The sequence below is a fragment of the Streptomyces sp. WMMB303 genome (assembly GCF_029351045.1).
Lineage (GTDB): Bacteria > Actinomycetota > Actinomycetes > Streptomycetales > Streptomycetaceae > Streptomyces.
Map to the genome: position 1 here is coordinate 2895878 of NZ_JARKIN010000001.1, position 57671 is coordinate 2953548.

Genomic DNA, 57671 nt, shown 5'->3' on the forward strand with positions numbered 1-57671 from the left:
CCATCAGATACGGCGAGATGACGCTGTAGGAGAAGGGGTGCAGCCCGCCGTACCAGGCGAGGTTGTAGGCGGAGCCCGGATGCTCGCCCGCGAACTCGGCCCAGGCGTCCTGCGCGGCCAGGTCGCCGCCGCCGCTGGCGAGGAACCACAGCCAGAGCAGATGGAGGACCACCGCGACGGCCAGCGTGATGCCGACGACGGGGAGCGGCCGGGTGACGGCTTCGCGGCGGCGCTTCCGGCCACTGCTCGACCCCGCGGCATCCGTGCCGCTCCGGGGAGCCTCCACGCCGGCGCCGGTCCGGGAGGATTCGCCCCCGGCCCACGCGCCCGACCCGGTCCCGGTCCCGGGTTCCGTGCCGTCGGCCCCCGCCTCGGACCCGGAGGTCTCGCCCATGCCGGTCCCGGAGGATTTGTCCGTCTCGTCGCCGGAGGTGTCCGGGGCGGTTGCGGACCGGTCCGTGTCCGCGGCGTCCCCTTCCGTCTCGCCCTCCGGCACCGACCGCTTCCGCTCCGGGCGCTGCCCGGGAACGGGCGTGCGAACGGTGCCCGTGGCGTCGTCCACGCCCGGACTCCCGGCTATCTCACCGGCGCCGGGGTCAGGCTCCGACTCCGGCGTCCGCGGTGGGTGCACAGTGGCCACTGCGCTCTCTCCCAGTCCTCCCCGTACGGATGTGCGGCTCAGATCCGCACGACGTTACCGGACGACACCCCCGCGCTCGCCCCTGCCCCCGCGCGCTGCGGCGCGTACGCCGCGGTCGCGTGGGGGCACGGGCGAAGCCGTGAGCCGGACATGCCGACCGGAACGGGGGACGCAGTGCGGCACGGAATGGTTCAGCCGACGCGGGCCAGCTTGTCCCCGAACCCGGGCTCCGTCAGGTCCTCCTGCAGCGCGACGGGCACCTTGACCTGGCCCGGACCGTCCCCGGCGGTGAGGCTGCCGACCTTGGCGCCCGGCTCGGCCGCGTGCGGGATCGTCTTCCCGCTGTCGGTCAGTGCGAGCTTCACCTTGAGGCCCGGCCAGCCCACGGCGGTCACGTCCTTGGTGGCCACCACGGGGGTCCGGTTCCCCAACTGGTCGTCCACATAGCCGACGACCTGGCCCTTCTCGACCACCTTCCGCGCGGTGAGCGCGTCCTGCCCGGCGTCGATCAGCTTCTTGCTGGCGGCGAGCACGGTGTCCAGGATCGAGGGCTTGTACTGGCCCAGCACCGCGCCGATGATCAATTGCCTGGTGCCTCCGATCTCCTTCTCCGCCGCGAACAGCAGATTGCCGCCCGCCTTGGTGGTCGTGCCCGTCTTGATGCCCACGACACCGTCCACCGGAACCAGCCTGTTCCAGTTGGACTGGTTCTTGCCGTTGGTGTCCTGGTAGGAGGGCTGCCGCACCACCTCTCGGAACAGCGGGCTCTCCATCACCTTCTTGCCCAGCTTGACCTGGTCGGCGGCGGTGCTCACCGTCGAGGCGGTCAGTCCGCTGGGGTCGGTGTAGTGGGAGTTGGTCATGCCCAGGTCCTCGGCGGCAGCGTTCATCTTCTTCACGAACGCCTTCTCCGACCCCGCGTCCCAGCGGGCCAGCAGCCGCGCCACGTTGTTCGCGGAGGCGATCATGATGGCGTCCAGCGCCTCGCGCTGCGTGATCTTCGTGCCGGCCCGGACCTTGACGGTCGACTCGTTCTGCGCGCTCAGCCCCGCCTCGTCCTCGGCCTTCTGGTCGACAGGGATCATCTCGCCCTTCGACCCCTTCTTGACCGGATGGTCGCGAAGTATGACGTAGGCGGTCATCACCTTCGCGACGCTCGCGATCGGCACCGGCTTCTGCTCGCCGTGGCTGCCGAACGAGCCGAGACCGTCCACGTCGATCACCGCCTGCCCCTCCGAGGGCCAGGGCATCTCGGGCTCGGAGCCCTTGAACGTGAACGTCTCGGAAGCCGTCATCGACAGCTCCGGATCCGGCAGCGGACGCACCGCCTGCACCACGACGAAGATCACCGCCAGGAGCAGCACCAGCGGTGTCCAGATCTTCACCCGGCGGGTGAAGGTGCGGATCGGCGTCTCGGGCGGCGGCGGGCTGTTGGTGAGCTGCGCCAGCAGGTCCAGCGGCTGCGGCTGACCGCCGCCGCTCCCCGCCGCCTCCGGGCTGCCCGGCATCGGCTGCTGCCGGGTGCGCTCCGGCTCGCTCTCCGCGGGGCTCGACGCCGGTGCCTGCGTGCCGGACGTGCCCGCAGCGGGCGGCGCGGCCGGGGCCGCCGCCCACGGGTTCGCCGTGGTGGAGGCGGGAGGCGCCGGAGGCGACACCGGGCTGCCCGGCGCGGGCGCGCCGGCTCCCGCCTCCGGCGGGGCCGACGCGGTGGCGGTACGGGGCTCGTCCGTGGACCGGAGCGGGACGAACTGGCTGGTCCGCTCGGCGTCGGACTCCGCGGCGCCGGTCCCGCCCGCGGCGGAACCCTCCCGCCGGGCCTTCCCGCCGTCCTTGCCGTCCTTGCCGTCCTTGCCGGCTGTGTCGGCCCGGCGGTCCTTGCCGTCCTGGCTGTCCCGGCCGGCTTCGTCGGCCTTGTCGCTCTCGCCGCTCCATGCGCGAGGGTCGGGAGCGCCCGCGGGTGCAGCCGAACCCTTTCCTCGGGGCTGCTCCGCTCGGCCCGGCTTCCCCTGCTTCCCGGGCTCGGCGGCCTCGCCGTCGGCGCCGCCGGAGCCCTCGCCCGGCTTCGTTCCCGGTGCGCGGAAGATCGCGGTCGGCTGATCGACGGACTTCGCACGGCCGCCGTTCTCGGAGGCCCCGTCGGTCGTGCCGGACCTGTCGCCCGCTCCGGTGTCCGCGGCTTCTCCGGCGTCCGCTGCGTCCTCGGCCCCCTTGGAGGCCCCGAAGAACGCCGATGTCAGCCTCTCGGCGCGGTCGGCGGCAGTGGCGTCGTCCCTCTTGTCCGCAGCCTCGCCCCCGCGCCGGAGGACGCCGAACATGGCGGTCGGCGCGTCACCCTGCGGGGCCGCGGGGGCGGCGTCGGCGCCGTTGTCCGCGTCCGTTCCCGCGGCCACGGCGGACCCGCCCTCCGGCTTCGGCCGGTAGGGCAGATCGGTGGCGGGAGCGCCGTCGCCGGCCTCCCCGGCCCGCCCGGCGGCGCCGCGGTCACCGTCGCCCGAGGTACCGCCCGGGGCGTCGTCTGCTCCGTCCGAGGCGCTGTCCGACGACCGTTCCGGAGCGCTGTCGCCCGACACCCAGGCGGCCACGGCGGACTTCAGCCGCTCGTCCTTGGCATCGCCCTGCGCCGAGCCGTCGTCCTGCGGGGAAACCTCGCCGTCGTCCGCGCCGCGGTCCGCTCCGTCGGCGCTCCCGTCCGACTCTGCGGGCTCGTCCGCCCCGCTCGGCTCGTCCGCTCCTGTCGTGCTGTCCGGTTCCCCGGCGGGGGGCGCTGGGGAGGGAATCACCGAGGGTGTGGCGTCCTGGGTCGTCGTGGTACCCGCACCGTTCTGCCCTGCGGAGCCCGGCGACGGTTTCTTTTCAGCCGTCTCGTCGGGTCGCGCAACCGACCCGCCGCTCCCTGTCGTCTCCCCCGACGACCTCTCCCGCTCCGACCTGTCGGGGGATTCGCCCGCCACCGATGCCTCCTGATGCTGCTGCTCGCCGCTCGCCATACCAGTTAACAGTGTCCTATGCACCGAGGGCGTCACCGGCGTGACGGCTCTCCCCCGGAGGGCGGCCGTCGGGGCCTCCCTCTGCAGCAGACGAGAACGACATACCTACTGGTTCCCTCCCATAAGGTCCGCGCACTCTCGACAGACCATTGTGAGAGGGGTCACCCTGTCATTCATCCACGCGGGGAGGCATGGATGGGCAGGAGCCGCAGAACAATTCCCGAGGAGTTGCTGCTGCTCGCCCTGGACCCGGCCACGGGTACCACGGCGCAGCCGCAGTCGCTCGACCTCGGCCTGGCCGGAGCACAGCTAGTAGAGCTGGCTCTGGCCGGACGGATAGCCCCTGATGGGGATCGTATCGCCGTGGTGCTGCCACGGCCGACCGGAGATCCGACGCTGGACTCGGCGCTGGAACTGCTGCGCAGACGCGGCAGCCCGGTGCGCGCGGTCCACTGGATCGGCGGGCCCCGGTTGGGGCTGCGCCAAACCTATCTCACACATCTGGAACGGTGTGGCATGGTGCACGCCGTTTCCGGCCAGATGTGCGGAGTACTGCCGACGACGCGCTACCAGGCGACGGAGACGGCCATCAGCCGGGAGATCAGGGCCCGGCTCGACACCGCGATCCGCACCGGGGTCCCACCGGACCCACGGACAGCGGCGCTCGCCGCGCTGGCCCACGCGGTCGGACTCGGCAAGCACCTCTACCCCGGCAACGAAGGACGGTCCTGCCGATCCCGGCTGCGGGACCTGATCAGGCACGACCCGATGGGCGGCCTCGTCGCGCACGCCGTGATGGACGTCCAGAACGGTGTCGGGGCACAGCCGCGGCGCGCTCAGGCGAGCGCGGCGAGCGGTCCCTCGTCGGCGCGCCCGGCCGCGCGGGCGACGGCGTCCGCCGCGGCGGGTCCGGCCCGGCATCTGCCGGAGCAGTCCCGGCACATGGCGGGCGGCATGGTCCGAGCGGGAGCACGCTGACCCGTCGCCCCCGCTGTCCGGGCCGTCCCGTACGGGCGGGAGGCACGGAACCAGCCGGGGGCACGGCACCCTCCGGGGCACGCGCAGCAGTACGAGCACGCAGCACAGCACCACCAGCAACCGCGCCGACCGTCGGGGCGCCCTCGGAGCGGTGCGGGTACCAGGACGCATGCGCGGGCTCGCGGTCCGGCCGTCCCACAGCGACGGCCGGATCCGCGTCGCCGCGCCGGCGTTTTCGTCCCCGCCTGCGCCCACTGCTGTACTCGAATCCGCACTCTCTGTTGTCATTTTCCAGCGCGAGCGCCCATGTTGGTGGCAATCTGCTGGAGTAGTCGTACTTACACGGAGGTGCGGTCCCGTGGCGTCGAACGTCAACCCCACAGTCCGGCGTCGCCGACTCGGTCAGGAACTGCGCCGTCTGCGCGAGCAGCGGGGCATGACGGCGGAGGAGGTCGCGGACCGGCTGCTGGTCTCCCAGTCGAAGATCAGCAGGCTGGAGAACGGCCGCCGCAGCATCAGCCAGCGGGACGTGCGCGATCTGTGCGGCGTCTACGAGGTCGAGGACCGGCGGATAGTCGACTCGCTGATGCAGATGGCGAAGGAGTCGCGCCAGCAGGGCTGGTGGCACGCGTTCGGGGACATCCCCTACAGCGTCTACATCGGTCTGGAGACGGACGCCGCCTCGCTGCGCGTCTACGAGCCGCAGGTCGTGCCGGGTCTGCTGCAGACGCGCCCGTACGCGGAAGCGGTGGTCGCCGGTGCCCTGCCGGAGGCCGGTGCCGCGGACATCGAGCGCCGGGTGCAGGTCCGGATGCGCCGTCAGGACCGCATCCGGGAGGACCGCACCCCGCTGCGGCTGTGGGCGGTGCTGGACGAGTCGGTGCTGCGCCGCGAGGTGGGCGGCAGGCACACGATGGCCGAACAGCTCGAGTACCTCAATGAGATGTCGCAGCAGCCCCATGTGACGCTTCAGGTCATGCCCTTCTCGATGGGCGCGCATCCGGGGGTGAACGGGCAGTACGCCATCCTGGAGTTCCCGGAGGCGTCGGACTCGACCGTCATCTACTTGGAGGGCGTCACCAGTGACCTCTACCTGGAGAAGGCGAACGACGTGCAGAACTACAGCGTCATGTACGAGCACCTGCGGGCGCAGGCGCTGAACCCGGACCAGACGCGCGAGTTCATCGAGGACGTGGCCAAGGAATACGCGCGGGGCTGAGCGTCGAGCGCGAGCCCCGCACACGGGAGGAACGCGGGGAGGAACGGGGAGCACGGTTTCGCGGAACGGACGGCCCGGCGGCTGGAGCTGCCGGGCTGTCCGGCATGTGCCGGGCGGAAGTGCAGGAAAAAGCGGGGAGGCTACACCGCACCGCACCGCGATGTGAAGAGCAGCTTGGAATATGCCATCCGGTTGAGTGAACGACAACGTCGCGCGCCCGAATCGCCGCGTAATGTCGTTCGCACGTCAGGAACATCCCGGAAGAACCGGAGCAGACATGCCGATTCAGCAAGGAACCACCCATGCCTGGACCAAGTCCAGCTACTCCACGGGCAACGGGGCCTGCGTGGAGGTGAAGTCGCCGTCCGTGCGCACGGTGGCGGTACGGGATTCCAAGGAGCCGCAGGGGCCCGCGCTCAGCTTCCTGCCGGAGGCGTGGGACGCGTTCGTGGCCCGCGTGAACTCCGGGGGCCCCGCGACCGGCCGGGCCTGAGACCGGCAGCAGCAGTCCGTACAGCGCCCGCCGCAGGTCCGCCCCGTGCCGGACCGTGCCGCACCCGCGGCACCGGAGCCCTCTCGACTGGCCCGCCGTCCCGGCCGAGGGGGCTCGGCACTGCCGACCCGGCGCCGGATCGGCGCAGCCGGTCCCCTCGGGTGTCCGTCCCCGGGATCGTCGGGGCGAAGGGCGCGACCGACCGTTCCGCCTCCCCCGCGCCCGCGGCGGCTTCGTCCGGATCCGCGCATCATGCCTCCCAGCGTCCCGCGGATCCTCCGGGAGCAACCGGAGCCGGGTCGGCCGGGTGTCGAACACCGCGACCGGCTGTGTCTTCGACACCGGCCCCGGTACGGATGGCCGTGCCGAGCCGGAGGGCTGCCTCGCCTCGGCACGGGCCCGCTGGAGCACCGGCCCGTGTCCACCGGGGAACGCGGCGCACTCATCCGGTGATCCGGCCGGGCGCTTCGGTGCCGACGACGGGGTCCGCGTCCTCGCCCTGGAAGTGCCGCACGATCTGGGCGGCGACGGCGTGCGCCGCGCGGGAGAGCCGACGGCGCCGGGCACGTGCGAGGTGGACGGAGATGTGCGGGAGTGAGGGGCCGGGCACCTCGGCGAGACGGCCGTCGCGCAGCGCCGCGGCGACGTTGGCACGCGGCAGGACGGTGAGCCCGAGCCCGGCGGCCACGCAGGAGCGTGCGGCTTCGATGCTGCCGAACCGTGTCAGCCGCGGTGGGGTACCGGCGACCGCCTCAAGACGCGCGGCCAGTTGGTCGCTGTAGGAGCAGCCCTGCTCGTGGAGGAAGAAGCTCTCCCGTGCCAACTCCTGCCAGGTCGCCGTCCGCTCGCGGCCGGCCAGCGGATGCTCCGGTGCGCAGAGCAGGACCAGGGGCTGTTCGGCGACGCGTTCGGCGGTGACGCCGGGCTGGTCGACCACGTCCTCCAGCAGCAGGGCGCAGTCCAGTCTGCCCGCGCGCAGCGCCGCCACGGCGTCCGCGGTGCCGTGCGGCTCCAGGTGCACTTCCACCCGCGGGTGGCGGCGGCGCAGCGCGACGATCACTGCGGGCAGGTGGGCCGAGCACAGCGTCTCGCCCGCACCGACCACCACGGTGCCGCTGACCGGGCCGTCCTCGGTGGCGGCCGTCAGCAGCCGCGACTCGGCCTCCAGGACCTCCTCGGCGAGGACGAGCAGCCGCCGTCCGGCGTCGTTGAGAAGTGCTCCCCGGGCGACCCGGTCGAAGAGCCGGGTGCCCAGCGTCTTCTCCAGGGATCTGATCTGCACCGTGACCGTGGACTGGGCGAGCCGCAGTTCGGCGGCGGCACCGGTGAAGCTCTCGGTTCTGGCGAGCGCGGCGAAGGTTTCCAGCAGCCGGGTGTCCATCCTCGGACCCTAGCAATGCCATCGAGATATACGATCGCTCTCATGCATAACTATCGTTGGTAATAATGCCGCGCGGGTGCAACAGTTCAGACATGACTTCCTCAACGGCTTCCGCGCCCTCAGCAGTCTCGACAACCTCCGCAGCCACAGCCGGTACGGATGTCCTCCGCTACTCGGCGTTCACCTCCACTCCCGACGGCGGGAACCCGGCCGGTGTCGTCCTCGACGCCGCGCACCTCGATGCGCGGCAGATGCTGGCGATCGCCGCCGAGGTGGGGTATTCCGAGACGGCGTTCATCACGGCCCGCGACGACGAGCGACGCCGCTTCATACTCCGCTACTTCAGCCCGCTCGCCGAGGTCGCGTTCTGCGGGCACGCCACCGTCGCCGTCTCGGTGGCCCTCGCCGGGCTGCTCGGCCCCGGTGAGCTGGTCTTCGAGACCCCAGCGGGCGAGATCCGGGTGGCGACCGCGACCGACGACCGCGGTGCCGTGCGGGCGGCCCTCACCAGCGTCCCCACCAGGTCGCGTCCCGCGGAGGACGCCGAGGTGGACGCGACGCTCGCGGCGCTGGGCTGGGACCGGGCCGACCTGGATCCGGCGCTGCCCCCGCACGTGGCCTTCGGCGGCAACGAACACCTGGTGCTCGCCGCCGCCTCCCGGGCCCGGCTGGCCGATCTGGACTACGACTTCGACGCGCTCACCGGCGTCATGCGGCAGCACGGCTGGACGACGGTGCACCTGGTCTGGCGCGAGAGCGACGAGCGCTTCCACGCCCGGGACCCGTTCCCCGTCGGCGGGGTCGTCGAGGACCCGGCGACCGGCGCCGCGGCGGCCGCTTTCGGCGGCTATCTGCGCACCCTCGGGCTGCTGCCCGCCTCGGGTGAGGTCGCCGTGCGGCAGGGCGAGGACATGGGGCGGCCGAGCGATCTGACCGTCCGCGTCGCACCGGACGACGCTCAGGTGCGGGTCAGCGGCCATGCCGTGCCGATCGACGGGTGACTCCGGCCGGACCGCGCAGCACGCGGCGGTGCTCCGGGCGGCCGGCGCGCCCGGCGGCCGGCCGCCACAGGACCCGGGGGGGCTCGCGGGGCGGCCGGGGCCCCGCGAGGCGGTCGCCGGATGGCGGGCGCGCCCCGCTGATCCGGCCGAAGGGCTACGCGCGCGGGTAGCGGGCCAGCCACCCCGGGGACGCGGTGCCGGGCTCGTGCAGCGCGGGACCCTGCGTCATCTCCATGGCGAAGTCGTCGGCCAGCTCCAGGATCGTCGCGCGGCCCTCGATCTCGGCCACCCAGCCCGGCGGAAGTGACGTTTCTCCATGCATCGCGCCCAGCAGGTTCCCGCAGACGGAACCGGTGGAGTCGCTGTCCCCGCCGTGATTGACGGCCAGCAGCAGACCGTGCCGGACATTCTCGGCCACCAGCGCGCAGTAGACCCCGATGGACAGCGCCTCCTCAGCCGTCCAGCCCTCCCCCAGCGCCGCCACCCGTTCCGGCGAGGGCATGCCCTGGCGGACGGCGCCCAGTGCGCGCTTGAGCGCGTCGGTCGTCTCCTGGTGCCCGGGACGGGCCGCCAGCTGCACCAGAGCGCGCTGGACGGCGGTGTCCAGGTCCTCGCCCCGGGCGAGGGCGTGGACAATCGCGGCGAAGGCCCCGGCGGCCAGGCAGCCGGTGGGGTGCCCGTGCGTCTGCGCGGCGCACTCCACCGCGAGTTGGAAGACCAGTCCCGGCTCCCAGCCGACCAGCAGCCCGAACGGCGCCGAGCGCATGACCGTGCCGCAGCCCTTGGATTCCGGGTTCTTCGGCTGCTCCAGGGTGCCCATGCGGGTGTCCGCCAGCCCGCTGAGGCAGGCGTTGCCCGGTGCCCGGCGGGCGTAGAGCCACTCCTCGCGGGCGAGCCAGCCGTCGTCCGCGCGGCGTTCGTCCGGGCCCCAGTCGCGCTGGGTGGCGGCCCAGCGGCGGTAGGCGGCGTGCACATCGGTCGGCGGATGCCACGCTCCGGTGTCCCGGCGCACATGGGCGCGGATGAGGCCGTCGACGGTGAACAGCGTCATCTGGGTGTCGTCGGTGACCGCTCCTCTGCGCCCGTACGCGGGCACATAGTCGGTGACGCCCTCCTGGCCGCACTTGTCGCGGATGGCGGCCAGCGAGTCGAACTCGACCCCGGCGCCGAGCGCGTCGCCCAGCGCCCCGCCCAGCAGGCAGCCGCGCACCCGGCTGCGGAAGTCCTGCTGCTCGGACCGGCCCCATATGGCCGTCACGCCACCGTCCCCGCCGCCCGCGCCTGTCACGATCCGCCGCCCCCTCCTCCGTTCGCGTGGCCCCCGCACTCTAGTCAAGGATCCGGCCGGACGGAGAGGGGCCGCGGGAGCCGCCCGGTCCGCTCCCGGAGTTCCGGGACCGGACCGGGCGGAGCGGCGTCACACCAGCGGCAGCAGCTCCGGCAGCCGGCCGTCCGAGGCGTGTGCGGCCGCGACGCGTTCGGCCGGGACCTCGCCGTAGCCGGTGGTGCGCGGACGCGCCGGCCGGCCCGCGGCGTCCGCGATGGCGACCAGGTCCTTGATGGACCGGTAGGAGCCGTAGGAGGAGCCCGCCATCCGGGAGATGGTCTCCTCCATAAGGGTGCCGCCCAGGTCGTTGGCGCCGGAGCGGAGCATCTCGGCGGCGCCCTCGGTGCCGAGTTTGACCCAGCTCGTCTGGATGTTGGGGATCCACGGGTGCAGCAGCAGCCGGGCCATGGCGGTGACCGCGCGGTTCTCCCGTGCCGTGGGGCCGGGGCGGGCGATACCGGCGAGGTAGACGGGCGCGTTGGTGTGGATGAAGGGCAGCGTCACGAACTCGCTGAAGCCGGCCAGCCCCTTCTCCCGCGCGGACTGCTGGGTGCGGGCCAGCAGCCGCAGATGCCCCAGCCAGTGCCGGGGCTGGTCCACGTGGCCGTACATCATCGTGGACGTCGAGCCCAGGCCCACCTCGTGCGCCGTGGTGACGACGTCGAGCCAGGTCGCGGTCGGCAGCTTGCCCTTGGTGAGGATCCAGCGGACCTCGTCGTCCAGGATCTCCGCGGCCGTGCCCGGGATGGAGTCCAGCCCGGCCTCCTTGGCGGCCGTCAGCCACTCGCGGACGGACATGCCGGTGCGGGAGGCGCCGTTGACCACCTCCATCGGGGAGAAGGCGTGCACGTGGATGCCCGGGACGCGCTCCTTGACCGCGCGGACGATGTCGAAGTAGGCGGTGCCCGGCAGGTCCGGGTGGATACCGCCCTGCATGCACACCTCGACGGCGCCCACGTCCCACGCCTGCTGGGCGCGGTCGGCGACCTGCTCCAGGGAGAGGGTGAAGGCGTCGGCGTCGGTGCGGCGCTGCGCGAACGCGCAGAAGCGGCAGCCGGTGTAGCAGACGTTGGTGAAGTTGATGTTGCGGGTGACCACGTACGTCACGTCGTCGCCGACCGCGTCGCGGCGTACGTCGTCCGCCGTGCGGCAGAGCGCGTCCAGCGCCGGTCCGTCGGCGTGCAGCAGGGCGAGGGCCTGCTCGTCGGTGAGCCGCGTGGGGTCCTCGGCGGCCCGGCCGAGCGCCTCGCGCACATCCGCGTCGACCCGCTCGGGCGCCATGCCGGGCGCCGCGCGCTCGCGCAGCTCCTCCCAGTCGCCGTACACCTCGTCGAAGTCGTCCCGGCGGTCGGCGGTGCGGCCCTCGGTGTCGATGCTGCGGTGCAGATCGGTGCGGCCCATCGGGGTGAAGCCCTCGTCCGGCTCCTGCCAGGGCAGCCCCTGGGGGCGCACCTCGGCGCGTGCCAGCCCCGTCTCCGGGTCGGCCAGCGCCCGTACGTGCGGCAGCACCCGCGGGTCCAGCCACGGCTCGCCGCGCCGGACGAACTCCGGGTAGACGGCCAGCCGCTCACGCAGCTCGAACCCCGCGGTGCGGCTGCGCTCCGCCAGCTCGTCGATGTGCGGCCAGGGGCGCTCGGGGTTGACGTGGTCGGGGGTGAGCGGGGAGACGCCGCCCCAGTCGTCGATGCCCGCCTCGATCAGCCGCGCGTACTCGGCGTCCACCAGGTTGGGCGGGGCCTGGAGGCAGCCGGAGGGGCCCAGCAGCAGTCGCGCCACGGCGACGGTGGCGACCAGGTCGTCCAGTTCCGCGTCCGGCATGCCGCGCATCGCGGTGTCCGGCTTGGCGCGGAAGTTCTGGATGATCAGCTCCTGGACGCCGTGGTAGGCCCGCTGCACCCGGCGCAGCGCGAACAGCGACTCGGCGCGCTCCTCGTACGTCTCGCCGATACCGATGAGCAGTCCGCTGGTGAACGGGACGTTCGAGCGGCCGGCGTCCTCCAGCACCCGCAGCCGCACCGCCGGCTCCTTGTCGGGTGAGCCGTAGTGCGGGGCTCCCGGTTCGCTCCACAGTCGTTCGGCGGTGGTCTCCAGCATCATGCCCATGGAGGGCGCCACCGGCTTGAGCCGCTGGAAGTCCGTCCAGGACAGCACCCCGGGGTTGAGGTGCGGCAGCAGGCCGGTCTCCTCCAGGATGCGGATGGCGACCGCTCGGACGTAGGCGAGCGTGTCGTCGTATCCTTCGGCCTCCAGCCAGGCGCGCGCCTCGGGCCAGCGGTCCTCGGGCTTGTCGCCGAGGGTGATCAGCGCTTCCTTGCAGCCCAGTTCGGCGCCGCGGCGGGCGATGTCGAGGACCTCATCCATCGACATGTACATTCCATGCCCCTCGCGGCGCAGCTTGCCGGGCACGGTGACGAAGGTGCAGTAGTGGCACTTGTCGCGGCACAGCCTGGTGAGGGGCAGGAAGACGCTCTTGGAGTACGTGATGACACCGGGCCGGCCGGCCGCCTCCAGACCGGCGTCCCGCACGCGGGCCGCCGACGCGGTGAGGTCCGCGAGGTCGTCGCCTCGCGCCTGGAGGAGCACCGCGGCTTCCGTCCCGTCGAGCGCGACCCCGTCCCGCGCCCGCTTCAGGGCCCGCCGCATCGCGTTGGCCGTCGGCGTCTGTCCGTGTGAGGTCATCCTCCGAGCGTAGCCCGCGGCGCGGACGGCCGGGAGCGGGGTGACCTGCGGACTCCGGCGGTGCACCGGAGCCGGAGCACCGGGGCGCGCCCCGCGCGCTCCGGACCGCGGCCGGCGGGCCCGGGCGGCTCAGCGCACGAGCGCGGCCGTCTCCTCCGGCCGGCCCGCGAGCCGGCGCAGTGCGGCTTCCGAGGGGGAGCCGGGCTCGACGGTGTAGGTGCACAGCGTCTGGCGGGGGTCGACGGTGGCCTGGAACGTCTCGTAGGCCACCTCCAGCTCGCCCTCCCGCGGGTGGCGGATGCGCTTGCTGCCCGCGAACTTCTCGCGCACCTGCTGGTCCTCCCACAGGGCGCGGAACGCGGGGCTCCCGGTGAGCAGCTCCGTGAGGACCGCCTTGACCCGCGGATGGCACGGGTAGCGCGCGCAGTCGGCGCGCAGGGCGGCCACCGTCTCGGCGGCCACGGCCTCCCGGTCGGGGTGCAGGTCGCGGCTTTCGGGGTGGCCGAAGACCAGCAGCGGAGCGTTGCGCTGCGGCGGCGGCAGCGCGTCCAGGTCGAAGGCGATACGGGCGCCCAGCGTGTTCCAGGCCAGGTAGTCGAGGCCCGGTCCGTAGACGAAGCCCGGCACGAAGGGGCCCATCGCGTCCAGCAGCCGCCGGATCTCGGGGCTGACGACGAGAGCGGGCTGCGGTCCGTCGGCGAACCGGGGGTCGGCGAGGTTGCGCAGATAGGTGTGCTCGTCGTCGGTCAGCCGCAGGGCGCGGGCCAGCGCTTTCAGTACCGGGGCCGAGATGCTCCGGGCGCGTCCCTGCTCGATACGGATGTAGTAGTCCACGCTGATGCCCGCGAGTTGGGCGACCTCCTCGCGGCGGAGGCCCGGGACACGGCGCCGGTTGTGGACCGGCGGCAGCCCCGGCTCCTCCGGGGCGAGCCCTGCCCTGCGGGACTTCAGGAAGGCACCGATCTCCAGCGTCTCCTTGTTCTCCGTGACCGCTGGCTGACCCGGGCGCTGGACGAGAGCCTGCGCCGGCTCGGCACCGACCATGTGGACCTCTACCAGTTGCACCGCCCCGACCCGCTCACCGACATCGACGAGACGCTCGGCGCGCTCTCCGACTTCGTCCGCGCGGGCAAGGTGCGCGCGGTGGGAACCTCCACCTTTCCCGCGGAGCTGCAGGTGGAGGCCCAGTGGGCGGCGCAGCGGGGCGGCCATGTGCGGCCGGGCACCGAACAGCCGCCGTACTCGGTCCTGGCACGCGGCGCCGAGGCCGCGCTGCTGCCCACCGCGCAGCGCTACGGGCACGGTGTGCTGGTGTGGGGCCCGCTGTCCGGCGGCTGGCTCTCGGGGCGTATCCGCTCGGCCGAGGACATCGACCTGAGTGCGGGCCGCGCGGCCGTCGAGCGGCACAAGTTCGATGTGGGGCTGCCCGGCAACGCGCGCAAACTGGCGGCGGTGCGCGCGCTGACCGAGCCGGCGGGGGAGGCCGGGATCGCACTGCGGCACCTGGCCACCGCCTTCGTCCGCACCCACCCGGCGGTCACCTCGGTGCTGCTGGGCCCGCGCACGGGGGAGCAGTTGGAGACGCTGCTGGCGGGTACCGAGGTCACACTGAGCGCGGACGTGCTGGACCGGATCGACGAGATCGTCCCGCCGGGCACGAACCTGAACCCGGACGACTTCTACTACACCCCGCCGGCGCTCGCGGACGCGGCGCTGCGGCGACGCTGAAGAGCGGTGCCCGGTTGCGGGAACCCACAACCGGGTGCTGACGGTCTCCGTGTCGCGGCCGGACGGGGAAGGGGCGCGTCGCACCCGTGAAGGAAAGGTGAAGAGTCGATCACCGACACCGGGAGGACTTGCGAAGTCTTCCTGGCGGAATCCGGCGCATTGCCACCTGCGCAAGGGCTGACGTTCCACACGCGAAGGGGGAACGGGTGGTGCGGGGCTGGTTCCCCCTCCCGGGCGGACGACCCGGGGCATCCGGCACGTGTCGCGACATGACGCTACGTCAGGCAGCGGACTGCGCACCGGCTTCCGGGAATCCACCCGACGGACCAGGTGCCTGAGAATCGCTCAAGGGTGCTAGCCTCAGCGCCGCGTGGCGTGTTTGCGCCCGGCAATCAGGAGTACTGATTCCGCATCTGGCTGCGCGCGCTACGCCACTGAGGGAACATGGCACGACTGCTGTTCACTGATCAGTTCGCGAGCAGTCCGCGGACTGGCCGCCCGCACGACAATCCAATCGCTCAAGGACGCCGATGACCGAGATACCGGTGGCGCTGACCGTCATCCTGTCCGTGGGGACGGCGGCGGCCGTGGCACTCGCCCTCCTGCTGGCGCGTTCGGCGCGGGAGGCGAAGCGGCTGCGGCAGCGCTCCGCCACCGCCGAGAAGGATCTGCAGGACGCGCTGCGCCAGCAGGCGGCCCTCGCCGGGCGGGCGCAGGCGACCGAGGCGGAGGTCCGGCACCTTGCGGCCGCCCGCGTCCCGGACCTCACCGCCGCGCTCGCCCATCCCAACGTCCCCGTACGGGGCCTGCTCGACCCGGGCTTCCAGGGTACCGAGCTGGACCGTGGGCTGACCGCGGTACTGGAGCAGGTCAGCAACGCGGTCACCAAGGAGCGGCTGCGCGTGGACGGAGCGGCGCAGGCCTCCATGCGGGGCGCGACGACGACCATCCAGGCGCTGCTCTACCAGTTGCAGACGCGGCTGCAGACGATGCAGGAGCGTTACGACGACCCGTTCGTGGCCGAGGACCTGCTCGCCGCCGACTTCCTCAACGAACAGGCGCTGCGCCGCATCCAGTCCACCGCGATCGTCTGCGGCGCCTGGCCCGGGCTGACCCGGCAGAACTCGCATCTGGGCGACATCGTCGTCGGCGCGATGTCCCGGCTCAGCGGCTACGAGCGCGTCCAGGTCACCAACCAGCTTCGGGACCCGGTGGGTGTGGTGGCACGGGCCGTGGAGCCCGGCGCCGTGGTCCTCACCGAGCTGCTCGCCAACGCGCTCCACTACTCGCACCCCGAGCTCCCCGTGGCAGTGACGATTCAGCAGGGCAACCGCGGGGCCTCGGTGATCATCGATGATGCCGGCGTCGGCATGCACGCCGAGGAGATGGAACGTGCCCAGCGCATGATGTCGGGCCAGGAGACCACGCTCCTGACCGAGCTGGGCGACCCGCCCAAGACCGGTTTCGCCGCGGTGGGGCAGCTCGCCCGGCAGTACGGCTTCACGGCGTCCGCGGAGCCGTCCCCGTACGGCGGTGTACGCGCCATCGTCCACATTCCCGGCGACCCGCTGCTGACGCTGCTCGACGAGGAGGAGCAGCCGATGTCCCCCATGGCCCCGGTGCCGCGCAGCAACGCGAGCGCCGCCCCACCGGTCCCCTCCGCGCTGCCCGGGCACGCGGTGCCGCAGCGTCCGCCCCAGGGCGAACCCGCGGCCGGCACCACCGCCTCGGCGTACGCGCAGCCCGGGCCGGACGCCGGGCAGCAGGCTCCCTCGTCCGAGGAGCACCTGCCGCGCCGCAGGCGCCGCCAGCCGGTGCCCGACGCCACCCTGGGGGGCCCGTCGGGCGCCTCGGGCCAGGTACCGGCCGAGGAAGCGCCGCAGCCCACCGGGCGGCACGCGCAGCAGCCGCAGGCGTCGCAGCAGCCGCAGGCGTCGCCGGAGCAGACCGCGGAACGCTGGGCGGCCTTCCAGCGCGGCACCAACTCGGGTCGCGCGGCGGTCGACGAGGGCACCGAGGCGGGTGGCGCGGGCCCGGCGTCCGCAGCACCGTCCCCCCAACACGGCTCAGCGGTCGCCGACGACCCCTACGCCGATCCCCGTTCCGCTGAAGGGAATCCGCAGGAATGACAATCCCCGCACGCAGGGCACTCCGGGACGACACCTCATGGGTGCTGGGCCCGTTGCTGGAGCTGCCGCACGTCATCCACGCGGCCGTCATCTCCGGCGACGGCCTCATCGAGGGACGCTCGCCGCACCTGGAGCGGGACGCCGCGGAGGGTGTGGCCGCGATGCTCTCGGCTCTCCAGGGCGCGGCCCGGACGACGACGGCGGCGTTCGCCGGGTCGTTCGAGGCGCGGCTGCGCCAGACCGTGGTGGAGTCCGATCACGGCTGGGTCTTCGCCATCCCCGCGGGTGAGAACACCACGCTGGCCGTCTTCGCCGGCCCCGATGTGAACATGGGCGTGGTCACTCACCAGATGCAGGTACAGGTCGCGTCGCTGGGTGCGAAGACCATGAGCAGCCCGGCGAGGAACGACACGACCACATGACTCCGCCGCCCCGTGACGGCAGGCGCCTGGTGCCTGCGTATCTGGCGACGACCGGACGAGCCCGGCCCAGCCGCAACACTCTCGACCGCCTCACCGTGCTGCACGGCGCGGCGGACCCCGCGACGGTCTCCGGGCTCCGCCCGGAGGAGATCCGGCTGCTGGAGTTGCTGCGCGGCGGTGCGCTGTCGCTCGCCGAGGCCGCCGCGCATCTGCGGCTCCCGGTCAGTGTGGTCAAGGTCCTGGTGGCCGACCTGGTGGACGCGGGCCGGCTGATGGCCCGCGCCCCGATTCCCGACGCCGAACTGCCGGAGCGGCAGATTCTGGAGAAAGTTCTCAATGGACTCCGCACTCTCAAGTCCTCCTAGTCCGGAGACCCCGTCGGGCTCCGCGGCGCCGACAGGCTCCATATACCTGGACGACAAGCCGCAGACGCTGGTGAAGCTGCTGGTCGCGGGTCCGTTCGGGGTGGGCAAGACCACCTTCATCCGGTCGCTGTCCGAGACCCAGCCGCTGCACACCGAGGAGGTGATGACCCGCACCGGCGCGCTGGTCGACGACCTGGCCGGGGTGCGGGACAAGACCACCACCACGGTCGCCATCGACTTCGGGCGGCTGACCCTGCCCGGGGATCTGGTGCTGTACATGTTCGGCACTCCGGGGCAGCGCCGGTTCCGCCCGCTGTGGCAGGACATCGCCCGCGGCGCGCTGGGCGCGCTGGTGCTCGCCGACACCCGTCGCCTCGCGGACTCCTTCGAGGTGATGGACATGATCGAGGAGGCGGGGCTGCGGTACGCGGTGGCCGTCAATTCCTTCCCCGACTCCCCGCAGCACCAGGCCGAGACCCTGCGCGACCACCTCGACCTGCACCCGGACACCCCGCTGGTGGTGTGCGACGCGCGCGACCGGAGCCAGTCGGCGGACGCGCTGATCGCGCTCGTCAGCCATGTCCTGGAAGCCCTCGACCAGCAACAGCAAGACCAGCCGCAGCCGTCCCAGGAGCCTTCTTGAGCACCGTCCCAGCGCCGGGGCACCCGTCCTCCGGCCAGATGCCGCCGCCGCTGTCCCGGCCCAACCACCAGGTCACCCAGCTGTACGGGGAGGAGTTCGCGGCGGACCCGTACGCCGTCTACGACCGGCTGCGCAAGTACGGCGCCCTCGCGCCCGTGGAGATCGCCCCCGGCGTGGGCGCCATGCTGGTGATCGACTACCGGGCCGCACTGGACCTGCTGCACGACCCGGCCACCTGGTCGAAGGACTCCAGTATCTGGCTGAACAGTGTGCCGGAGGACTCGGCCGTGATGCCGATGCTGCGCGGCAGGCCCAACGCGCTGTTCACCGACGGTGAGACACATGCCCGCTACCGGAAGGTGATCGCCGACAGCTTCGGGCGGCAGGAACCGCACGAGATGCGGAAGAACGTCCAGGAGGTCGCCGACTCCCTGATCGCGAGCTTCGCCGCGGACGGCGAGGCGGACCTGATCGGCCAGTTCGCCCGCGTGCTGCCGCTGCTCTACTTCAACCGGGCGTTCGGCCTGCCCGACGAGGAGAGCGAGCTGCTGATCCGGGGCATCATGGGGATGTTCGACGGCAAGACGCCCGAGGAGGCGGCTGCCGCCGAAGCCGCCTACATGAGCTACGTCACCGAACTGACGCAGCTCAAGCAGCGGGAGCCCGGCCAGGACCTGACGTCCTGGTTCATGCAGCACCCCGCCATGCTGAGCGCCGAGGAGATCATCCACCAGATCGTGCTGACGCTGGGCGCCAGCTACGAGCCGCTCTCCAACCTCATCGGCAACGCGCTCAGCCGGATGCTGGTCGACGACCGCTACTACGGCAACCTCTCCGGCGGTGCGCTGACGGCTCGCGACGCACTTCACGACGTGCTGCGCAACGAGCCACCGATGGCCAACTACTCGGCGCACTACCCGCGCCGCGACGTGTACTTCCACGGGGTGTGGCTGCGGGCTGGCCAGCTCGTGCTGGTCTCCTACGCGGCGGCCTCCACGCAGAGCGGGCGGTCCGCACCGGGCGAGAGCACCGGCGCCGCCGGGTCCGGCGGCGGCGCGCACCTGGCCTGGGCCGCCGGTCCGCACGCCTGCCCGGCGCAGCAGCCCGCGCTGCTCATCGCCACGACGGCCATCGAGCGGCTCACCGCCTGGCTGTCGGACATCGAACTGACGGTGCCCTACGACCAGCTGGCCTGGCGGCCGGGCCCGTTCCAGCGCGGGCTCGTCGCGCTGCCCGCACGGTTCAGCCCCGTCAGTCCCGACTCCGCAGGAGGAAAGCCGTGGAAGCGCAGCAGCAGACAGTCCGGATAGATCCGCTGGGTCGGGACATCCACGGCGAGGCCACGCACATACGGGGGCTGGGATCCGCCGCTCTGGTCGAGCTGCCCGCCGGGGTGCACGCCTGGTACATCAGCGAGTTCGAGGTGCTCAAGCAGCTGCTGCGGGACCCTCGGGTCTCCAAGGACCCCCGGCAGCACTGGCCTCCCTGGCAGCGGGGCGAGTTCCGCGACACCTGGCTGCTGACCTGGCTCGACCGGGAGAACATGCTGTGCTCCTACGGGGAGGACCACAAGCGGCTCCGCAAGCTGGTCGCGCCCGCGTTCACCGCGCGCCGGACGGCCGCCATGCTGCCCCGTGTGGAGCGGATCACCACCGAACTGCTGGACGCCATGGAAGTCCGGGCTCGGCAGGCCGGGCCCGGCGGCGAACCGCTTGACCTGCGTTCCGCGTACGCGCATCCGCTGCCGATGAACGTCATCTGCGAGCTGTTCGGGGTTCCCGAGGAACAGCGGCCCGAGATGAAGCGGCTGATGGACCTGATCATGGACACCACGCTGACGGCCGAGCAGGCCGGGCAGACGGCGGTGGACATGCAGGCCGCCTGCACCGCGCTGACCGAGGCCAAGCGCACGGAGCCGGGTGAGGATCTGACCAGCGTGCTGGTCTCGGCGCGGGACGACGAGGGCACCGCACTCTCCGAGAAGGAACTGCTGGACACCCTGCTGCTGATGATCGGCGCCGGGCACGAGACCACGGTCAACCTGATCGGCAACGCGGTCCACGCCCTGCTCACCCATCCCGAGCAACTCGACCTGGTGCGGCTGGGGAAGGCGTCCTGGGACGATGTGATCGAGGAGACCCTGCGCTGGGCGCCCAGTATCGCGAACCTTCCGCTGCGCTTCGCGGTCGAGGAGATCGAGCTGCCGGACGGGACCACCATCCGGCAGGGCGACGCGATCGTGTCCACCATCGCCTCGGCCAACCGGGACCCGGGCAAGTACGGTGCGTCGGCTGCGGAGTTCGATGTTCTGCGGTCGGCCGGTGAGCACCTGGCGTTCGGCCACGGCGTGCACTTCTGCCTGGGTGCGCCGCTGGCGCGGATGGAGGCGCGGACCGCGCTGCCGGCGCTCTTCGACCGCTTCCCGGACCTGGCGTTGGCCGTACCGCCCGAGGAACTGGCCCAGGTCCCCTCGGCCATCGCACACGGCTTCGCGACCCTGCCGGTGCGGCCGCTGGGCTGAGCCCCGAAGGGGGTTCCGAGCCGGCGTCGGCGGGAGCGGACGGCACGGCGGGACCGGGCCGGCAGCCTTCCCCCGGCTCGGCGCACGCGGCGGCCGGCGCCGGCGAGGAGGACACCTTCCGCGACGGCTCGTTTCCCCTCCGAATTCGAAGGGTTCGTAGAGAGCCCGGCACTCAGCTGACGGAATTGCCGAGAACAAGGCAGACTGACCCGTGCGGGGAACGGAGGAGTGCGGATTCGCAGGGGGCACACCAATGGGCGCCGGGGACCAGGAACAGGTCGGAACGGAGCGTCAGGGGAACAGGCTTCACTTCACTGTGCTCGGTCCAGTCCGCGCCTGGCGCGGGGACCAGCAGCTGCCCATGGGCTCACCCCAGCAGAAGGCGCTGCTGGCGGCGCTGCTGCTGCCCGGAGGCCGCACCTCCACAGCCGAGGAGCTCATCGACGCCATCTGGGGCGAGGACCCGCCTGAGCGGGCCAAGGCCGCGCTGCGCACCTACGCGTCGCGCATCCGCAAGGCACTCGGCTCCGCCGCCGGGATCCTGGTCAGCGAGTCCGGGGGCTACGCCGTCCGCACCGGACCCGAGGCCACGCTGGACGCGGAGGAGGCGCACGAACTCGCCGTACGCGCCGAGAAAGCGGCCTCGGCGGGCGACCGCGAAGCGGCCCGTGAGCTGTACCACTCCGCGCTCGCCCAGTGGGCCGGCGAGCCGCTCGCCCACGTCCCGGGCCCCTACGCCGAACACCAGCGCGTCCGCTTGGGCGAGTGGCGGCTCGGCCTGCTGGAGCTGCGGCTCGACCTCGACCTCCAGGTCGGCGGGCACGCCGAGGCAGTCAGTGAACTGACCGCGCTCACCGCCGCGCACCCGCTCCGGGAGCGGCTGCGGGAGCTGCTGATGCTCGCCCTCTACCGCAGCGGACGGCAGGCCGAGGCGCTGGCTGTCTACGCCGACACCCGGAAGCTGCTCGCCGACGAACTCGGCGTCGACCCGCGCACCGAACTGTCCGAACTCCAGCAGCGCATCCTGGAGGCGGACGACGAGCTGGCCTACCAGTCGGCCGAGGACGCGTCCGCGCCCGGCGCCGAGACCACCCGGCCGGCCCAGCTCCCGGCGACCGTGGCCGACTTCACCGGCCGGGCCTCCGTGGTGGCCGAACTCGGCGACGAACTGGCGCAGACCGACGGGACGGTGATGGCGGTCTCCGCCGTCGCGGGCATCGGCGGCGTCGGCAAGACGACCCTCGCCATCCATGTGGCGCACGCCGCCGCCGACCGGTTCCCCGACGGCCAGCTCTACGTCGACCTTCAGGGCGCCGGGGCCGCCCCGGTCGACCCCGAGACCGTGCTCGGTTCGTTCCTGCGCGCCCTGGGCGTCGCCGACTCGGCCATCCCCGGCGGCACCGAGGAGCGCTCCGCGCTCTTCCGCTCGCTGCTGGCCGGACGCCGGGTGCTGGCCCTGCTCGACAATGCCCGGGACGCCGCCCAGGTACGGCCCCTGCTGCCCGGCACCTCCGGGTGCGCGGCCCTGGTGACCAGCCGGGCACGGATGGTCGACCTGGCCGGTGCCCACCTGGTGGACCTGGATGTGATGAACCCCGAGGAGGCCCTCGCCCTCTTCACCCGGATCGTCGGCGCGGAGCGGGTGCTCCCCGAGCGCGAGGCCGCCATGGACGTGGTGGCGGCCTGCGGGTTCCTGCCGCTGGCGATCCGGATCGCCGCGGCCCGGCTGTCGGCCCGCCGCACCTGGACCGTCTCCGCGCTCGCCGCCAAGCTCGGCGACGAGCGCCGCCGGCTGGACGAACTCCAGGTCGGGGACCAGGCCGTGAAGGCCACCTTCGAACTCGGCTACGGCCAGCTCGACCGCGAACAGGCCCGCGCCTTCCGGCTGCTGGGCCTCGCCGAGGGGCCGGACATCTCCCTGGACGCCGCGGCGGCCCTCCTGGACCGCGCCCCGGAGGAGAGCGAGGACCTGCTGGAATCTCTGGTGGACACCTCCCTGCTGGAGTCCGCAGCGCCGGGCCGCTACCGCTTCCACGACCTGGTGCGCCTCTTCGCCCGGGCGTGTGCTGAGCGGGACGAGCAGCCCACCGGCGAGTGCGAGGCGGCGCGGGCCCGGCTGCTGGACTTCTACCTGGCCACGGCGAGACATGTGTTCGCCTGGGACCACCCCCGCGACCGGACCGTCGACCACCTCGGCCCGCCGGTGGGCGAAGGGCTTCAGTTCCCCGGCCAGGAGAGCGCCCTGGAGTGGCTCTTCACCGAAGGGGAGTGCCTGATGGCGGCGATCGGGCAGGCAGCCTCCCGCGGGGCCCTCCGTCCGGCCGCCGATCTGCTCGTGGCCACCAAGGATCTCGCGGACTCCGGCGTCCACTCGCTCCGCTACGAGCGGGCGGCGGCAGTGGTACGGGAGGCGGCGGAGCGGGCACACGAGGCCCTCCCGGGAGCGCGCGCGGGCATCATGCTGACCCACGCCCACGCACTGGGCGGGCGGTTCCCGCAGGCCGAGAAGGAGGCGGTGCGCGCCCTGGAACTGGGCCGCTCCGCGGACGACCCGCTCTCCTGCTCCTACGCGCCGAACGACCTCGGCATCCTCGCCACCTACCTCGGCCGGCACGAGGAGGCGGAGAGTCACCTGGAAGCGGCCATCCTGGCCTTCCGCGCCGACGAGAACCGGCCCTCGGAAGCGAGCGCGCTGTGCAACCTCTCGCGGGTGCACACCGCGCTGGCGCGGCACGACAGCGCGGTCGAGCTGGCCATGCAGGGCGTGACGATCTACGAGGAGATGGACAGCACGCTGCGGATGGCCAACGCCCTCTACACGCTGGGCTCCGCGCTGTCGGCCGCAGGGCGGGTGGCGGAGGGGCTGCGGCATCTCACGGAAGCGCGCGAGATCTTCCACGTCAGCCGCCAGTCGCGCTGGGAGGGCGTCACCCACTTCCGGATCGCCGAGGCGCACCTGCTGTCCGGGGACGCGGCCCGGGCCGCCGAACACGCCGAGCAGGCGATCGCGCTGCGCGTCATCGGCGGCGAGTGGCGGAAGGCGACGGTGCTCGTCGTCCTGGGCAAGGCGCTGGCCCAGCTGGGCCAGTCCCGCCGTGCACGGGCCTGCCTGGAAGAGGCGCTGGCCATCTTCGAGCCGCTCGGTTCGCCCGAAAGTGCCGAGGTCAGAGAGGTGCTGGCGCGGGTCGCGGAGCGCTGAACGCCGCCTCGCGGCCTCGATTATCGGGCGTTCATCAATCGTTTATCGCCCTCGGCGATGCTTTTACCCAACGATCCGCCGCGTCGGGGGGCAGGCGGGTCAGGGGGGAAGCCGCTGGCCCCGGTACGGTGAGCGGCCGCGACAGACCCGTCCGGCGGTCCTCGGGGGAGCTGCCGGGCGGGTTTCCACCAGGGACGCAACGCCCTAGATCGAGGAGCTAGCCACCATGGCCACTCACGAGCAGACCGTGGACGAGCAGGAAGAGTCCACAACGGGGACCGAGGACAACCACGACACCAGTGCGCCCAGCACGGAGAACAACCACGGCACCAGCACGCCGATGGTCGCCCAGAACAACCACGGCACCATCCTTCCTGAGGCGTCGCAGGAGCCCGGGGCGTCCGACGAGGCCCGGATATCCGAGGAGTCCGGGGAGCCCGAGCAGGCCGAAGTCGGCGCCCGGTAGCGAGACCATCACCGCAGGGGGAAGAAGCGCGGGTCGCCATCGACGGCGTAGAGGGGGAGTCGTCGATGGCAACCCGCGCCTTCGCCGCCAGGGTGCGGGCCTGCGGGCCCGGACCCGCACCCGGTGGCCAGGCCCACCGGCGACCGGTCCGCACGGGACCGGTGCGGACCGGTCGCCGGTTCTCCGGGCAGAACGCCCGGAGTTGGGTACTCAACAGTCAAGGCACAAGCATTCGATCCCGAATCGACCTGGAGTCACCGTGAGTCGTGTAAGAAGCGTTCTTGCCGCAACGGCGCTCGCCTTCGGCCTCGTCGGCCTGCTGGCAGGGCCCTCCCTCGCCGCCACCGCCGACCAGCCGTCCGTGGAGCACCACCTGACCGCCGGTGCCGCCCACACGGAGAACAACCACTCCACCTGAGCGCCGGTGCCGCCCACGCGGCGGAACGACCGCTCCCCCCGCGCCGGGGCCGCACCGTCGGCCCCGGCGCGGATCTGTCACCGGCTCCGGCGCACGTCCCGTCTGGGCGGCCGCAGTTGCCGAAGTGATGTCCCGGGGACGGTCCCGGGAGCGGCCCCGGAGGAGCGGTCGCCTGCGGGGCCGATCGCTTCAGAAGACCGAGGTGACCTCGCATTCGCGGACCTTGCGCAGCCGGTCGGGGTGGTCCATCGGCACTTGGACCGTCTTGCTGCGGCCGGGGCGCACCACGGCGATGGCCGAACCCGTGTCGACGGTCTCGCTGTTGCCGTCGAGGAAGGCCACCTCTACGTCGAAGGTGCCGCTGCTCCCACCGGAGTTGCGGACCCGCACGGTGGCACCGGGCTCGTCCCGGTTCTTCAGGTTCTTGCCCTTGGCCGCGGCGCACTCGGTGACGGTGCCCGAGCCGTCGGCCTGGTTCTGGCGCGAACTGCTGGAGTTGCCGGAGGTGGTGGTTCCGTAGCTGTCGTCGTAGTCGTTGTCGTAGTCCCGGCTGGAGCTGTGGCTGCTGGACTTCTTGCTGCTGCAACCGCCGCCGCCGTGTCCGCTGCGGCTCTTGCTGTGGCTCTTGCTGCCGCCACCGCGGCCGCCCGAGGACCGGGCCGGGCTGAAGCCGCTCAGCGCCACCAGCACGAGCGTGACGGCGGCGATCAGTTTGAGATGGCGCATCCGCTTCATTGGGACTCCCCCGAGACGTCGTTTGCGACTGTTCCGCGACTTCGGTGCGCGCTGCGCGCCCCCGGCACCCGGGGCAGGACGCCCCGGCGACAGTTGTCGCGTGCAGTACAACTCCTATCATCGGCTCAGGACGCGCGCAGTGGCGAGGGGGTTCCCGGCGGCGTAGCGTCGAATGCGGATCACGCACCCGTGCGGCGCCGGGAGCGGCGCCGGAAAGCGAGGCGAGACCATGATCCGGAACCTTCTCGGGTCCCTGCTCGCCCTCATCGGAGCGGCGGCCGCCGTATACAGCCCCTTCCGACCGTGGTACGACGGCCGCCTCGGGCGTGATTTCCGCATCGACGACCTCTTCACGGGGACCGGAGTCACCAGCGCCGATGCGGCCCTGTTCACCGGGCTGTTCGTGCTGATGCTGGTCGTGGCGGTGATCGCCGTGCTCGGGGTGCTGCTGCGCTCGCGGCTGACCGTGACGCTGGCGGGCGTACTGGGCCTGGGAGTCACCGTCCTGTGGATGGTGCGGCAGGGGCAGGCCGCCGGAAGCCTCACCGCCGGCAACACCGGCGGGCTCGCCTCCGGAGCCGGGCTCGCCCTGGGCGGCGCGTTGCTGCTGCTGCTCGCCGGGGCCCTGATGACGGGCCGCCGCACCGCGGCCCGGCGGCGGCACGCGGCGGAACCGGCAGCCGCCGCGCCGCCCTTCCGGGGAGCACCGGACCGCACCGAGGACACCCTGGAGCAGCCGTTCGTGGGCCCCCCGCCGCCGGAGCGGCCCTATGCCGATCCCCGGTGGCAGCAGCCCCCGGGACCGGGCGCGGGCGGCGCGCCTCCGCCGCCGCAGGCGTACCCGGGGCCGCCGCCGCCCGAGCCCGGGCCGCCGCCGCCCGAGCCGGGGGCTCCCCCGCCGCAGCATCCGTACGGCGGACCCCGGGGGACGCACCCGGAGCCGCCCCTGCCCGAAGGTCCCGAGCCGTACGAGCCGCAGCCCGGCACGCAGGGGGCTCCGCTGGACGAACCGTACGAGCAGCGTCGGCCCGGGGACGCGTGGCCGCCCGCCGGGAGCCGACGGCCCGGCGAGTCCGGCAACCCCGACGACGAGGACACCTGGCCGCACCGCGGTCGGGACGCGGCCTGAGCGACCGCGCCGCCCCGCTCCCGGCACCCTGCCGGTCGCGCCGCGGCGGACGCCCGGGACGCGGACCGGCGGAAGCGGAGGTCAGCCGGAGTGCCTGGCCTGACCGGTGCCCTTCGTGGCGTCCAGCGCGTAGACGCAGCGGTCCTTGCTGCACGCGTACACCACCCCGCCCACGGCCACCGGCGACCCGGTGATCTCGCCGCCGGTCGCCAGCTTCCAGCGGAGCTGGCCGCCCACCGCGTCGACCGTGTAGAGGCAGTGGTCGGCGGAGCCGAAGTGCACCCGCCCGTCGGCGACGACGGGCGCGCCCACCACATCGGCGCCGGTCGCGAAGCGCCAGCGCGGTGTCCCGCTCACGGCGTCCAGCGTGTACAGGGCACTGCCGCTGCCGAGGTGCACCAGCCCGTCCGCGGTGACGACCGGCTCGGTCGAGTGCCGCGGCTCGGTGGCGATCCGCCAGCGGTCGTGGCCGGTACCGGAGTCCAGCGCGTAGACGGTGCCGAGGTAGTCCGCGAGGTAGATGCCCCCGCCCGTCACCCCGGGGCCCGGTACGAACGCGGGCGGGCACAGGAAGGCGGCCGGGGCGTCGAACCGCCACCGCTCGCGCCCGGTCGCGGCGTCCAGCGCGAACACCCGGGAGCCCGCACACACGTACAGGGCCCCGTCCGGCGCCGACGTCACCCGAACGGGAACCCCGCCGGTGGCGGAGGCGTCGCCGACCGGGTAGGTCCAGCGCTCCGCGCCGGTACGCGCCTCCAGCACGTACAGCCGTCCGTCGGCCCAGGTGCAGACGGCGCCGTCGGCGATGACCGGCCCCGCCTCCGGGGTCTCGAAGTCGGCCTGCGCGCCTGTCAGCTCCCACAGCTTCTCGCCGCTGGCGGCCTCCCACGCCTGGACCCCGCCGCCGCGGGTTCCGGTGACCACGGTGCCGCGATCGACCTGGAGCGAGTAGACCCAGCCGTCGGTGGCAAGCCGCCACCGCTCGGAGCCGTCGGTGGCGTCCAGCGCGTACAGGCTGGGCCCGTCCGAGGCGTGCACCCGGCCCCCGGAGACCGCCATCGACCAGGCGACCTCCCGGGTCTTGAACTGCCTGCGCCCACTCGCCACATCCAGCGCGTGCACCTCGAAGGAGGTCACGTACACCAGCTCGTCGGCGACCACGGGCGAGCCCCACACATCGTTCGACATCCGGAACCGCCACGGACGCCAGCGCTGCGGCCCCTCGGGCTGCGGGCCGCCGCCGGCCTGCCCCGGCCCCGCGGACGGCGGCGACTGCGGCATCCCGGAGTGCGGCTGGAGCGGCTGCCCGGTGGGCGGGGGCACGGCGGAGGGCTGCCCCGGGCCTGGAGCGTGGTCGGAGTTCCCGGCGTGCCGCGGGCCGGGAGCCCCGTAGGGGCGGGCCGGCGGATGCGGCGCGGGCGGCGCCGCCGGCTCGGCCGACGACAGCGACGGCACCGCCGCCGAGGCGGGCCTGGGCGGCTGCTGCGCGTACGGCCGGGCGGCAGCCTGCGGGGCACCGTCCTGCCCGCCGGGGGGACGCACCCAGCCGGAGGTGGCGGCCGCCTCGGCGTCCCGGCCGGTCTCGTCGGGGCGCCGCGGGCCGGGGCCGATCGGCACCTGCGCACCGGGCAACTGCACCGACCCGGCGCCCGGAGCTCCGGGCTGGGCGGCCGGACGCGAGACGACCGGCCCCGCGTCCGGGCCCGACCCCTGAGCCGAGCCGGAGGCCGGGCCGGGCGCCCCGTCGGACGCGAAGCCGCTCCCGGCGCCGGACAGCCCGGTCGAGCCGACGGCACGCGGCCCCGGCGGAATGCCCTGGTCCCACTCCGCGACGGCGGCCGCGGGTCCGGAAGGCGCCGGGTCCTGCCCGGAGGCGGCGCGTCCGGCGGCGGGCGGCCCACCGGGCCCCACGGACCCCAGGGCCGAGCCTCCGGCGGCGGCCGCGGCACCCGGCCCGCCCCCGGCAGCGCCGGGTCCGGGCCCTGCGGGTGCACCGTCGGCCGCTGCCGCGTTCTGCCGCCGCATCGTGCGGCCGCCTCTGCGGCGTTCGATCAGCGAAACGGCCGTGGACGGCAGCCACGCCGACACCGTGCCGCTGTCGTCGCTCCCGGCGCCGAAGAGGTGCGGGGCGAGTTGCGCCTGCAGATCGGCGGGCGTGGGCCGCTCCTCGGCGGCCATCCGCATACAGGAGTCGATCAGCGGCCGCAGATCCTCCGGCAGCCCCTCCAGGTCAGGCCCCTCGCGCAGCAGCATGAACACCGTCTCCACGGGGTTGGCGCCGTGGAAGGGCGCGTGGCCGGTGGCGGCGAACACGAGGGTGGAGGCGAGCGAGAAGATGTCGCTGGCCCCGGTGACGCTGCGGGAGTCCCGCGCCTGCTCGGGGGACATGTAGGCGGGGGTGCCCACGGCGACGTTCGTCATGGTCAGCCGGGTGTTGGAGACGCCCGAGGCGATACCGAAGTCGATGACGCGGGGGCCGTCCTCCAGCACGAGCACGTTGGACGGCTTGAGGTCGCGGTGCACCAGGCCCGCGCCGTGGATGGACTGGAGCGCCTCGGCGACCCCCGCCGCCAGCCAGCGCACGGCCTGCACGGGCACCGGTCCGCACTCGGTGACTATTTCCTCCAGGGAGGGTGCGGGCACATAGGCGGTGGCCAGCCACGGCACGGCGGCGCGCGGATCGGCGTCCACGACGGCGGCGGTGTAGAAGCCGCTCACGGCCCGGGCCGCCTCGACCTCACGGGTGAAGCGCACCCGGAAGAGCTGGTCCTCGGCCAGTTCGGTGCGCACCGTCTTGATCGCGACCCGGCGGCCGGACGCCGAGCGGGCGAGGTAGACCAGCCCCATACCGCCGGAACCGAGACGGCCCAGCACCTCGAACGGGCCGATCCGCCGCGGATCGTGCTGTGTGAGCTGCTCCACCACTTGTCCTGCCACCTCCCCGTAGGGGCCGTAAAATCTGCCCGTTCCCACCCCGTGCAGCCTCTCACTGCCGTGCCGGACCTGGCGGTCCGGACGCTGATTCTTCCTGGCGAACGCGCCGGTTGCGAACCCGGGGGCGGCACGTACGTGTCGTCGCAGGCGGACAAAGCCCCGGATGAGCCGGAGAATCCGGCTTGCCCCCTCGGACGAGTATCACCCCGATTGCCCTCACCCCCGCCGGAGAAGTGAGCGCACCCCGTTTGCCCGCTGACGAATCGCGGGCCGATCACCCCTCGGTAAGCTGACGGCATGACAGGACAAGTGCGAACCGTCGACGGCCGGGTGGCCGGACGCCGCGGTCAGGCGACACGGCAGAAGCTGCTCGACTGCCTCAGCGAGATGCTCAGCTCCTCGCCCTACCGCGACGTCAAGGTCATCGACGTGGCCCGGAGAGCGGGCACCTCTCCGGCGACCTTCTACCAGTACTTCCCCGATGTCGAGGGCGCCGTCCTGGAGATCGCGGAAGCCATGGCCAAGGAGGGCGCGGCCCTCACCGACCTGGTGGCCGGACGCTCCTGGACCGGCAAGGCGGGCCGGCAGACGGCCGAGGACCTGGTCGAGGGCTTCCTGGGGTTCTGGCGCAAGAACGACGCGATCCTGCGGGTGGTCGACCTGGGCGCCGCCGAGGGCGACAAGCGGTTCTACAAGATCCGCATGAAGGTCCTCAACTCGGTGAACGGCCCCCTCGCCGACGCGGTCAAGGACCTCCAGTCCCGGGGCAGGGTCGACAAGGAGGTCAACGCCGCCGCGGTGGCGGGCTCCCTGGTCGCCATGCTGGCCTCGGTCGCCGGGCACCAGAAGGGCTTCCAGAGCTGGGGCGTCAAGCAGGCGGAGCTGAAGCCGAGCCTGGCCCTGCTGGTCCACCTCGGCGTGACGGGCAAGAAGCCCGCGAAGTAGCCGCCCCGGCCGCTCCCCCGGCAACCACCGGTGCCGTCACCGGTTTTCGGGCCCCCGGCCCCACGAGGCCCGCGCTCTGATCCGCGTTCGCGGACTCATGGCGTCCCTGCTCCGGCCTCACGCACCACGGCCGCACGGCCGCACGGCTTCCGGATTCACGGTTTCCGGGCCCACGACCTCCGGACTCGCGGATTCGCGGCTCCCGGGCTCACCCCCTCGGCTCACGGCGTTCGAGCCGGAGAACGCTGATCCGGCGCTCCGTTCAGGACCGGTACGCCGCGTACGACGGCCGGAACCACGACAGCTCCCGCCGCACCCGCTCCCGTTCGTCCCCCTCCAGTTGCCGCGCCCCTCGCCGCGATCTCCGGCCCCTGGCAGCCGATCCGCACCTCCACGGGTTCTGCGCAGATCACCCGTCCGGGCAGTACGGCCCGGACTGCCGGCGTTGCCGCCCGCGACCATCGGGCTCCGCCGGCTCCCCTCGGACAGGCACGCCGGGCGTGCGCCGCGCGGCCGGCTGCTCCCGCTCGCAGCCATGACGGGATCGCGCGGGTCGACCGGTACCTGTGAGAACCGCCGGTAGGGCTAGATGTATTGCTCTGTGAGGTTGGGGACGCGGCTGGCGGGTGGTTTGCCTGCGAGTGCGGTGTGTCCGCGGTGGTGATTGTAGGTGTGCAGCCACTGCGGGAACGCGTCGCGTCGTTCCTGTTCTGACCGGTAGGGGCGGGCGTAGGCCCATTCGTCGAGCAGGGTGCGGTTGAGGCGTTCGACCTTGCCGTTGGTCTGGGGCCGGTAGGGCCGGGTTCGCTTGTGGGTGATCCCGGCCGCTGCCAGTGTGTCGCGCCAGGTGTGGGACTTGTAGCAGGCGCCGTTGTCGGTCAGGACGCGTTCGACGGTGATGCCGACGCTGGTGAAGTAGGCGTGTGCCCGGGCCCAGAAGCCGGTGGCCGTGTCCTTCTTCTCGTCGGTGTGGATCTCGCTGTAGGCGAGGCGGGAGTGGTCGTCGACGGCGGTGTGGATGTAGCTGTAGCCGGCGTTCTTGCGGGTCTTGCGGCCGGCCTGGCGGCCGAGGACCTTGTGGCCGCCGCCGTCGGGGATGTTGCCCAGTTTCTTGATGTCGACGTGGACGAGCTCGCCGGGATGTTCGCGTTCGTAGCGGCGTATGACGCGGCCGGTCGCACGGTCCAGATGGGTCAGCCGGGCCAGCCCGAACCGCGTCAGCACGCGGTGCACGGTCGAGGGCACGAGGTCCAGCAGGTGCGCGATGCGGGCCGGGCCCCACCGGCGCAGGAGGCGGACCTTGATGATCCTTCGCTCGGTCCGTGTCGGCGTCCGCCGCGGGCTGTGACGGGGACGCGAGGAGCGGTCGGTCATCCCGGCCTCGCCCAGCAGCCGGTAGCGCTCAGCCCACCGCTGAGCCGTGGTCGGCGAGACCTGGAAGCGTTCGGCAGCCCGCCGGAGCGGCCAGCCGTCCTCGACCACGCAACGGGCCAGACGCAGACGTCCGGTCTCGGTCAGGGGTGCATTACGGTGGGGCACGAGGGCCTTTCTGGTCGGTGTAGACGTCGCAATCCACACCGAACCCGGAAGGCCCTCACCCGTTCAAGATCCCTCAGCCGAGACCTGCATCACCCGTCCACAACCTCCCGAGACAGAACAGCTAGAACCGCTGGTACATGATGTGCAGCCCCACATAACCGTGCCGGGGGTGCAGGAACCCCTCCTCCAGGGTGGCGACGATCTCGAAGCCGAGTGACTTCCACAGCGCCACGGCGGCGGTGTTCGTCTCCACCACGGCGTTGAACTGCATCGCCCGGTAACCCTCCCGTCTGGCCCACTCCAGGGCGTGCTCCCCCAGCGCCCGGCCGACACCCTTCCCGGCGTGGTCCGGGTCGACCATGAAGCTGGCGCCGGCGATGTGCGCTGCGCCGCCCATGTGGTTGGGGTTCATCTTGGCGGAGCCGAGCACCGTTCCGTCGTCGTCCACGGCCACGACGGTGCGACCGGGCGGCGGGAGCATCCACGTGCCGCGGGCCGCGTCCTCGTCCATGTCGCGGGGGTAGGTGTAGGTCTCCCCCGCGGCGACGATGCGCAGGAGGAACGGACGGATGCCCTGCCAGTCGGCCTCGGTGGCGGTTCGGATCTGCATCCGGCCAGCATGCGGCAGGTGCCCCCTTCGCACCAGCGATTACTCTCCGCAGCGACTGCTCCCACGCCGACACCGGTGCCGCCGCGGCCGTGCCCCGGAGCCGCCCACGAGGTGACGGCAGGTCAGTTCCACGCGCTTGCAGGCGCTCACCACAGGCGCCGACCTGGTCGTCCTAGTATGTGGTCATGCCCATGTCCGAAAGCGGCACACCCGTCCACATTCTCGGGGCCGGCCCCGGGGGCCTGGCCACCGCCGCGGCCCTGCGGGAGCGCGGCATCAGCTCCGTCGTACTGGAGCGGAGCGACGCCGTCGGCTCCTCCTGGCGCGGCCACTACGACCGGCTCCGCCTGCACACCACCCGGGCCCGGTCCGCACTCCCCGGACTGCCCCTGCCCCGCGCCTACGGGCGCTGGGTCGCCCGCGACGACGTGGTGCGCTACCTGGAGAAATACGCGGCGCACCACCGGATCGAACTGGCCACCGGCGTCGAGGTGCACAGGCTGGAACGGGTCGACGACCCGGAGGGCGCACCGGCCACCGCGGGCGGCCCACGGTGGATCCTGCACGCCAACGGCGGACGGCGGCTGACCGCACCCGCCGTCGTCGTCGCGACCGGCTACAACCACACCCCCCGCCTACCCCCCTGGCCCGGTCGTGACGACTTCACCGGGGAGCTGCTGCACGCCTCCCGCTACCGCTCCCCCGCGCCCTACGCCGGCCGTGACGTACTGGTGGTGGGCGCGGGGAACACCGGCGCCGAGATAGCCGCCGACCTGGCCGAGGGCGGCGCCGGGCGGGTCCGGCTGGCCGTGCGCACCCCTCCGCACATCCTCCGCCGCTCCACCCTCGGCTGGCCCTCGCAACTCAGCGCGATCCTGGGCCGCAGGCTGCCGGTGCGGCTCGGCGACGGGCTGGCCGCGCAGGTCGTCAGGGCGTCGGGTCCGGACCTGACCCGGCACGGGCTGCCCCGCCCGGAGACGGGCCTCTACACCCGGGCCCGCCAGGGCGCCACCCCGGTACTGGACGTCGGGCTCGTGGCCGCGGTGCGGCGCGGCAAGGTCGAGCCGGTGGCCGCCGTCGAGTCCTTCGACGGCGGCAAGGTGACGCTCGCGGACGGCGAGACGCTCTCCCCGGAGGTGGTCGTCGCCGCCACCGGATACCGGCGCGGCCTGGAGGACCTGGTCGGTCATCTGGGAGTGCTCGACTCCCGCGGGCTGCCCCGCGCGCACGGTCGCCGCACCCACGCGACCGCGCCGGCTCTCTATTTCACCGGCTTCACGAACCCGTTGAGCGGCACCCTGCGCGAACTCTCGCTGGACGCCCGCCGGATCGCCAGGGCCGTGGCGCGCGCCGCGCGCTGAGCGGAGCGCCGCAAGCCGCGGGGCGGGTGTTGCGGGGCGGTGAGGGCCCAGGTCACCCCGGCGCGCTTGCCCCCGGTGCCGTGGACCCGGCTTCGAGGCGGCGTGGAGCACCGTGGTTACTCTGGAGTCGCCGTGCGCGTCGGCACGACAGCGAGAAAGAGTCCGCAACCTTTCCGATCTGACGAAGCATCAGGTGCGATGAATCCATGATGGGACACGCTGGAATGGCAGCCACCGCGGTGCGCTATCTGCGCGCCGCAGGCGCACCGGCCGCCCGCGGCACACGCCGTGCGCGCAACACCCGGCCCGGCACGGACCGACCGGGCGCCGAGCGACCGGGCACCGGACCGGACACGGAGTCCGGCACGCTCCCCAAGGCCGACCTGCGCGCCGTGCGCGAGGACGAGCGTGCCCCACTCGATCCGGCCCACTTCCGGCGCGTGCTCGGCGGCTTCGCCTCGGGAGTCACCGTGGTGACCGCACCCGCCCCGGAGGACCCCGCGGAACACACCGCGGTGCACGGAGCCTCCGCGACGGAGCCCGACGGGGCGCCGGGGCCGGCGGGGTTCGCCTGCCAGTCCTTCGCCTCCCTGTCGCTGGAACCGCCCCTGGTGTCGTTCATGGTGGGCCGCACCTCCACCAGTTGGCCGCGCATCGCACGGGCCGGCGTCTTCTGCGTCAACGTGCTCGCCGCCGACCAGGGCGAGCTGTGCCGTGCCTTCGCGGTGAGCGGCACCGACAAGTTCGCCGGGGTCTCGCACCGCCCCGCGCCGGCCACGGGATCGCCGCTGCTGGCGGGCGTGGCGGCGTGGATCGACTGCGAGATCCAGGCCGTGCACACCGGCGGCGACCACCTCATCGTGGTGGGCCGGGTCCGTGCGCTGGACGCCGCCGAGGACGCCGGGGGCCCGCTGGTCTTCCACCGCGGCCGCCTGGGCACCTTCGCACCGGTCGACGGCCGGGACTGAGTGCGGCGGCCGCGGCGGTCCGGCCCCCTCGCCGGTCGCCCGTCCCCGCCATCGGCTCCCCGGTCACCCGGAGTGCACCTCCAGCCCCGTGCGGCCGGGGGCGAGTTCCGGGCGCAGCACCAGATCGGCGTCGTAGTCGCCGCCCGCCTCGTACCGGAAGGGCAGCGGGGCGAGGGTGTCCAGGGTGCGCAGCCGCTCGCACAGTTCCTCCTGGCGCTCCTTGACGTCGGCCGCGGTCGCCCGGTCGGCCCCGTAGACCACGAACGGCGGGAGCGCCGCCATGCCCGTGTACCAGAACGTGCCGTGGTGCAGCGGGAAGAGCACATCGTTGACATACCCGTGGACGCCGCGCGGCCCGAAACCGGAGGCACGCGCCCCGACCGACGTGACGACCATGGCGCGCTTGCCCGCCAGTCCCCCGTCCCCGTATCGGCGGATGCCCCCCTCCGCGTCCCGTACACCGAACGCGAAGCCCTGCACCAGTACCCGGTCGAACCAGCCCTTGAGGATGGCGGGCGGCCCGAACCACCACAGCGGGAAGTGGAAGACCACGGTGTCGGCCCACGCGATCTTCTCCTGCTCGGCCCGGATGTCCGCGCTGAGCCCGCCCGTGACGTAGCCGTGCTCCTGCGCGTCCCCGACCAGCAGCCGTTCCCCCTCCGGTGCCCTGCCGGGGAAGTCGGCGCCGTCGACGACCGGCTTCCAGCCCATCGCGTACAGGTCGGACTCCCGCACCTGGTGTCCCTGTTCCCGCAGTGCGGCGACGCCGGTGTCCCGCAGCGCGGCGTTCAGGGAGCGCGCCTCGGGGTGAGCGAAGATCCACAGCGTCCTCCGCGGCGTCCTCTTCGGTTTCGGGGTCGTCTCCGTCGTCTCCGTCGTCTGCATGTCACCGATCCTGCGTCCGGCCGGGGACCGGAACGAGTGGCCGGATGGACGACGAGTGAAAGATTCCAGCCACCCCACGGGCACCCGCGAACCGGCCGGCGGAAGAGAACCGGGCGGATCGCGGCCCGGCGACCGGACGGAACAGGATGCGCGGGGAGCCGGGCGGATCAGGTGGCCGGCGGAGCGCCGTGTGCGAGGATCAGGCCATGGCCGCCTTCACCCGCCCCGGACTGCACCGGGTGGCCGTGCTGGTCAGGCACGGAGTGCTGCCGATGGAACTCGGGCTGGTGCACCAGGTGTTCGGCCGCGCCGCCACCGCGGAGGGCGAACCGCTGTACGAGGTCCTCACCTGCGCCGTCGCCCCGGGAATCGTCCGCACGGACGCCGACTTCCCCATCCACGTCGCGCACGGCCCCGAAGCGCTGGCGGAGGCCGACACGGTCGTCGTCCCCGCCACCCACGAGCCGGACGAGACGGAGACCGAGGGCAGGCTGCCCGCACCACTCCGCGAGGCGTTCGCGCGGGTCCGCCCCGGCACCCGGATGGCGTCCATCTGCACCGGCGCCTTCGTCCTGGCCGCCGCCGGACTGCTGGACGGCAGGCGGGCGACGACCCACTGGATGTCCACCGACAGCTTCCGCACCCTGTATCCGGCCGTGGATCTGGACCCGGACGTGCTCTACGTGGACGAGGGCTCCGTGCTGACCTCCGCCGGCGAGGCGGCCGGGATCGACCTGTGCCTGCACATCGTGCGGGAGGACCACGGGGCGGCCGTCGCCAACGCGGTTGCGCGACGCACCGTCGTCCCGCCGCACCGCGACGGCGGGCAGGCCCAGTTCATCCGCCGCCCCGTCCCCGAGCCCCGCCGCTCCGCCACCGGAGCGGCCCGCTCCTGGGCCCTGGACCACCTGGACCTCCCGCTGACCCTCCGCGAACTCGCCGCACGGGAATCCATGAGCGTCCGCACCTTCACCCGCCGCTTCCGCGAAGAGGTCGGCGTGACGCCGCTGCGCTGGCTGACCCGGCAGCGCATCGAACGCGCCCGCCACCTGCTGGAGGAGTCCGACCTGCCCGTCGAACGGGTCGCCGCCCGCGCCGGGTTCGGTACGGCCGCCTCCCTCCGCCAGCACTTCCACACGGCGCTGGGGGTCTCCCCCCGCGCCTACCGCCGGACGTTCCGGGCCCGGACGGGGGCGGGAGCGAGCGCGGAGGGCGCTGCGGCGTAGCGGACCGCGCGGCGGCCCGATGAGGGCGACGGCCTGCCGTACGAGCGCGGTGCTGTGACGGCGGCTGCCCGCGGGGCCCGGGGGCGGTCGCCGGGCCCGGCACAGTCGGGCGGCGGCGCTCCGGTGCGCGCCCCGAGCACGGCACGGTGTGCCGCCACCCGACTCCGGCGCTCGGGGACCTGCCCTCGGACGGAGGCTGGCGCCGGGACGCGACCCGCACTCGCCGAGGAACCTCAGGCACCTCGTCGTCCCCTCACGACGAATCGCTCCACCCCAAGGGTGATCAAACCGGTACGAGACGTCAACACCTGGTCTGGACTTTGGGGGTTATGCCCGTATTGCCCGGCGCGCGCTCAGCCGAACGCGCCAGCGCCCGCTCCGGCCACATTGACCCGCGCACCCACGTCCACCCCGGCACGCGGCTCACCGTTCGCCCGGGCCCCCCGACGGGCGCCCGACTCCCGGCCGTCGACCGGTGCGGGATCCACCGCCCCCAGCGGCGCGGTGTCCAGCTCACACCAGACCCGCTTGCCGCCCGGCTCGTGCTCCCAGCCCCAGCGGTCGGCGAGGCCCGAGACGAGTTCGAGGCCGCGACCGCCGGTGTCCTCCCCCTCGGCGAGGCGGCGGCGCGGCGCGCGGCTGCTCGCGTCGGCCACCTCGACCCGTACCGACCCGGCCACCTCGTGCGCGGCCCCGGCCGGGCAGCGCCGCGGCAGCAGCATGCACAGGACGGCCGGACAGCCGGTGTGCACCACCGCGTTGGTGACGAGTTCCGAGATCAACAGAATCAGCGTCTCGGCCAGCGGCTCATCGGCGTCCACCCCCGATCCCGCCAGCCGGGCCCGGGCCCACCTCCGGGCACGGGCCACCTCCGTCGGATCGGATCCGATCTCCAACTGCTCCAGAAGCACCTGCACCGCTCACACCATCCGAACTGGCGGACACATCGCCTCGCGTCTCCATGTAGTCACGGATTGTGACTCCAGCGAGAACAGCATGGTTGACTCGTAGTGAAGCCAACAAGCGCTTCAGGCATATTCCGGCGCAAAGGAGTAGACGCACGGCATACTGTGCGACGCCGAGCACAAGGACTCGAACGACCGCACCCGCATCTCGTGGACACCCTTACACCCCTTGGCCGTCGGGACCCACACCGCTCGGCGGCGCGGCCCGCGCCTTCCGCCGGCGACCCGCGGCCGCCGCACTCGCTCCCAGGGAGCGTATCCGAGTGGAATACGATCTTCCGCTCACGGTGATCAAGAGTCACACGCAAGCCAGTCGTAACCCAGCGTAGTCATACACATCGAACGTCTCGGCCGGCAGGGCACTCGCCGACTCCAGGATCGACCTGGCGATGCGCGGCAGTTCGGTCACCGACGTGACCCCTCGCCGCACCGAGAGCTGATGGCCCGTCAGCAACGCCCCGGAACGGGGACGGTCCCGTGTTCCGCGGCGACCTGACGGCACGTCAGTGGGCAGGGTGAGGCGCGGGGGAACGGTCTGCTGCGCGCTGTGCCGCCACACCGCGCGACGCGGACATCACGCCGTGAGCGGGTCCGTGGTCGTGTGCGCGGCGGTGGCCGCGGCCAGGTCCGGGTAGCAGTCGAAGAGCCGTCGCACACCGAGCGCGGAGAGCACCCGGTTGACGTGGGAACCGTCCTCGGCGCCGCGCGCGGGCAGGATCAGCCGGAGCCGTCCCGCGCAGGAGCGCATCAGCCGACGGGAGGCGATCAGGACGCCCACCCCGCTGGAATCGCAGAAGAGGACGTCGGACAGGTCGAGCACGAGGCTCCTGCGCCCTTCCGCGACGGCATCGTGCACATGCTGCCGCACCGCGGGTGAGGTGACCAGGTCCAGCTCACCGGAGACCCGGAGCACGGCCCACCCGTCCCGCTCCTCCTCCAGCACCTTCAACGACACGCCCCGCAACCCCTTCGTCGATCGCCTACAGCAGTCGGCTGCCCTGGCCCACCCCTCCGAAACTGGTCCCAGGGAACCGACCCTATGCGTTCCCCTGCCCTTACCCGCGGGAACCTGCGGGAACTTGTGGTCACGCCCCCATAACGCCGGACCGCAACCACCCCTCCAATCTCTCACTTCGCACCCGAACCACGCGCAACGTAACGCGAGAGACATCCTCGGTGACCAGCCCCCGGCCCCCGAAGTGACGGCGAGGTGACATGTAGCCCTCCGTAGCCATTCTCCGCAGTCGTAGTGACGCTCGGTCGGGAGAGCGAGGCTGGGTTCGGACCCTCAAGTGAGTGCCTCCCCGCCCGAGGGGCTGCTAGCGTGTGCGCGTGCCGAAAACAGACAAGGTGCGCCGTCACTGAGAGTGGCGGCGCAAAACCCGAGTTCTCGCCGCCGCTCCTGACTTCTGGCCAGGAGCGCCTTTGTGGCGCTCGGACTTCCCTGTTCCGGAGCGCACTTCATGTTTGCCTTGTCTGCTCGTCACCGTCGGCGTGTCCTTGTCGCCGACCTCATCTCCACAGCCGTGTTCCCCCTCGCGATCACCGGATCGACGGCTGTCGTCCCCGCTGTGACCGGTGGCCTGCCGGGGGCGGATGCCCTGGGCCCGTGGATCGTCCTCGCCTACAACGGGCTCTTCGCAGCTGCTCTGCTGCTGGCGGGAGCGCTAGCGGACCGCAGCGCCCGCACGCGGTTCTTCGCCATCGGAAACGTCGTTGTCGCAGCTACCGGGTTTGCGTCCGCACTCGCTCCGGACCTTGTGTCTCTGGTGGCCCTTCGCGCGGTCGCCGGCATCGGAGCGGCCATGTGCGCCGCCGGTGGTTCGTCGATGCTCTTGGCCGTGTACCCGCCGGAGCAGCGGCGTCGGGTGTACGGCTACGCCGGTGCCGTGCTGGGCAGCAGTCTGGCGTTGGGACCGTTGATCGCCCAAGCCCTCATAGCCGCCGGGGGCTGGCCCCTCGTCTTCGTCGCGCCGGGGGCCGTTGCCACCGTCGCCGCCCTGTCCACCCTCACGCTTCCGGGCCTTCGCAGCCCCGCGGTGTCAGAGAACTTCGACGGTGTCGGCGCTGCCCTCTTCGGGGCGACCGTCGCCACCGCAGTGACCGCACTCGGGCTGGGCTTCGGGGCCGGCATCCCGTGGTGGGTGCCGGTCGCACTCCTCCTCGCCGCGGTGGTCAGTGCAATCCGCCTCGTCCGCGTGGAACGGCGTGCACCCGATCCGGCGATACCCATCGGCCTGTTGCGAATCCCCGCCTACCGGGCGTACGCGCTGGCGACGGGCGCCTTCATGGGAATGCTCGTGGTGACGTTGGCCGTGCTCCCCCGGCTTGGCTCCGCCCAGGGCATCGGCGCAGGCGAGGCGGCAGCGGTGCTGAGCCTGCTGACGGTGCCCTCGACGCTGCTTCCGCTTCTTGCCGCACGGATCGCGCGCCGATGGGCACGACCGCTGGTGACCACCGCACTGCTCACCTGCGCCGTCACCGCAGTCGTCCTCCAGGCGACCAACCGTCCTGCGGCGCTTCTCCTCGCGGCGGCGGTCATCGGGCTGTGCCTTGGACTCACCCAAGGTGTGCCTGACGGGCAAGCACTCCACTACGTACCCTTCGAACGTGGAGGGGCCGGCGCCGCGTTGTTCAGCACGACGCGGATGAGTCTGGAAACTTTCACCCTGGCGGCCGCCACCGGACTGATGGCGGCGCTCGGTCCCTCATCCGGGATGGCTGTGGCTGGAGCCGTGTGCCTCATCGCGGCCCTCGCCGTCCGGAAAGCTGTCCCCTCCCGCGACGCCCGGTCACAGCCCGGGACTCCGGGCACGGATACCAGCGGACAGGCCACCCGGCGGTAGCTTCCGAGCTACGCCTCGGCTTCAGCGGGCGGGCAGGGGGTCGCATCCGGTCACGCCTCGGCCGGCGCGACGCCTCCCGCACGCGCAGCACCCCAGTTGCGTCGAAAGGGGCGTGCGTTGTCGGCGGCTCGCACTACATTCGAGGGGTTGACGGACAGCACGGGAGCGGAAGGGAAACCGCCGGCCGCGACACCGCCGGCCGCGGGACGGAAGCGGAACGGCCACGGCACGGAAGCGTAAGGACCGCGGCGCGGAAGCGGAGCGGACGAGGAGCGAACGCGGAACGGAAGCGGGACGGAAGCGGTACGGCGGAACCGGAAGACTGGGGGCCACCTTGGCGAACGACACATCACCGCGCTGGGACCGGAAGATGCAGCAACGGCTCGCGCGCGGTGAGGCCGCGGCGCTCGGCGAGCTCTACGACCGCTTCGCCTCCCTGGTGCACGGCCTCGCCCACCGGGTGCTGGACGACGAAGCGGCGGCCGACAGCACGACGCGGGAGGTCTTCGCGTACATCTGGGAACACCCGCGCGCCTTCGACCCCCGCGAGGGCCCCATGCGGGCCTGGGTGGCGGCACTGACCCAGCGGACGGCGACCGCCGCACTCCGCCGGCAGCAGCGGCGGGGCGCGGACCCGGGCTCCCCGGAGCAGGACGAGCGGTTCGAGGAGCAGGTCCGTGCGGCCGCCGCCGCGGCCCGGGCCGACTACATCGTCACCTCCATGCCGTCCTCGCTGCGTGCCGCGCTCGAACTGGCCTACTTCGAGCGGCACGACTACCGGCAAGCCGCGCGCACCCTCGGTGTCACCGAGGACGAGGCCCGGCGCCGGCTGCGGCTGGGCCTCCAGCTCCTCTCCTCCGCCATGCCCCGACCCGCCGTGGCGCCACCCGGCACGGGGCACCGGCCGTGAGCCGGCCGCCGGCCCGACCGGGACCGGAACAGCCCGCCGGGCCGGAGCCGGGCGGGCGCGCGCCCACGACCGGCACCGCCGACGCCCCGCCCGGCCCGCACGAACACCGGGTGCTCACCTCGCTGCTCGGGGCCTGGGCGCTGGCGGCCTGCTCGGCTGCGGAGACGGCCGCCGTCGAAGCGCATCTGACCGACTGCGCGCCCTGCGCCGAGGAGGCGCTGCGGCTACGGGACGCGGTCGGCCTGCTGCACTCCGAGGACAGCCTCGACCTGGATCCGATGCTGCGCTCCCGGGTCCTGGAGGGCTGTCTCGACCGCCGTCCGGCCCGTATACCGACGCCCGCCTGGGCGGCTCCGTACGACGCCGAGACGGCCCGGCTGGATGCGCTGCTGCGCGACATGGCCGAGGCGGAGTGGCGCGCTCCGGTGCGGCTGCGCTGGTTCGACGGCGAGCAGCAGGCCGCCCGGGAGACGACCGTGGCCGGTGTCCTGGGCCACCTGCTCGCGGTGGACGGGCTGGTCGCGACCGGCATCGGGCTGCCCGATCCGCTGCCCTCCGGCGCCCTGCCGACCGGTCCGGGCGCCGGACCGCAGACCCGCACGGAGGTCTACTGGGCGCTGGACGATGCCGGACATCGGGCCCAGGCGGCCCGCGAACGCTGGCGCGAGCAGAGCCACGCGCTGATCCGCGACGTGTCGTTCCTCGCCGCAGAGGACGCCGGACTCGGCGGCGAGCACCCCGCCGCGCCGGACCGGCGCGTGGACTACGGCGGATTTTCGCTCCCGCTCCGGGACGCCTTCCTGGACCGGGCCTTCGAGTGCTGGCTGCACGCCGGGGACGTCGCGCAGGCCGTCGACTACCCGTACGAGCCGCCCGGCCACGCGCATCTGACCCAGCTCGTCGACCTCGCGGCGCGGCAGTTGCCCGGCGCCATCGCGGCCCGTCGGCGCAGCGGCCTCGCATCGCCGGTGCGCGGGCTGGCCGCCGCCGGAGCACCGGGGCGCACGCTGCATCTGGAGGTCGAGGGCAGCGGTGGCGGCGACTGGTACATCCCGCTGGACTCCCCCGGCGCCCGCGCCTCGCCCGAGCGCACCGTCGCCCACATCGCACTGGACGACCTGGAGTTCTGCCAGCTCGCCGCGGGCCACGTCCCGCCTTTGGACGCCGCCGCGGGCCAGGACGGCGATCCGCAGGCCATCCAGGACGTCCTCTACGCCACGGCCTCGCTCTCCCGCCTCTGACCGGCGCGCGGTCCCGGCATCCGCAGGCCGCCGGACGCGTCCCGAGTCAGGGTCGTCGGGCGCCTGCGTCAGCGGCGTCAGGCGTCAGGCGTCAGGCGTCAGGCGTCAGGTGAAGACGACGGTGCGGTGGCCGTTCAGCAGCACGCGGTGCTCGCTGTGCCACTTCACCGCGCGGGCCAGCGCCTGGCACTCCACGTCCCGCCCCACGGCGACCAGCTGCTCGGGGGTGACGTCGTGGCTGACCCGCTCGACCTCCTGCTCGATGATCGGGCCCTCGTCGAGGTCGGCCGTCACGTAGTGCGCGGTGGCACCGATGAGCTTGACCCCGCGGGCGTGTGCCTGGTGGTAGGGCTTGGCGCCCTTGAAGCTCGGCAGGAACGAGTGGTGGATGTTGATGATCCGCCCGGACAGCCGCTTGCACAAGTTGTCGGAGAGGACCTGCATGTAGCGCGCGAGGACGACGAGCTCGACCCGCTCCTCCTCGACGAGTTCCAGCAGCCGCTCCTCGGCCGCCTCCTTGGTGTCCTTCGTCACGGGGATGTGGTGGAACGGAATGTCGTAGGAGGCGACGAGCTCGGCGAAGTCGGTGTGGTTGGAGACCACCGCGGCGATCTCGACCGGGAGCGCGCCGCTCCGCGAGCGGAAGAGCAGGTCGTTGAGGCAGTGCCCGAACCTGCTCACCATCAGCACGACCCGCATCCGCTCCTCGGCCCGGTGGATCTGCCAGTCCATCCGGAAGGAGTCGCCGACGGCGGAGAAGCTGGCGCGCAGCTTCTCCACGGTGGTGTTCCCGGTGAAGTGGACGCGCATGAAGAAGAGCCCGGTGTCGCGGTCCCCGAACTGCTGGCTGTCCTCGATGTTGCAGCCGGTCATGAACAGGTAGCTGGAGACGGCGTGCACGATGCCCTGGTTGTCCGGGCACGAGAGGGTGAGGAGGAACTGGCCCGGCTGCCCGCCCTCGACGGCGCCGGCGGCTGCGGTGCCCCTGACGGCTTCGGCGGAACGTTCGGGAGCGGGGTGCGACTGGCTCATGGCCCCAAGATTGGCACATCGCGGCCGCGCCTCCGCACCCGGTGCGCGCAGCCGGGCGACCGGTCACCCTCGCCCGGTACCTCCGGTCACACCGCCCTGAGCATGATCGCCAGGACCTCCAGCGAGCGGGGCGGCTCGTCGGGGTCGTCGCCGTCGTTGCCGGCCAGCAGCAGGTGCGCCTCCCGCGCGGCCCGGACGGCTTCCGGCCATTCCGGATGCTCCAGGTACGAGGCCACCGGTGCGTCGGCGCCGACCTGGTGCATGATGCGCAGCACCCGCAGCACCGCCGCGTCCACCGACTGCGCCTCCTGCGCGTCGCGGAAGATCGTCCCGACGTATTTCTCCGCGGACCAGTTGTCCAGCCAGGTGTCCTCGACCAGGCGGTAGACGGCGTCCGTGACATCGCCGTATCCGGGGCGTCCGGCCAGCCAGCACTCGTGCTGGAAGGTCTGGTCGGAGAGCATGTGCAGCGCGGAGCGCACGTTGCTGCGCCAGCGCCACCAGGGCACGTCGTTGACAGGCATGCCGTCCATGGTGGTGGAACGACGCCCATGTCGGGAAGACTTCACCGAACCTGCTTGCTGCATGGTCACCGACCCTACGTTCCGCCTGCCGCACGCCCGGGCGCGGGCCCTCGCTCTCCACCGGCACCCGCGCACGGGGTGCTCACAGCGAGCCGAAGGGGCGTTCCTCGAGGCCGTACTTCTTCGCTGTCGGATTCCACAGTCCCGCGGCCTTCTTCTTGGCGGTGGTCGCGGAGCCGCTGGCGCGGTTGGCCGCCGCGAGCTGCCGGGTCGTCTTGGCCTTGCCCTTGTGACAGCCCTTCTTGCCCGCCGCCTGGTCCGCCCAGGCCGCGTAGTGGTTGTCGGCGGAGGCCGAGGACCGCCACGCGCTCTTGAGCGCGGAGTTCAGCTCCGCGCTGTCGGGCAGCTTGTCCGTCTTCAGCTCGCCGAGCCGCCGCACCAGTCCGGTCCGCTGCTTGGCGGCCGACCGCAGATCGGTGGCCGCTTTGCCCAGCGCTGTGCAGTTCTTGATGTTCTGCACGGAACGGATGACCTGGGAACGGCTGTTGTTGCTGTCGGCCAGCAGCGCGTCCAGCTTCTTGGCCTGCGCCTCGGCGGGGTCGGCCGGAGCGCTCGACTCCTCGCCCGCGGGGGCCGTGGACGCCTTCGGCTTGTCGTCGCCCGAGCTGTCGCCGCCGTCGGCGAGGAGGAGGCCGACGACCAGCCCCACCACGGCGACCCCCGCCAGCCCGCCGCCGATCAGCAGCCACGGAGGCGTGCGGCGACGGCTGCGGTCGGCGTCCCGGCGCGCCGCCCGGCCGCCCGGCTGCGGCTCGTACTGCTGGGAACCGGGCTGCGGGTAGCCGTAGCCACCGCCCTGGGAGCCCGGCTGCGGGTAGCCGTAGCCACCACCCTGCGAGCCGGGCTGCGGGTAGCCGTAGCCACCACCCTGCGGGCCCGGCTGCGGGTAGCCGTAGCCACCGGCTGGTCTCTGCGGCCCCGCCCCCTGGTCGAACACCGGCAGGTTCTGTGTGGAGCCCGGCTCGTCGCGGCCTCCGGAGGACTGCCCCGGCCCGCCGGACCGCGGGGAGTCGGAACGGAAGAGGTTCTCGAACTCGGGGAGCGGCCTGCGCGCCTCCGGCTCCCCCGCGCCCTGGCCCCCGCCGCCGGGCGGGCCCGCGTCGGCGGACATCGGCGGCAGCATCTGGGTGGCCTCGGAGTCACCGCCCGCAACGGGCGCCATGTACTGGGTGGCTTCGCTGTCCGGACCGCCGCCCACCGGCCCGGCGGACATCGGCGGCAGCATTTGCGTACCGTCGTCGGGCCCGACGCCGCCGGGTACGGCAGCTCCACCGGGAGAGGCGCCGCCGCCGGCGGCCGGCAGGTCCGCCGGGAAGGGCGGGAGCATCTGGGTGGCGTCGCCGTCCGCGGCCCCCTCCTGCGGCGGGCCGGGCGGTGCCATGGGCGGCGCGGGCGGCGCCGCGGGCGGGGCGTGCCATCCGGGGCCGTCCGCCGGGCCGGTCGACGTCGGATACGCCGGCGGCTGCCGGGGCGGCGGCTGGGGGCCGCCCTGCGCGGGCGCCCCGTACGGATCGGCCCCGCCCGGTTGCGGATATCCCGTGCCGCCGTCGGGCGACGGCGGCCGGCCGTAGGCGTCCGGGCCGGGCCGGTCGTATCCGGGAGCTCCCTCGGGCGGCATCGAAGGGGGGTGCGGCGGACGGGCGGGGGTGCCCTCCGGTGGCAGAGGCAGCGCGCCGGGCCGGTCTCCTTCCGGCGGCGCGCCCCAGTAGCCGGGAGCGCTCTGCGCGCCGGGCGCGGCTCCGGTCTCCGGGGTCGCGCCCTCGGCCGCTTCGGAGCCGGGCCCCCAGGGGCGGCCCCAGGGCTGCCCGGCCGGCGGCTGCACGCGGTCGCGCTCGGACTGGACCTGGCGCTGCTGTTGAGGAGTCCACGGGTCGCCGTTGGACGGCAGCACGATCCCCTCGTAGGGGGTCGTGGAGGCGGGCAGCGGGTCACCGGGAGAGCCGGAAGTCCCGTCCTGTCCGCGTCCGTTGTGCGTTGTCACCAAGACTCCTCGTTCGCATGGCCAGCGGAAGCGTCGGGTCACGCTACCGGGTCACCCCGACGGGCGACCACGCACCCAGATGTGCGGACACCCTTCCTTCACCTGATGTCGGCATGAAACATCCAGAAGGGGATGGATGGGGCAGTTCTTCGAAGGGTCTCGCACCTCGGCACCCGGCGCCGGCTCGCAGGCCGGCGTCCGCTCCTCACGCTGCGGGAGTGGGCTCCAGGCTCTCGGTGAACTCCCGCACCACGGGCTCCGCGCCGTAGGGTTCCAGTCGCAGCCGGAAGTCCTCCAGATACTCCGCTCCCCGGTCCGACCGCAGCCCGGCCAGCAGCCGCGCGGCCTCGCCGGCCGTGTGACAGCCGCGTTCCACCTCGCGCTGCTGGACCTGCGCGTCCGCCAGCAGGAACAGTCCGATCGCGCGCCGCCGCGCGCGCCCCTCCGGGTGGCCGGTGACGGCCTCCTCCGCACGGGCCGCCGCACGTTCGGACTGCCCCAGGTCGCGGTGGCAGTGGGCGAGTTCGTCCGCGAGGTAGGCACGGTCGAAGTGCGCGATCCAGGGCGGGTCGTCGCCGGACCCGGCTGTCGACTCGGCGCCGTCCATCGCCATCAGCGCACGGGAAGCGGAGCCCTGGCAGGCCCGCTCGTCCCCCATCAGCGCATGCCCGCGGGCCTCCGCGGCGTGGAACATCGCCTCAGCGCGCGGGGTCACCCGCCCCCGCGCGCCCTCCTGCGCCGCGCGCGCCAGCTGCGCGATCTCCCGCGGGTTGCCGAGCGACGCGGCGAGGTGGCTCATTCCCGCGGCGAGCACATAGCCGCCGTAGGCCCGGTCCCCGGCCGCCTGCGCCAGCCGCAGCGACTGGATGTAGTAGCGCTGCGCCAGCCCGTGCTGCCCGGTGTCCACGGCCATGTAGCCCGCCAGTTCGGTCAGCCGGGCGACGGCGGCGAACAGCGACCTGCCGACCGCCTCCTTGTAGGAGCCGGCCAGCAGCCCGGAGACCACGCTGTTGAGGTAGTGCACCACCACGGGGCGGATATGACCGGCGCCGTAGCGGTGGTCCAGATCGGAGAGCGCCTCGGTCATCGCCTGGACGGCCGCCACGTCCGGCTCGCCCACCCGGGCCCCGGAGGAGCGCGAGACCTGGTGGTCGGGCTGTGTGATCAGCCAGTCCCGGCTCGGCTCGACGAGCGCGGACGCCGCCACCGTCGAGCCCGTCAGGAAGTCCCGGCGGCCCACGTCGCTGCGCCACAGTTCGCAGACCTGCTCGATGGCGCCGACGACCGTGGGGGCGAACCGCAGTCCCACTCCGGAGGCGAGGTTCTTGCCGTTGGCCATGCCGATCTCGTCGATCGTCACGGTCCGGCCCAGCTTGCGGCCGAGCGCCTCGGCGATGATGCCGGGGGCCCGGCCGCGCGGCTGCTGCCCGCGCAGCCAGCGGGCCACGGAGGTCTTGTCGTAGCGCAGATCCAGTCCGTGTTCGGATCCGCACACGTTGACGCGGCGGGCCAGGCCCGCGTTCGAGCACCCGGCTTCCTGGATGAGCGCCTGCAGGCGTTCGTTGGGCTGCCTCGCGACGAGCGGCCTGGCGGCCATGAGATCCCCCTCCGTGGTTTCCGTGCTGACCCGGCCCGGTCACTTCTCCTGCGCGGCGCATATGCCCGTGATTCCCTCGAACCCCGCCCTTCACAGCGCAATGCACCGCAGGGGGACTACCCACCCAGGGCCGCCCTTCTGTGTACGCGCCCCTACACATGCCCCTATGCGCCGTTCCGAGCGCGGGCTGCCCCCTGGGCTGCGGAAACAGCGACGGCTCGACCGGCGTATGCGCCGTCGTGCCCCGAGCCGCCCCGCTCCGCGCCCGTAACCCCTGGGGGGGACGAAAGTTGTGATGGTCGTGGAAGAGACCATCACCCTTACCTCTGATACTTCTGATGCCTCCGGAGCGACCCCGCGCACGCGCATTCCGGGGCAGCGCACGGCACCGCACGCCGCTCCGCTGGAACACGCGGTGCGTTACACCCAGGAACGGGCCTGGGACGTCTTCCCGGGCACCTGGCTGGAGACGGTGAACGGCGTGCCGCACTGCTCCTGCGGGGAGCGCTCCTGCCCCGCGCCCGGCGCACATCCCGCGCGCGCCCGCTGGGCGGACGAGACGACGGGGAGCGCGACGACCGCGCGCCAGTTGTGGGCGACCGAGCCGCGCGCCGCCGTACTGCTGCCGACCGGACGCGCCTTCGACGCGCTGGAGGTCTCCGAGACGGCCGGCTGCCTGGCGCTCACCCGGCTGGAGCGGATGGCGCAGCCGCTGGGGCCGGTCACCTGTGCCCCGGACGGCAGGATGCTCTTCTTCGTGCTGCCCGGCGTCGCGCCCAAGGTGCCCGCCGTCCTGCGCCGCCTGGGCTGGTCCCCGACCGCGCTGGACCTGCGCAGCAAGAGTGCCGGGGACTGGGTGGCGGCGCCGCCCACCCGGCTGGGCACCCGGGGGGCCGTCCAATGGGCCCGCGAGCCCAATGCCGCCAACCGCTGGCTGCCGGACGTCGACGAGCTGCTGCCCACGCTCGCCTACGCGTGCGGCCGGGAGGCGGCGGGACGCGCGGACCGCACTGCGACGGACGGGGCGGCCCAGTCGGCGGCGGACGGTCCGGGCCGCACGGTGGGGCCCGTCGGAACGGCGAGCGGCCCGGCGAGCGGCTCACCCGCCGCCACCGGCCCGGCCGCGACGGCCCCCGGCGGCCCGGCGCCGGGCCCGATGCCGGGAGCGGCCCCCCGCGGGTATCCGGTGCGGAACGGCCCGGCCGGAGCCCCGCACCGGGTGGCCGGAACCACCGCGCCGACGACCCCGCGGCCTCCGCGGCGGTGACGGCGCGGTGGGCTCCGGAGCTCGGATATCCGCCCGGCCGACGCGCGCCGGCCGGGTCGGCGCCGCGGACCGGTCAGCCACCCGCGGGGAGGGTCGCCCGGAGGAAGGGCTCCACGACGCGGCGCCAGTCGTCGGGCTGGTCGTAGTGGATCAGGTGCCCGGCCTCCGTGACCTCCGCGTAGATTCCGCGCGGCAGCACCCGCACCATCTCCTGGGCCTCGGCCCGGCCCAGTTCGCCGTCGAGACCGCGGACGACGAGGGTGGGGCAGCGGACCTGGGCGAGTTCGTCCCAGTGCGCGTCGTGCACCCACGCCTCGCGGACCCGCATCATCACCTCGGGGGAGAACACCGGCCGCCAGCCGTCCTCGCGCTCGGCCATCACCTCGGCGAAGAACTCACCGCGCGAGGGCCGGGAACGCTCCAGCGAGGGATCGTCCTCACCGAACCATCTGCGGACGTCGGCGAGGGTCGCGAAGGGCACCGGCCACGAGGTGAACCACTCCTGCCACTCGCGCTGCGACTGCTCGCCGAGCGCCGAGGCGCGCATGTCGCTGATCACCAGGGCCTGGACGAGGTCGGGCCGTTTGGCGGCGAGCTGCCAGGCGGTCAGCGCGCCCATGGCGTGGCCGACGAGCGCGACGGGGGCCAGGCCGAGCTGTTCGAGCGCGGCTTCCGCGTCCGCGACGTACGCCTCCCGGTCGTAGCGGGCCTCGTCCGGTTTGTCGCTGCGGCCATGGCCGCGCTGGTCCAGGGCGACCGCGCGGTAGCGGTCGGTGAGCCAGCGGGCAGTGCTCGCCCAGTGCGACGCACGGCCCATGAGTCCGTGCAGTAACAGCACTCCGGGCGGTTTGCGGCGCTGTGACCCGCCCCGGCCGCCGTCGGGTACGCGGGGGGCCGCACCGGGCTCGGGGGCGCCCCCTGCCACGGCCTCGGGAACGGCCTTGGGCGGGTCGGCGAACTCCCAGGCCGCCAGGTGGATTCCGTCCACACCCGTCACATCGATCCGTCGCACCATGCGTCGTGACACCCCCACTCCCGTGACCGCCGCGTCAGACTATCGAACCCTTATTCGAACAGCCGGGGCTCACGGCGAATACCCCACCTTCGAGTGACAACGTCGCGGGGTTGCCCGCCCTCCCCCGGGGGAGACAGGAACCGGGAGGGCGGCCGACCCTGAGAGCTCGGGGCTCCGGGTCGCCGCGGGGGGACATGGGGAGGCGGGGCTCCGGGAGCCGATGGCACCGGAGTCCCGCCTGCTCGGTCCGCCCGAGCGGGGCGCCGCAGAGCCCGCGGAACACTGCATCGATGGCTCCCCTCCCGGCAGCGACAACGTCGCACGGTACCCACGCGACCGCTTGTGTCCGGGCAACTCTGGTACGGCGGGCAGATTTTGGGAAGACGCCCATCCCCGGGGGCGGCGCCCGGCGCTCAGCGGGCCGCAGGGCGCACTGGTCAGCGCCGGGGCGCGACGGACCGGAGCCGGAGCGTTCGCGACCCGACGCGCCCCCGCCGCAGCCCGGCACACCGGGCCGCGCCTCGCTCCCACACGCCCCGAAGAGGGCGCCAGAGCGCACTACGCGCGCGGCCGGACGGTACGGGCAGTCGATCGGTACCGGCGGCCGGTCGGCGCGGGCAGCCGGTCCTCACGGTGCCGCGCGCCCCTCGGACAGCCGGCGCCCCCGAACCGCACCCCCGGGCGCCCGACGCGACCGGCACGCCCGACCTGGTGACGGGCAGCCGGTCGGCACGACGCTCAGCGCTTGGCCACGAACACGTGCGCGGCGATGTCCGTGCCGAGCTCCGCGGCCTCGCCGCTGCTGCCCACCTGGACGCCGCCCGCGGAGCCCGCGTTCACGCTGACGACCGCGCCGGGCTGCACCCCGGCCCGCCGCAGGGTGTACATCAGCTGCGCGTCCATCTGGATCGGCTCGCCGATCCGGCGGACCACGACGGTCTTGCCGTCCCCGCCCGTCTCCACGTCGTTGAGGCTGACCAGGCCCTCGTTGAGGAACGGGTCGGCTTCCGCCGGCTCGCCCAGCTCCTCCAGGCCCGGGATCGGGTTGCCGTACGGCGACTCGGTGGGGTGCCGCAGCAGGTCGAGCACCCGGCGCTCGACCGCCTCGCTCATCACGTGCTCCCAGCGGCACGCCTCCGCGTGCACCTGCTCCCACTCCAGGCCGATGACGTCGACCAGCAGGCACTCCGCGAGCCGGTGCTTGCGCATCACGCGCTTGGCGAGCTGCCGGCCCTCGTCCGTCAACTCCAGGTGGCGGTCCCCGGCGACCGTGACGAGCCCGTCCCGCTCCATCCGCGCGACGGTCTGGCTGACCGTGGGACCGCTCTGGTCCAGGCGCTCGGCGATGCGGGCACGCATCGGGACCACACCTTCCTCCTCAAGCTCCAGGATGGTGCGGAGATACATCTCCGTGGTGTCGATGAGTCCTGACATTGCGTAGCCCCTAGTCAGCTCGTGCGGTGGCCCTCAAGCAATTCTGACGCATCGCACCGACAACCGCGCCGTCCCGCCCGCGCGCCGGGACCGGCGGGCGGGCACCCGGCGGTTGACAGAAGCGGTTGACAGAAGAATGGTCCAGACCTCAACGTGAGCGCCGTACGGACCGCAACGTGAGCGGCGTACTACACAACGGAACCGGGCCGCGGGCAGCACGGACGAGGGCCGCGGGGACCACGGACGCGAAGGGCGCGCGATGGGCGAGAAGGCCGAGCTGCCGGAGCAGGCGCACAACACCCTGGCCGAGGACTTCTTCGACGCGGCCGTCGCGCTGCTGCGGGAAGTCAGGGACGGGGAGGCGGCCGGGATCGCGGCGGCGGGCGAACTGCTCGCGCAGACCGTCGACGAGGGCGGCCGGATCTTCGCCTTCGGCGCGGGCCACTCCTCGCTGCCCGCGCAGGACACCGTCTACCGGGCGGGCGGCCTCGCGGTGATGAACCTGCTCAACGTTCCCGGCGCGGTCGGCGTGGATGTGCACCCCGCCACCCTCGGCAGCGCCCTGGAGCGCGTCTCCGGGCTGGCGGCGGCAGCGCTGGACTCCAGCCCGGCCCGCGCCGGCGACGTACTGATCGTCATCTCCCTCTCCGGCCGCAACCCGCTCCCCGTGGAGCTGGCCCTCAACGCGCGGGCGCTCGGCCTCAAGGTCATCGGCGTCACCTCGGTCGCGTACGCGGCGCAGACCCGGTCCCGGCACACCACCGGCACCTTCCTCAAGGACCACTGCGACCTCGTCGTCGACAGCCGGATCCCGCTCGGCGACGCCGAACTGACCGCCGAGGGCGTCGACGCGCCGTTCGCACCCGCCTCCACGGTGGTGACCAGCGCGGTGATGCAGGCCATCGTCGCCACCGCCACCGGGGCGCTGGCCCGCCGCGGCGTGGAGCCGCCCATGCTCCGCTCGGGGAACGTGGACGGCGGACACGACTGGAACGCCCGCGTCATGGCCGAGTACGCGGACCGGATCTTCTACCGCTGACTTCTACCGCCGACCGTTCTCCAGCACGCCCGCCAGATCGGCCGCGGCCGCCACGTGCGCGGCGATCTGCTCCGCGTAGTCCGCGTCCTCCCGGTCGAAGGGGCGGCGGCCCGCGTCCCGCAGGAAGGTGACCACGCCGAGCGACCGGCCGCGGCAGCGCAGCACCGTGCACAGTCCGTGCACGCTGCCCCGCGGCCACTTGCGCGACCGCGCCCACTCCGCCGCCTCCGGGCCGCGCTGTTCGCCACTGCTGGCCCGCACCGAGGTGCAGCGCTGGTACGCCTGGAGCGCCGGGTGCCCCTCCGGGTAGGCGACGGGGATGCCGCTGGCGGTACCCGGTTCGATGAACGGCGGCCGTCCGCGTTCGACCGCGGGGGTCAGCGCGGCCCGCACCAGCCGCGGGTCGCTGGGCGGCAGCGCGTCCAGCGAGGCGTCCCGGGTGCGCGAGGGCTCGGGGCCGGGGTCGGCGGCCAGATCGAGCAGCGCGTGATCCGCGAAACCGGCCAGCGCGAACTCCAGATGCAGACAGGCGGCCTCGGCCGGGTCGGCGCACTCGGCCGCCGCCCGCGCCGCCCGGTGCAGCTGACTGTCCCGGAAGCGGAGCTGGGCCGCCTCCCGTTCGGTCCGCTTCTGCGCGGTGACGTCCTGGAAGAGCCAGGCGACACCCAGCGGCACGGGCTCCTCGGCCAGCGGGGACGCCAACCGCAGGAAGCCGCTGCGCCAGCAGCGGCGGCGGGCCGACTCCGTGGGCACGGCGCCAGCGTCGTCCCCGTCGGTCCCCGCGCGCCCGGAGCCGCCGCTGCGGCCGGGGCCGCCGGAGTCGTCCTGGGTGGCGGCGGCGTCCTCCCGGCCGGTGTCCGCCGCGTCGGCGCCGCCGCCCGCGCGGCCCGCCGGCGGGCGCAGCGTCACCCAGAGCTCGGCGGGACCGGGCGGCGCCCCCTCGCCCAGCACGTGCTGGAGCGCGCCCTCCAGCTCCTCCATGCCCTGCTCCAGCAGCTCGCCCAGCGGGCGGCCGAGCATGGCGGCGCGGGCGGGCACCCGGAAGGCGCGGGCCGCGGACGCGTTGGCGACGGTGGGCCGCAGGTCGGCGTCGACCAGGACGACGCCCCACGAGGCGTCCTCCAGCAGCGCCTCGCTCAGCGCGATGCAGCGCTCCAGATCGATCTGCGCGTGCACCTCGCTGAACGCGCAGTAGACCCCCTTGGGCCGCCCGTCGGCCCCGGTGACGCCGGAGGACTGGATCCGCACCAGCACCCGCCCGCCGTCCTTGGTCAGCAGCGCGAACTCGTGGACCTGGCGACCGGGCGAGCTCATCGCACCGAGCAGCCGGCCCTCGACCTCCGGCGCGTCGGCCGGGCGCACCGCCCAGCCGGCCAGGCCCTTGCGGCCGACGGCCTCCTCCTGCGTCCAGCCCAGCATCCGCTCGGCCTCGCGGTTCCAGTGGGTGACCACGCCGTCCGCGTCGAAGGCGCACAGTGCCGCGTCCATGCCGTCCAGCAGCGCGGCGAGCAGAAGTTCGTCGTCGGGCCCGCCCTCGTCGTCCGAGGACGACGCGGAGTGAGTCTCGGGTCGAGCGGCCACCTCGGCACCCCCTTGTCGCTGTGGCTGTCCGTCGGTTGTGCGTCCGCCCGCAGGTCGCGGCGCGGCGCCCGTCGCGGAGCGCCACGACTCATGTACGGATCATTCAACTTGAACGTGACGCACGGCACAGCGAGTTCCCGGAAATCGTTGCCGCCCCGAAATTCGATTGCCGCCCCTCGGGGCGGTGCCTACGGTGGGGAGTACACAGGAAAGGAGGTGATCCGGCTGATGATCAATCACCGGACGTGTGAGGTGGCTGCGGCCTGAGGCCGACGCCACTAGCGTGACGCCGGTTCGCCGGCCAATCCACAGCAGTCACCCGGCCCGTGGGCTCGTCGGACTCGTCCGACCGACGCCGTCCGCCGTGCGCGTCTCGCGCGGGGCGGAAGGAGTCGCCCACGGGCCGTCTGCTGTTCTCCTGCCGCCACCCTCCGCCCCGCTGACCTGTCCCACCGCCCTCACAGACCCGCCCGGCCGCATCGCGGCAGCCCGACGACGGCCCGGGCCCGCACGGGGCCCGGGGTCGGCCACGAAGCTCACGGGGTCCGGCACGAGCGGGACGCCCCTACGGGCAGAGCCGCTCGATGTCCCAGCCGCCGTCCTCCGACCGGCTGTAGCGCAGCCGGTCGTGCAGCCGGTTCGCCCGGCCCTGCCAGAACTCGACGGTCTCCGGCCGTACCCGGAAGCCGCCCCACTGCGCCGGGGCCGGAACGTCCTCGCCCTCCGGGTAGCGCTCGGCCAGCTCCGCGTACATCCGGTCCAGCTCCTGGCGGGAGGCCACCCGCGAGGACTGCTCGCTCGCCCAGGCGCCGAGCTGCGAGCCGTGCGGGCGAGTGCGGAAGTAGGCGGCCGTCTCGTCGCGTCCGGTGCGCTCCGCCGTACCGGAGACGATCACCTGGCGGGCGATGCCGTGCCAGGGGAAGAGCAGCGAGACGTACGGGTTCGCCTCGATCTCCCGGCCCTTGCGGGAGCCGTAGTTGGTGAAGAAGACGAAGCCCCGCTCGTCGTGGCGCTTGAGCAGGACGGTACGGGTGCTGGGGCGGCCGCGCTCGTCGGCGGTGGCGCAGATCATGGCGTTGGGCTCGTGCAGCCCGCTTGCGGACGCCTGCGCGAACCAGAGCGCGAACTGCGCGAAGGGGTCGGGCGCCAGCTCACTCTCGCTGAGCCCTTCGTACCGGTAGTGGGCGCGCATCGCGGCGGGATCGAGGGTGGTCGGATCCGTCGGATCCGAGGTGGCGGTTGCGTCGGCGGGGTCGGCGGCAGCGTCGTCAACGTCATCAGCGTGAGGCACGCCGCCATCTTGCAGCATCCGTCCCGGCCGCGGTCGGACAGTCTGCCCGGTGGACGCCGGCCGCACACCTGAACGCCCGGAATCGGCCCCTGTGCCTCATCTCACCCTCCCGCGCAGCCGCCGGAACCGCCAGAATCCTGCCCCGAGAGCTGTGGCAGTCGTACACCAAGGGCTATCGTTGCCGCTCCGCCCAGCAGCGTGCTCCAGGCCACAGGCACGGGAGCGTGAGCAGCCATCGGGGCGGGCATGACCGAGGTGACGGCCCGGTCCGTGAGCCGCGAGGTCGGCAGCGGAACCGTTCAGCCGCACCCGCACCGCAGACCACGCTGCCCCGCGCAGCCCACGCCGAGTCGCTGCCTCAGCGCAGCCACGCCAGACCGCTGCCCTGTGCAGCCACGCCAGAGGTCGTCCGCCGTCAGCCCGCCCTGACAGCGCTTTACGAGGGAGCCGCCAGATGTCCGACTTCGTACCCGGACTCGAGGGAGTCGTCGCGTTCGAGACGGAGATCGCCGAACCCGACAAGGAAGGCGGCTCGCTCCGCTACCGCGGGGTCGACATCGAGGACCTGGTCGGCCACGTGTCGTTCGGCAGCGTGTGGGGCCTGCTCGTCGACGGCGGCTTCACCCCCGGACTGCCGCCCGCCGAGCCGTTCCCCATCCCGGTGCACTCGGGCGACATCCGGGTGGACGTCCAGTCGGCGCTCGCCATGCTCGCGCCGGTCTGGGGCCTCAAACCACTGCTCGACATCGACGAGCGCACCGCCCGCGACAACCTGGCACGCGCCGCCGTCATGGCCCTGTCCTACGTCGCGCAGTCCGCGCGCGGCCAGGGCCTGCCGATGGTGCCGCAGAAGGAGATCGACCAGGCCGACTCGGTCGTCGAGCGCTTCATGCGCCGCTGGCGCGGCGAGCCCGACCCCAAGCACGTGGCCGCCGTCGACGCCTACTGGACCTCAGCCGCCGAGCACGGCATGAACGCCTCCACCTTCACCGCCCGCGTCATCGCCTCCACCGGCGCCGACGTGGCCGCCGCACTCTCCGGCGCGGTCGGCGCCATGTCCGGCCCGCTGCACGGCGGAGCGCCCTCCCGGGTGCTCGGCATGATCGAGGAGATCGAGCGCACCGGCGACGCGGACGCCTTCGTCAAGCGGCAGCTCGACCAGGGCGAGCGGCTGATGGGCTTCGGCCACCGCGTCTACCGCGCCGAGGACCCCCGCGCCCGCGTGCTGCGGCGCACCGCCAAGGAACTGGGAGCCCCTCGCTTCGAGGTCGCCGAGGCCCTGGAGAAGGCCGCCCTCGCCGAGCTGCGCGCCCGCCGCCCCGACCGGGTGCTGGAGACCAACGTCGAGTTCTGGGCCGCCATCGTCCTCGACTTCGCCGAGGTCCCGGCCCACATGTTCACCTCGATGTTCACCTGCGCCCGCACCGCCGGCTGGTCGGCGCACATCCTGGAGCAGAAGCGCACCGGCCGCCTCGTCCGCCCCTCCGCCCGCTATGTCGGCCCCGGCCCCCGGGACCCGCGCGAGGTGGCCGGCTTCTCCGCCTGACCCCCGGCCCGGCCCCCGCCGTCCCCGCCCCGCGCTCTCGCGGGGGCGGGGACGTCGGGTGTCGGCTCAGCGATGCGGGCGCCACCCGGCGAAGGCGACCCGCCCGGTCAGCCGCCGAGCTGCTGCTCCACCACGGCGATATGTTCCCGCAGTACCTCCACAATGGCGCCGAGGTCTCCCGTTGGGGGAATCGACCGGACATCGTCCACTCCGTTCTCCAGGGCCAAGGAGACGACCGCCTCGATCCGAGCGGGCTGGGGGACATATGCGTCTCGCAGCCACTTCGCGAACCCCGCACCGTGGAGGGGCGTTGCCAGTCTGAGCAAGACCGAGCCGGTCCGGGGGAAGGGCGTGCTCACGATGCCTTCCAGCCACTCACCCGGCATGAGCTCGATTTCGAAGCTCAGTGACTGC

Annotated in this window: 46 protein-coding genes and 1 pseudogene (2 of these 47 running past the window's edge); 25 read left to right on the plus strand and 22 right to left on the minus strand. The window is 73.3% G+C overall.

Annotation, left to right across the window (positions count from 1 at the left end; all coding sequences use genetic code 11):
- A protein-coding gene (locus tag P2424_RS12890) for an MFS transporter (protein WP_276475899.1) crosses the window boundary here: on the minus strand, positions 1–562 show its beginning. 1526 nt of this gene lie to the left of the window's left edge; only the first 562 of its 2088 coding nucleotides appear in the window; the start codon lies at positions 560–562; its stop codon lies beyond the left edge, outside the window.
- 269 nt (positions 563–831) lie between these two features.
- On the minus strand, positions 832–3420 hold the full coding sequence (locus tag P2424_RS12895) for a serine hydrolase (RefSeq protein ID WP_346660079.1): 2589 nt from the start codon (positions 3418–3420) through the stop codon (positions 832–834).
- 402 nt (positions 3421–3822) lie between these two features.
- On the opposite strand from P2424_RS12895, the gene P2424_RS12900 reads away from it, so the two are divergent.
- The 3 genes from P2424_RS12900 (at position 3823) to P2424_RS12910 (ending at position 6317) form a co-directional block, all read left to right on the plus strand.
- Positions 3823–4605 (plus strand): GPP34 family phosphoprotein, encoded by a 783-nt coding sequence (locus tag P2424_RS12900; protein WP_276475901.1) that lies wholly within the window; start codon positions 3823–3825, stop codon positions 4603–4605.
- A gap of 358 nt (positions 4606–4963) precedes the next feature.
- Positions 4964–5824, plus strand: a complete 861-nt coding sequence (locus tag P2424_RS12905; RefSeq protein WP_276475902.1) for a helix-turn-helix transcriptional regulator — start codon at positions 4964–4966, stop codon at positions 5822–5824.
- Positions 5825–6101: 277 nt separating this feature from the next.
- Positions 6102–6317 carry a DUF397 domain-containing protein gene (locus P2424_RS12910; RefSeq protein ID WP_276475903.1) on the plus strand — a complete coding sequence of 72 codons (216 nt, stop codon included), beginning with the start codon at positions 6102–6104 and terminating at the stop codon, positions 6315–6317.
- A gap of 442 nt (positions 6318–6759) precedes the next feature.
- On the opposite strand, the gene P2424_RS12915 is transcribed toward P2424_RS12910, so the two are convergent.
- Positions 6760–7698, minus strand: a complete 939-nt coding sequence (locus P2424_RS12915; protein WP_276475904.1) for a LysR family transcriptional regulator — start codon at positions 7696–7698, stop codon at positions 6760–6762.
- A gap of 92 nt (positions 7699–7790) precedes the next feature.
- On the opposite strand from P2424_RS12915, the gene P2424_RS12920 reads away from it, so the two are divergent.
- The gene (locus P2424_RS12920; RefSeq protein WP_276475905.1) at positions 7791–8699 is read left to right on the plus strand and encodes a PhzF family phenazine biosynthesis isomerase; all 909 of its coding nucleotides are present in this window, start codon (positions 7791–7793) and stop codon (positions 8697–8699) included.
- 154 nt (positions 8700–8853) lie between these two features.
- Here the strand turns inward: P2424_RS12920 and P2424_RS12925 are convergent, their stop codons facing one another.
- The 3 genes from P2424_RS12925 to P2424_RS12935 all read right to left on the minus strand — a co-directional run bounded on the left by P2424_RS12925 (position 8854) and on the right by P2424_RS12935 (position 13770).
- On the minus strand, positions 8854–9987 hold the full coding sequence (locus P2424_RS12925) for an ADP-ribosylglycohydrolase family protein (protein WP_276475906.1): 1134 nt from the start codon (positions 9985–9987) through the stop codon (positions 8854–8856).
- 129 nt (positions 9988–10116) lie between these two features.
- Complete coding sequence (locus P2424_RS12930; protein WP_276475907.1) at positions 10117–12705, minus strand: bifunctional FO biosynthesis protein CofGH; 2589 nt, start codon at positions 12703–12705, stop codon at positions 10117–10119.
- 129 nt (positions 12706–12834) lie between these two features.
- Positions 12835–13770 (minus strand): helix-turn-helix domain-containing protein, encoded by a 936-nt coding sequence (locus tag P2424_RS12935; protein WP_276475908.1) that lies wholly within the window; start codon positions 13768–13770, stop codon positions 12835–12837.
- Between P2424_RS12935 and P2424_RS12940 the strand changes: the two genes are divergently transcribed.
- The 10 genes from P2424_RS12940 to P2424_RS12985 all read left to right on the plus strand — a co-directional run bounded on the left by P2424_RS12940 (position 13750) and on the right by P2424_RS12985 (position 24596).
- Positions 13750–14433, plus strand: coding sequence for an aldo/keto reductase (locus P2424_RS12940; protein ID WP_346660080.1), 684 nt, complete (start codon positions 13750–13752; stop codon positions 14431–14433). The two genes, P2424_RS12935 and P2424_RS12940, sit on opposite strands and share 21 nt — an antisense overlap.
- A 530-nt stretch (positions 14434–14963) precedes the next feature.
- Positions 14964–16562 carry an ATP-binding protein gene (locus P2424_RS12945; RefSeq protein WP_276475909.1) on the plus strand — a complete coding sequence of 533 codons (1599 nt, stop codon included), beginning with the start codon at positions 14964–14966 and terminating at the stop codon, positions 16560–16562.
- Positions 16559–16984: a roadblock/LC7 domain-containing protein gene (locus P2424_RS12950; protein WP_075002686.1), complete on the plus strand. Its 426-nt coding sequence runs from the start codon at positions 16559–16561 to the stop codon at positions 16982–16984. Before P2424_RS12945 ends, P2424_RS12950 begins: the two co-directional genes overlap by 4 nt.
- The gene (locus tag P2424_RS12955; RefSeq protein ID WP_019359527.1) at positions 16981–17349 is read left to right on the plus strand and encodes a DUF742 domain-containing protein; all 369 of its coding nucleotides are present in this window, start codon (positions 16981–16983) and stop codon (positions 17347–17349) included. The genes P2424_RS12950 and P2424_RS12955 overlap by 4 nt, the downstream gene beginning before the upstream one ends.
- Before the next feature lie 40 nt (positions 17350–17389).
- Positions 17390–17992: an ATP/GTP-binding protein gene (locus P2424_RS12960; protein ID WP_276478949.1), complete on the plus strand. Its 603-nt coding sequence runs from the start codon at positions 17390–17392 to the stop codon at positions 17990–17992.
- Positions 17989–19302, plus strand: a complete 1314-nt coding sequence (locus tag P2424_RS12965; protein WP_276475910.1) for a cytochrome P450 — start codon at positions 17989–17991, stop codon at positions 19300–19302. The genes P2424_RS12960 and P2424_RS12965 overlap by 4 nt, the downstream gene beginning before the upstream one ends.
- Positions 19272–20513 (plus strand): cytochrome P450, encoded by a 1242-nt coding sequence (locus P2424_RS12970; protein ID WP_276475911.1) that lies wholly within the window; start codon positions 19272–19274, stop codon positions 20511–20513. Before P2424_RS12965 ends, P2424_RS12970 begins: the two co-directional genes overlap by 31 nt.
- Before the next feature lie 253 nt (positions 20514–20766).
- A complete protein-coding gene (locus P2424_RS12975) occupies positions 20767–23712 on the plus strand; it encodes an AfsR/SARP family transcriptional regulator (protein ID WP_276475912.1) in 2946 nt (981 codons plus the stop codon).
- Positions 23713–23938: 226 nt separating this feature from the next.
- Entirely contained in the window at positions 23939–24178 is a 240-nt protein-coding gene (locus P2424_RS12980; protein ID WP_276475913.1) for a hypothetical protein, read from the plus strand.
- Between the two features lie 259 nt (positions 24179–24437).
- Positions 24438–24596 carry a hypothetical protein gene (locus P2424_RS12985; RefSeq protein WP_276475914.1) on the plus strand — a complete coding sequence of 53 codons (159 nt, stop codon included), beginning with the start codon at positions 24438–24440 and terminating at the stop codon, positions 24594–24596.
- A 189-nt stretch (positions 24597–24785) separates the two neighbouring features.
- On the opposite strand, the gene P2424_RS12990 is transcribed toward P2424_RS12985, so the two are convergent.
- Complete coding sequence (locus tag P2424_RS12990; RefSeq protein WP_276475915.1) at positions 24786–25331, minus strand: hypothetical protein; 546 nt, start codon at positions 25329–25331, stop codon at positions 24786–24788.
- A 229-nt stretch (positions 25332–25560) separates the two neighbouring features.
- On the opposite strand from P2424_RS12990, the gene P2424_RS12995 reads away from it, so the two are divergent.
- Positions 25561–26460, plus strand: a complete 900-nt coding sequence (locus P2424_RS12995; protein WP_276475916.1) for a hypothetical protein — start codon at positions 25561–25563, stop codon at positions 26458–26460.
- Between the two features lie 81 nt (positions 26461–26541).
- On the opposite strand, the gene P2424_RS13000 is transcribed toward P2424_RS12995, so the two are convergent.
- Complete coding sequence (locus P2424_RS13000) at positions 26542–29385, minus strand: PQQ-binding-like beta-propeller repeat protein (RefSeq protein ID WP_276475917.1); 2844 nt, start codon at positions 29383–29385, stop codon at positions 26542–26544.
- 306 nt (positions 29386–29691) lie between these two features.
- Here P2424_RS13000 and P2424_RS13005 point away from each other — a divergent pair, with 306 nt between their 5' ends.
- Positions 29692–30339, plus strand: coding sequence for a TetR family transcriptional regulator (locus P2424_RS13005; RefSeq protein WP_276475918.1), 648 nt, complete (start codon positions 29692–29694; stop codon positions 30337–30339).
- Positions 30340–30924: 585 nt separating this feature from the next.
- On the opposite strand, the gene P2424_RS13010 is transcribed toward P2424_RS13005, so the two are convergent.
- On the minus strand, positions 30925–31878 hold the full coding sequence (locus P2424_RS13010) for an IS481 family transposase (RefSeq protein ID WP_276475919.1): 954 nt from the start codon (positions 31876–31878) through the stop codon (positions 30925–30927).
- Positions 31879–31999: 121 nt separating this feature from the next.
- Entirely contained in the window at positions 32000–32488 is a 489-nt protein-coding gene (locus P2424_RS13015) for a GNAT family N-acetyltransferase (RefSeq protein ID WP_276475920.1), read from the minus strand.
- Positions 32489–32679: 191 nt separating this feature from the next.
- On the opposite strand from P2424_RS13015, the gene P2424_RS13020 reads away from it, so the two are divergent.
- Together P2424_RS13020 and P2424_RS13025 are read left to right on the plus strand one after the other, a co-directional pair.
- Positions 32680–33849, plus strand: a complete 1170-nt coding sequence (locus P2424_RS13020) for an NAD(P)/FAD-dependent oxidoreductase (RefSeq protein WP_276478950.1) — start codon at positions 32680–32682, stop codon at positions 33847–33849.
- A 224-nt stretch (positions 33850–34073) separates the two neighbouring features.
- Complete coding sequence (locus P2424_RS13025; protein WP_276475921.1) at positions 34074–34817, plus strand: flavin reductase family protein; 744 nt, start codon at positions 34074–34076, stop codon at positions 34815–34817.
- A 63-nt stretch (positions 34818–34880) separates the two neighbouring features.
- Here the strand turns inward: P2424_RS13025 and P2424_RS13030 are convergent, their stop codons facing one another.
- Positions 34881–35702 carry an NAD(P)H-dependent oxidoreductase gene (locus P2424_RS13030; RefSeq protein ID WP_276475922.1) on the minus strand — a complete coding sequence of 274 codons (822 nt, stop codon included), beginning with the start codon at positions 35700–35702 and terminating at the stop codon, positions 34881–34883.
- A 206-nt stretch (positions 35703–35908) separates the two neighbouring features.
- Between P2424_RS13030 and P2424_RS13035 the strand changes: the two genes are divergently transcribed.
- Positions 35909–36928, plus strand: coding sequence for a helix-turn-helix domain-containing protein (locus P2424_RS13035; protein ID WP_276475923.1), 1020 nt, complete (start codon positions 35909–35911; stop codon positions 36926–36928).
- Positions 36929–37281: 353 nt separating this feature from the next.
- Here P2424_RS13035 and P2424_RS13040 read toward each other — a convergent pair whose 3' ends face one another.
- Together P2424_RS13040 and P2424_RS13045 are read right to left on the minus strand one after the other, a co-directional pair.
- Entirely contained in the window at positions 37282–37845 is a 564-nt protein-coding gene (locus tag P2424_RS13040) for an ATP-binding protein (RefSeq protein ID WP_276475924.1), read from the minus strand.
- Between the two features lie 622 nt (positions 37846–38467).
- Entirely contained in the window at positions 38468–38848 is a 381-nt protein-coding gene (locus tag P2424_RS13045) for an STAS domain-containing protein (protein WP_276475925.1), read from the minus strand.
- Positions 38849–39356: 508 nt separating this feature from the next.
- Between P2424_RS13045 and P2424_RS13050 the strand changes: the two genes are divergently transcribed.
- The 3 genes from P2424_RS13050 to P2424_RS13060 all read left to right on the plus strand — a co-directional run bounded on the left by P2424_RS13050 (position 39357) and on the right by P2424_RS13060 (position 42890).
- The gene (locus tag P2424_RS13050; protein WP_276475926.1) at positions 39357–40739 is read left to right on the plus strand and encodes an MFS transporter; all 1383 of its coding nucleotides are present in this window, start codon (positions 39357–39359) and stop codon (positions 40737–40739) included.
- Between the two features lie 370 nt (positions 40740–41109).
- Complete coding sequence (locus tag P2424_RS13055) at positions 41110–41649, plus strand: sigma-70 family RNA polymerase sigma factor (protein WP_276475927.1); 540 nt, start codon at positions 41110–41112, stop codon at positions 41647–41649.
- A complete protein-coding gene (locus P2424_RS13060; RefSeq protein WP_276475928.1) occupies positions 41646–42890 on the plus strand; it encodes a zf-HC2 domain-containing protein in 1245 nt (414 codons plus the stop codon). The genes P2424_RS13055 and P2424_RS13060 overlap by 4 nt, the downstream gene beginning before the upstream one ends.
- Positions 42891–42995: 105 nt before the next feature.
- Here P2424_RS13060 and purU read toward each other — a convergent pair whose 3' ends face one another.
- The 4 genes from purU to P2424_RS13080 form a co-directional block, all read right to left on the minus strand.
- Positions 42996–43922 carry a formyltetrahydrofolate deformylase gene (gene purU / locus P2424_RS13065; RefSeq protein ID WP_276475929.1) on the minus strand — a complete coding sequence of 309 codons (927 nt, stop codon included), beginning with the start codon at positions 43920–43922 and terminating at the stop codon, positions 42996–42998.
- 86 nt (positions 43923–44008) lie between these two features.
- The gene (locus P2424_RS13070) at positions 44009–44509 is read right to left on the minus strand and encodes a hypothetical protein (protein WP_276475930.1); all 501 of its coding nucleotides are present in this window, start codon (positions 44507–44509) and stop codon (positions 44009–44011) included.
- A gap of 79 nt (positions 44510–44588) precedes the next feature.
- Positions 44589–46487 carry a hypothetical protein gene (locus tag P2424_RS13075; RefSeq protein WP_346660081.1) on the minus strand — a complete coding sequence of 633 codons (1899 nt, stop codon included), beginning with the start codon at positions 46485–46487 and terminating at the stop codon, positions 44589–44591.
- Positions 46488–46692: 205 nt separating this feature from the next.
- On the minus strand, positions 46693–48084 hold the full coding sequence (locus P2424_RS13080; protein ID WP_276475931.1) for a transcriptional regulator: 1392 nt from the start codon (positions 48082–48084) through the stop codon (positions 46693–46695).
- Positions 48085–48379: 295 nt separating this feature from the next.
- On the opposite strand from P2424_RS13080, the pseudogene P2424_RS13085 reads away from it, so the two are divergent.
- Positions 48380–49072 (plus strand): annotated as a pseudogene (locus tag P2424_RS13085) (bifunctional DNA primase/polymerase); the annotation flags it as partial.
- Positions 49073–49424: 352 nt separating this feature from the next.
- Here P2424_RS13085 and P2424_RS13090 read toward each other — a convergent pair.
- Together P2424_RS13090 and P2424_RS13095 are read right to left on the minus strand one after the other, a co-directional pair.
- The gene (locus P2424_RS13090) at positions 49425–50366 is read right to left on the minus strand and encodes an alpha/beta hydrolase (RefSeq protein ID WP_276475932.1); all 942 of its coding nucleotides are present in this window, start codon (positions 50364–50366) and stop codon (positions 49425–49427) included.
- Between the two features lie 738 nt (positions 50367–51104).
- Positions 51105–51800, minus strand: a complete 696-nt coding sequence (locus tag P2424_RS13095) for a metal-dependent transcriptional regulator (protein WP_276475933.1) — start codon at positions 51798–51800, stop codon at positions 51105–51107.
- A gap of 259 nt (positions 51801–52059) precedes the next feature.
- Between P2424_RS13095 and P2424_RS13100 the strand changes: the two genes are divergently transcribed.
- A complete protein-coding gene (locus P2424_RS13100) occupies positions 52060–52839 on the plus strand; it encodes an SIS domain-containing protein (protein ID WP_276475934.1) in 780 nt (259 codons plus the stop codon).
- 3 nt (positions 52840–52842) lie between these two features.
- Here P2424_RS13100 and P2424_RS13105 read toward each other — a convergent pair whose 3' ends face one another.
- Entirely contained in the window at positions 52843–54351 is a 1509-nt protein-coding gene (locus P2424_RS13105; RefSeq protein ID WP_276478952.1) for a PAS domain-containing protein, read from the minus strand.
- Positions 54352–54985: 634 nt separating this feature from the next.
- Positions 54986–55612: a pyridoxamine 5'-phosphate oxidase gene (gene pdxH / locus P2424_RS13110; protein WP_276478953.1), complete on the minus strand. Its 627-nt coding sequence runs from the start codon at positions 55610–55612 to the stop codon at positions 54986–54988.
- Between the two features lie 553 nt (positions 55613–56165).
- Here pdxH and P2424_RS13115 point away from each other — a divergent pair.
- Positions 56166–57257: a citrate synthase 2 gene (locus P2424_RS13115; protein ID WP_276475935.1), complete on the plus strand. Its 1092-nt coding sequence runs from the start codon at positions 56166–56168 to the stop codon at positions 57255–57257.
- A 107-nt stretch (positions 57258–57364) separates the two neighbouring features.
- On the opposite strand, the gene P2424_RS13120 is transcribed toward P2424_RS13115, so the two are convergent.
- A protein-coding gene (locus P2424_RS13120) for a hypothetical protein (protein ID WP_276475936.1) crosses the window boundary here: on the minus strand, positions 57365–57671 show its 3' portion. It continues 146 nt past the right edge of the window; the window shows 307 of its 453 coding nt (coding positions 147–453); its start codon lies beyond the right edge, outside the window; the stop codon is at positions 57365–57367.

What these genes read in the sequence shown, in the direction of transcription:
- P2424_RS12900 (WP_276475901.1), top strand. Translation starts at nt 3,823, where the DNA reads ATGGGCAGGAGCCGCAGAACAATTCCCGAGGAGTTGCTGCTGCTCGCC.
- P2424_RS12910 (WP_276475903.1), top strand. Translation starts at nt 6,102, where the DNA reads ATGCCGATTCAGCAAGGAACCACCCATGCCTGGACCAAGTCCAGCTAC.
- P2424_RS12915 (WP_276475904.1), bottom strand. Translation starts at nt 7,698, where the DNA reads ATGGACACCCGGCTGCTGGAAACCTTCGCCGCGCTCGCCAGAACCGAG.
- P2424_RS12920 (WP_276475905.1), top strand. Translation starts at nt 7,791, where the DNA reads ATGACTTCCTCAACGGCTTCCGCGCCCTCAGCAGTCTCGACAACCTCC.
- P2424_RS12930 (WP_276475907.1), bottom strand. Translation starts at nt 12,705, where the DNA reads ATGACCTCACACGGACAGACGCCGACGGCCAACGCGATGCGGCGGGCC.
- P2424_RS12945 (WP_276475909.1), top strand. Translation starts at nt 14,964, where the DNA reads ATGACCGAGATACCGGTGGCGCTGACCGTCATCCTGTCCGTGGGGACG.
- P2424_RS12950 (WP_075002686.1), top strand. Translation starts at nt 16,559, where the DNA reads ATGACAATCCCCGCACGCAGGGCACTCCGGGACGACACCTCATGGGTG.
- P2424_RS12955 (WP_019359527.1), top strand. Translation starts at nt 16,981, where the DNA reads ATGACTCCGCCGCCCCGTGACGGCAGGCGCCTGGTGCCTGCGTATCTG.
- P2424_RS12975 (WP_276475912.1), top strand. Translation starts at nt 20,767, where the DNA reads ATGGGCGCCGGGGACCAGGAACAGGTCGGAACGGAGCGTCAGGGGAAC.
- P2424_RS12980 (WP_276475913.1), top strand. Translation starts at nt 23,939, where the DNA reads ATGGCCACTCACGAGCAGACCGTGGACGAGCAGGAAGAGTCCACAACG.
- P2424_RS12990 (WP_276475915.1), bottom strand. Translation starts at nt 25,331, where the DNA reads ATGAAGCGGATGCGCCATCTCAAACTGATCGCCGCCGTCACGCTCGTG.
- P2424_RS12995 (WP_276475916.1), top strand. Translation starts at nt 25,561, where the DNA reads ATGATCCGGAACCTTCTCGGGTCCCTGCTCGCCCTCATCGGAGCGGCG.
- P2424_RS13005 (WP_276475918.1), top strand. Translation starts at nt 29,692, where the DNA reads ATGACAGGACAAGTGCGAACCGTCGACGGCCGGGTGGCCGGACGCCGC.
- P2424_RS13015 (WP_276475920.1), bottom strand. Translation starts at nt 32,488, where the DNA reads ATGCAGATCCGAACCGCCACCGAGGCCGACTGGCAGGGCATCCGTCCG.
- P2424_RS13020 (WP_276478950.1), top strand. Translation starts at nt 32,680, where the DNA reads ATGTCCGAAAGCGGCACACCCGTCCACATTCTCGGGGCCGGCCCCGGG.
- P2424_RS13025 (WP_276475921.1), top strand. Translation starts at nt 34,074, where the DNA reads ATGGCAGCCACCGCGGTGCGCTATCTGCGCGCCGCAGGCGCACCGGCC.
- P2424_RS13030 (WP_276475922.1), bottom strand. Translation starts at nt 35,702, where the DNA reads ATGCAGACGACGGAGACGACGGAGACGACCCCGAAACCGAAGAGGACG.
- P2424_RS13035 (WP_276475923.1), top strand. Translation starts at nt 35,909, where the DNA reads ATGGCCGCCTTCACCCGCCCCGGACTGCACCGGGTGGCCGTGCTGGTC.
- P2424_RS13050 (WP_276475926.1), top strand. Translation starts at nt 39,357, where the DNA reads ATGTTTGCCTTGTCTGCTCGTCACCGTCGGCGTGTCCTTGTCGCCGAC.
- P2424_RS13055 (WP_276475927.1), top strand. Translation starts at nt 41,110, where the DNA reads ATGCAGCAACGGCTCGCGCGCGGTGAGGCCGCGGCGCTCGGCGAGCTC.
- purU (WP_276475929.1), bottom strand. Translation starts at nt 43,922, where the DNA reads ATGAGCCAGTCGCACCCCGCTCCCGAACGTTCCGCCGAAGCCGTCAGG.
- P2424_RS13070 (WP_276475930.1), bottom strand. Translation starts at nt 44,509, where the DNA reads ATGCAGCAAGCAGGTTCGGTGAAGTCTTCCCGACATGGGCGTCGTTCC.
- P2424_RS13080 (WP_276475931.1), bottom strand. Translation starts at nt 48,084, where the DNA reads ATGGCCGCCAGGCCGCTCGTCGCGAGGCAGCCCAACGAACGCCTGCAG.
- P2424_RS13090 (WP_276475932.1), bottom strand. Translation starts at nt 50,366, where the DNA reads ATGGTGCGACGGATCGATGTGACGGGTGTGGACGGAATCCACCTGGCG.
- P2424_RS13095 (WP_276475933.1), bottom strand. Translation starts at nt 51,800, where the DNA reads ATGTCAGGACTCATCGACACCACGGAGATGTATCTCCGCACCATCCTG.
- P2424_RS13100 (WP_276475934.1), top strand. Translation starts at nt 52,060, where the DNA reads ATGGGCGAGAAGGCCGAGCTGCCGGAGCAGGCGCACAACACCCTGGCC.
- pdxH (WP_276478953.1), bottom strand. Translation starts at nt 55,612, where the DNA reads ATGCGCGCCCACTACCGGTACGAAGGGCTCAGCGAGAGTGAGCTGGCG.
- P2424_RS13115 (WP_276475935.1), top strand. Translation starts at nt 56,166, where the DNA reads ATGTCCGACTTCGTACCCGGACTCGAGGGAGTCGTCGCGTTCGAGACG.